A 57,671-nucleotide genomic window follows, 5' to 3' on the forward strand; every position below is an offset into this window, starting at 1 on the left:
GTTTTCCGATCACCGGGCCCGCCCGGCTCCGGCGGCGGCCCGGCGGTCAGGACGGGACCGCCGGGCCGTGTGACGCGGCGGACGGCAGCAGCCGTTCGGCGAGCAGGACCGTCAGGGCCGCCAGGGTCAGCAGGCCGCCCGCGAGGAACGTACCGCGGACGCCCGCGGCGGGCAGCAACGCGCCGCCGAGCAGGGCCCCTACGGCAACCCCCGAGTTGAACGCGCCGGAGTTCGCGGCGAGGGCGACCTCCGTACGGCCGGGGGCGGACTCCAGGACCCGGGCCTGCGTCGCCATGAACACCGGCCCCAGCGAGGCGCCGAGCACGGCCAGGAAGGCCACGGCCGCCACCCGCCGGTCGCCGAGGGCGTACAGGCCCAGCATGCCGGCCGCCTGGGTGCCGACCGGGACGGCCAGTGTGGCGCGCGGGTAGCGGTCCAGCAGCGGGCCGGCGACGGAGACCCCGACGACGCCCGCCACACCCGGCACGGTCAGCAGGGCACTGACCGAGTCGGCCGGGAAACCGCTCACCTCGCCCAGGAACTCGACCACGTAGGTGTACCCGGCGAAGGCGCCCGTGACGGACAGCGCCGTAGTGGCCAGGACGATCCCGAACCGGCGCCCGTCCGGACGCGTACCGCGCGAGCCGTGCCCCTCCTCGGGCCGGGTGGCGGGCAGCAGGGCGGCGATCAGGACCAGGGAGACCACCGCGGCCCCGGCGAGCACGGCGAACGGCGCCGCACGGCCGTGGTGCCGGCCCAGCCAGGTGCCGGCCGGAACGCCCAGCACCATGGCGAGCGACCCGGCGACGGACAGCACCCCGAGCACCCGCCCCCGCACCCGCTCGGGGAACAGCCCCACGGCCACCGGACCCATCACCGCCCAGAACAGCGCCTGGGCGAGCGCCGTCACCACGCGCGCGGCGAACAGGAGCCCGTACGAAGGGACGGCCGCGGCCACCGCGTTCGCCACGGCCAGCGCCGCGAGGAGCGCGGTGAGCAGGTGACGGCGCGGGACGGAACGGGTGAGCCGGGCCAGCGGGAGAGAGGCGACGGCCACCGTCACGCCGTAGCCGGTGACCAGGACACCGACAGCCCCCAGCGAGGTGCCCAGATCGTCGGCCAGGAGCGTGAGCAGTCCGATCGGCAGGTTCTCCACCGTGTTGAAGGTGAACGCCGCCACCATCAGGGCCACCACCACCCCCACTCGCCGCCGGAGAGCCGGCCGCACGTCACTAGCCATCCCGCTGCACCCCTCCCTGCGCGCCGGCATGAGGACGCCGGTGAACCGCCCGGCGTCGGAGTGCCGTTCAGCGTAGGGAAGAGGTGATCAACATCGTGTTAAGCGGCCATGACGCATTTCTCGCCCGATCCCGTTTATGACTTTCCACAGTGGAAAGTATCTGCCAGGATGGCAACGGACGGGCCGGTGCGATGGCCCGTCCGGCCGACCTGACACGGGGGGATCCATGTCCGAACACGCCCAAGCCGCCGCCCGATTGCTGGGCGTCCAGCGCTTCGAGACGGCCACACGGCGGCGCGGCGGATGGTACGCCGCCTACCTGTGGATCTTCGCGGGCTGGCAGCCGCTGCTCGTCCCGGCGGTCGTCCTCTGGCGCGGACCCGCCGCGGCGGCCGTGGTCGGTGCCCTCAACGCGGCACTCGTCGGCGGTCTTTCGTGGTACGCCGGGCGGCAGCCGGTCGTCCCGCGGCACTTCGCCCGCACCCATGTGACCGTCGTCGGCGTCTGGGCGGTCCTGTACATCGGCACGGTGGTGCTCAGCGTCACCGTCTTGAAGGGCAGCCTCCCGCTCGCCGCCCTGGCGGCCGTGGCCTGCGCCCTGCCACCGGCCGTCGGCGCCTTGCGAGGGATACGCCGGTGAGCCCCGAGAGCCCGGCCGTCCAGGGGCGGCATCCGCGGCACGGACTGGAGCCGCTGCTCTCCTCACCCGTGCGGCTGTCGATCGTGGCGGCGCTCGCCGCTGTCGACAAGGCCGAATTCGGGTACGTGCGCGATCTGGTGGAGATCAGCGACTCGGTGCTGTCGAAGCAGGCCGCGGCCTTGGAGGAGGCCGGCTGGGTCGCGGTGGCCAAGGGGCGGGTGGGCCGACGGGCCCGCACCTGGCTCTCCTTGACCGAGGAGGGGCGGTCCGGTTACCGGCGGCATCTCGCGGCCCTGCGGGCCGTCGCGGGTCTTTCGGGTCTCGACTGACAAAGCGGGCTTTTCGGGTCCCGACGGGTGAAGGAGTCGGCTCGACGGTCTGCCGGGCCGTGTGGCGGCGGGCTTTGGCGCGGCTGTCGCGGAACCGCGTCGAACACGAGCAGCGGCTGCGGATCCCAGATGTGTTCCGGAAGGTCAAGTGCAGTCGTGCTCCACGCGGTGCTTGAGGCGGAGTGCCTCGCCGGTGACGACCGGTTCGCTCCGGGCGAAGGCCAAGGCGCCCGGCGCGCGACGGGCCGGAGGCGCGTCGGGCCTGTGCTGCCGGGGCCGCGCCCGTGCCGCCGGGGCGGAGGGCCCGCGCCGTCGGGGCGGAGGGTGGCGCGCGGCGGCGGGGAGGCTCCGCCGTCCCCCGGGTGCCGGCCATCTCCGCCGCCCCCTCCGAAACACCCGCCCGGTCTTTCGTATCCGCCCCCACCCTCCCCGTCATCGTTTCCCGGCCAACTCGCACGTCTGTCCACGTGCGGCATTCGGCGCTGCACCAGCACCGGGAGTCACACAGGCCCGCCGGAGCGTGGCCGATCCCTTTCGGGCGGTGCAGTCACGGGAAACACGGCTGTCTACTCTCCTCCGCCATGCGCCCTACAACACGCAGACGCCTCGGTCTCTCCGGTCTCCTCGCCCTCGGCATCGGCCTGCCCGGTCTGGTCCAGCAGCCGGCCTCGGCCGCCGCCGCGCCGCCCATGACCATCAGCGTCGACAAGCCGTCGGCGACCCCGGGCTCCACGGTCACCATCACGATGACCTTCACCAACGACCAGAGCACGAACACCCAGTTCGTGTACCAGTCGATCCAGCCGACGTGGAACACCACGCAGGACCCCGGGCTGAAGTACACCTTCAAGTCCTGTACCGGTGAGGCCGTCCAGTGTGACGTCAAGGGTCAGACCGGGACGGTCCGTTACAACGTGCCCGTCGTCCCGGGCGCCACCCGGACCGTCAAGTTGACCTACGACATCGCCGCCGACTCGGCCTGTGGGCCCAGCAGGCGGATCGACTTCTACTCGTACGTCTACTACGAGTACCAGGGCGGACAGGCGAAGAAGGACGGCGTCTACACGACGGGAACCGACGTCGCCTGCGCCACGCCGCCGGCCCCCGAGGCCGGGCTGAAGGCGAAGAAGGCCGCCGTGAAAAAGGCGGTCGCGGAGAACGCCGTGAAGGACGCGGCCAAGGGCAAGGCCGCCAAGGCGGCGGACGCGGCCGCCACCCGGCAGCGGCCCATGGCGGCGACCCGTCACTGAGCCGCGTCGGACGGGCCCCGGCCCGCTCGCGTGGGAAGGTCCTGCCGGCACGTCCACCGGGCGGGGCGGGGCCTTCCGCGAGCGGGACGGCGTCCGCCGTCCCGCGCTGCCCCGGACCCGGCGGTTCGGACGCTTCGTCGGCGGCGCTCGGCACGCACGGACGGACGGACCCGCTCAGCTCTGGAAAACGGCGTGCACCCCGAGACAACGGTCCGCCTGGCACATCACGAGGACCCCCAAGGTGCCCTGATCGTGCACCGACACCTTGGAACTGTTGCAGGTGCGGCACCGCAGCAGCCCCTTCGACCCCAGATGGGCGCGGGCCCGGGCGTCGATGGTCTTGGAATTGCCGATGCGCGCTGCCATCTCGTCACCTCTCGGTCCGTGCCGGTGCCCGTGCTCGCCGGCGTCCGTGGTCTCCCGTGCGCCGGGGACCACAGCGCCCCCATGATCCCCTGCGGGCGGCCGCGTTGTCCGGAGAACGGAGAGGCTCCCGGCCGCCGTCAGCTCCGGCGCGCCACCGTGTGCGCCCGCACTCCGGCGAGGCCCAGGAAGACGAGGGTGACGGTCGCGCCGGCCGCCACCGCGCCCGCGAGCCGGGCGCCGCTCGCCGTTCCCCCGGCCAGCACCGCCGCGAAGACCACCGCGGCGGCCGTCAGTCCGGCCAGCAGACATCGGGTGAACGCCCGCCGGGTGCGGGCGGGTTCGCCGGGAACCGGGCCGCCGAGCACGGCCCAGTGCCGGTCGGTCTCCCGCCGTTCGCGGCCCTGCTCGACGAGGGCGCGCGAGCGCAGCGCCGCGCAGACGGCGCCGCCCGCCGCGGCGACACCGCCGATCGCCGGCCACGCCGCCCCGGCCAGCAGCAGCGGGGCAAGCAGCGCCGTCGTCCCCCAGCCCGTCAGGCAGGCGCCGGCCGCCAGCCGGCGCGACCGGGGCCGGTCACCCCCGGCCCGGACGTCCGTGACGGCCGGCAGGTACCAGACGCAGCCGGACGCGCACAGCACCACGACGCCGAGCGCCAGGACTGCGTGGGACATGACGTTCCTCCTCGGAGCGGAGCCTGGTCGGAGCACGGCCCCGACGACACGCGGAACCGGGAGGAGCCCGGGTGCCACGGGGTCGGCGGCTCCTCCCGGCCCGCGTCCAGGATCCGCGGCCCGGTGCCGCCCGGGCCCTGGGCCGAACGGACCCACCGGGGCCCAAGAGTCCCCTGACGGTGCGTCAAGCGGGCTGTTGGGCAACGGGGGAAGGGCCGAACGGCCCTGATGGCCGGGGCCCCTTGGGCACAGGTGGCGGGTGCCATACTGACGCGCGCCGCACACGCGACGGCCGGGACCACCGGCAGCGGGCAGCCGGCCCGTACCACCCCTCCGACAGGAGCCCCGCACCGTGTCACGCCACGACCCGAGCGCCCCCGCCACCCGCCCGCACCCGCGGGCCGCCGCACCCCGCCCGCCCCGGGAACCGGGACGACGCGCACGGGCCCACCCGCCGCACGGCGGCCCCGCGCGTCGCGGCGACGAACCGGCGGGGTGCTGACCATGGGCACCGTCGGCGACGAGTACCACGGCCTGCTGGCCCGCCACGACGCGATGCGGCTCCGCCGCTCGCTGTTCTCGCAGGGCGAGCGGCGGGCCCCCGCCGCGCCGCGCCGCACGGCGGCCCCCTATGACGGCGCGGCCGACCAGCGGGAGATCCTGCGCGGCCTCGATCTCGTGTCACCCTTCGACGAGCTGATAGCCGAGCTTTACGGCGAACTGTTCCAACGGTGGCCCTATCTGCGGTCGCTGTTCCCCGCATCCATGGAGTTCCAGCGCCGCCACCTCGCGCACATCTTCCGGTACCTCATCGAGCACCTGCACGACCCGGACGAGGTGACCGCCACCTTCACCCGCCTCGGCCGCGACCACCGCAAGCTGGGCGTCCGGCCCGCGCACTACGAGGCGTTCGAGGCGGCTCTGCGCGAGGCGCTGCGCCGCACCGCGGGCGCCCGCTGGACGGACGCCATGGAGACGGCGTGGCTGCGCATGCTGCGCTTCGCCGTGGCCGCGATGGTCGAGGGCGCCGAGGCCGCCATCGGTGAACCGCCCGCCTGGCAGGCCGAGGTGACCGGGCACGAGCGGCGCCGCCCGGACCTGGCGGTCGTCCGCGTCCGCACCGGCGAGCCGTACGCCTACCGCGCCGGCCAGTACGCGGCCGTACAGTCGCCGCGGCTCCCGCAGGCGTGGCGGTACTACTCCTTCGCCAACGCCCCGCGCCCGGACGGGGAGCTGGAGTTCCACGTCCGGGCGGTCGGCGGCGGGGGAGTGAGCGAGGCGCTCGTGGCACACACCCGCGTCGGTGACACGCTGCGGCTGGGCCCGGCGAGCGGCACGATGACGCTGGACGACGACCTCGCAGGCGACCTCCTGCTGGTGGCCGGGGACACCGGCTGGGCCCCGGCCAAGGCCCTGCTGGAGGAGCTCTCCTCGGTGCACGCGGGCCGGCACGGCGTGCACCTCTTCCTTGGCGCGCGGAGCTTCGCCGACCTGTACGACAGCGAGACGCCGGCCGACCTGGCCCGGCGTCGGCCGTGGCTGCGGGTCGTCCCGGTGATCGAGGACGAACCGGGCCCGGCCTGCTGGGAGTCGGTCGCCGGCGCGGTGCTGCGGCACGGTGACTGGTCGCGGCGCACGGCGTTCGTCGCCGGGCCGCCCGCCCTCGTCCGGGCGATGGCGGCGGGGCTCGCGGCGGCAGGCCTGCCCGCCGGGCGGGTGCGGCACGACCCGCTCCCGGCCGCGCGCGGCATGGCGGCGCTCACCGCCCGCTGACGGCCGGGGCGCGGCCGGGACTCCCCATCCGCCCCGGCCCCGCCTCAAGGCGTCGGATCAGAGGTTGTTCTCGGCGTCGATGCACCACTGCATGCGCCGCTGAAGGGAGTTGGCCTCGGACCGGGCGCGCTGGGCGGCGTCGTGGTAGCCGGAGTGGTCGTAGTCCGCGGCGCGGCTCTGCAGTCGCTTGATCTGCTGGGCCATCTCCGGCACGTTGCAGGTGACCTCGGACGCGGCGGCGGACTGCGCGGGCAGGGCCGTGAAGACGACGCCCGCGGCCATCGCGGCGGTCACGGCGAGGGTGGACATACGGCGCATTCTCAATCTCCTTGCTGCCCAGTGCGGATGCGGCGGACTCTCTGCCGGGCACCGGGGCGGTCACCCTACCCCAACAAGATCATCTTCTGGTGCGGGTACCCCGGGGGCCACTGCCGGTCGTTCTCACCGGCGGCGGCCCGCCGGCCAGGGAGTGAGGGGTACGTGCACATGCTCCTTGTATGTCACGTCCCCCGGCAGCGGGACGACGAGGACGGTGGCCGTGAAGAGCGGGGCGGAGATACGGCGGGACAGCGCCCGCGCCCCCGGCCCCGGCGGCACCCGGTACCACGCCGAAGCCGCGCACGGTGCCGTGAGCACCGGGCGAAACGGGCCGTGATCGCGTCTGTCACTCCGGATCGTTCCGGATGCCTCGCCCCGCGGTCGTCCTCCTACCTTGTCGACGCGCCGACCAGACCGACCAGTCCGGAGCCCGGGGAGCAGCGATGCCCACGACCGTCAGCACCGAACGCCCGACCGCCGTCGCTCTCGGCCGCCAGGAGCGCGACGTACTCGCCGCGGTCGGCTGCGGAATGCGGGACGACGAGATCGCCGCCGCTCTCGCCATCCCCGAGGACGCCGTGGCCGAACGCCTCGCGCGCATCCTGGTGCGGCTCGGTCTGCGCGACCGGGCGGCCGCCATCGTCCACGCCTTCGACTGCGGCCTGGTCGTTCCCGGCCGCGGCCCCCGTACCCGGCCGGTGAGACCACTGCCCTGGACCACCGGCGGCCCGGCGGCCGGACCGAAGGTGCGGATCTCCCTTCTCGGGCCGCCGCAGGCCTGGCAGGACGGGCGGCCCCTGGACCTGGGGCACCCCCGCCGGCAGGCCGTACTGGCCGTGCTGGCGCTGCGCACCGGGCGGACCCTCAGCCGGCAGGAACTGCTCGACGACGTATGGGGGATGGAATCGCCGGCCGCGAACGTGGTGCCGGTGTACATCTACCGGTTACGGAAGGCGCTCCGCGTCGGGGACAGTCCTGACTCGGTCATCGAGTCCGCACGGCGCGGTTACCGGCTGGTCTCCGGGACGGTCGACGTGGACGTGGCGCGGATGGAGAAGCTGGTCACCGGCATCAGGGCGGCCGATCGAGCCGATCAACCGGCCGAGTCGGTCCGCCTGTGTGCCCAGGCGCTGGAGCTGTTCCGCGGGGAGCCCCTGGCCGGCCTGCCCGGGCCGTGGGCCGAACTGGAGCGGCTGCGGCTCACCGAGCGCAGAATCACCATCCTGCGACGGAAGCTGGAGTGGCAACTGCGGCTGGGCCAGGACTCCGAGGCGATCGCCGAGTTGTTCGCCTTGTTCGCGGCGTACCCCTTGAACGAGCCGGTGGCCGCGATGCTGATGCGGGCGCTGTACCGGAACGACCGACAGGCCGACGCGCTGGCCGTGTTCGACCGCGCCTGCCGCCGTCTCGCAGACGACCTGGGGGTTCCCCCGAGTCGGATGCTGCGGCGGACGCACCGGATGATCCTGTCCCGCGACGAACTCGCGCTCGGCCCGGCCCCTTCGGCCGGGCGAACGCGGGCACCGCGTCATGGGACGGCGACACCGGGGTGACGTGCTCTCACCCGGTCACCGAACGGTACGGGCACCGAACGGTACGGGCACCGAACGGTACGGGCGCATAACGGCACGGGCGCATCGCCACCCGCCGGCGGCCGGTTCTTCCGGGCCGATGACGGATGGCGACGGTGGTGGCGACGCACCCGGCCGGCGCGTTCCCGTTCATCGCCGTGCCGGCACGGCCCGCCAGAGCGTCGGCGGCCCGTGCCGGCGGCTGCGGGCCGGGACCGGCCCGGTCACGAGGCGAAGGACGCCTCCAGCCTGGGAATCAGATCGCGGAGATCCTCTTCCCAGCAGCCGCTGTTGTGCTTGCCGTCGCACCGGGTGCCCCAGCCGGCACCGTCGCCGTAGTTGACGTAGTAATAGGGCATGCCCAGGGCGTCCATCCGCGCCTTGACGTTCTTCGCCGCACCCGAGACCCAGAACTCCAGGTCGAGGGGCGAGCCGCCGCCGTCGCCGACGTAGACGGAGACCCCGACTCCGGCCTTGGCGAGCGTGTCCATGTGCTGCGACGGATCGACCTCGTTCCACCGCCGGTCGGCGTTGAACACCGGGTAGGGCGAGCCGAACGCGGCGTCGCTGTCCACGGCGGGCTTGTACGGGGAGTCCTTGGGGTCACAGACCCCGGATGCCGAGGCGCAGAGCGCGCCTTGCGCGTCGATGAGGGTGGCGACGACGGCCAGGCGCAGGTCCATGGACCTGACCGACAGGTCGATGTCTCCCGAGAGGGACGCGGTCTGACTGAACAGGTCCGGGCGGGCCTGGGCGTAGTGGAAGGCTCCGAAGCCGCCCATGGAGACGCCGGCGACGGCCCGCCCCTTCTTGGTGGCGATCGTTCGCAGGTTGGCGTCGATGAACGGGATCACCTGCTTGAGGTGGAAGTTCTCCCAGTTCTGGGCACCGGCCGGAGTCCTCTGGTCGAGCCAGTTGGCATACCAGCCCCGAGGGCCGCCGTCCGGGATGACGGTGATCATCCGGTCCGACATGCTCAGCGCCGGGTACGTCTGCTGGACCGGGTCGTCGGGTGAACCGTGCAGGAAGTACAGCACCGGGTAGCGCCTGCCCGGATCGTCGTAATAACCGCGCGGCAGAATGATCTTGATGTGCTGCTCGCCCGCGACCTCGGGCGTTTTCACGGTGAGATGGAAGTCGGTGGCGTTTCCCTCCGGCGCGCCGACCTGGGTCAGGCCGAACCCGTTCGTCATCGGCGGCGGGGCGGTGCCGCCGCCGGCGGCCTGTGCCGCGCCCGCCGGCGCGACCACGGCCACGGCGGCGAACACCCACGCCACCGCCGTACGCCACCAGCTCGATCCGGTCGTCACAATGAGCCCCCTCGTGGGTCTTTCCGGCATTCTCAGTTCAGGACCTTGGTCCGCAGCCGCGGTGACGCCGCGATCTGTTCCTCGGTGAATCGCTCGGTCACCCACTGGCCGGCCGAGAAGAGCCTGGTCTGGTCGGCGTAGTGCGGTGACGTGGGGTCGGCCGACTGGGAGTAGGCCAGGACGGAGAGCGCCTGGGGCGGTCCGTCGGAGGTGAACCGCACCTGCTGGACGAAGCTGGACCCGTAGACGACGTCCGGCACCCCGCCGACCTGGCCGGGAGTGATCACGTTCAGTACGCCCAGTTCGGAGACCGTGCCGTGGATCGGGATCCGCTCGTCGCCACGGGTGACCTTCTGCACGTCCGACAGCGGCGCGTCCAGCGGGATGCCCGCCTTGCGCAGGGCGAGGACCGCCCGGGCCAGCGCGTCGCGGACCGCGGAGTTCCCGGAGTCGAGCGAGTTGGGCGTGTGCACCGGGTCCTTGGGGTCGAAAGCGACCCGCCACGGCAGTTTCTCGACCGGCTGTCCGCCGAGCAGGTAGACCCAGGAGTTCGCGAACAGCCAGGACCCCCGGCTGTCGGCCGTGTAAGCGTGGCTCTTCCAGGCGGCCAGGACCGAGCACGCCTCGCTGACGTTGACCAGGTTGCCGTCCACCAGGACGAGCCCGAAGGGAGCGCCCTGGCACGCCTTCACCGTGGCGTCGAGGCCCAGGTCGGCCGCCCTGCTGTGGTCGGCGAACAGCAACTTTCCCATGCTCTCCGGCGTGAAGCCCCTGCCCGGCAGGCCGTCGGTGCCGTTGATCCGGTTCTGCGCGGTCAGGATCAGCTCCTGCGTACGCAGCGAGCGGGGCGTCGCGGTGTCGCCCATCACCTTCGGAAAGGACAGCGGCTGCGCGGGGTTGGCCAGCCAGGCACTGTCGTTGCCGTTGGCCACGAAATCGGACCGGATCAGGCGTGGCTGCCGGTGCGGGTCCAGAAGTCCCGGCGCGGCCGCGTTCGGATCACTGGGCCAGTCGCAGGCGCCGCGCTTGCCGTCGAAGATGGAGACCGGCGGCACGTTCGACGGCCGCAGTCCCGGGTTGAACAGCAGCCGGCCGGTCATGGTGAGGCACGATTCCGCGTGCTCGTCCGTGATGTTCGGGGCGGCCTGGATGTCCGCGTACAGCGCGTCGCCCTTGCGGTCCGAGGCCACGGTGTTGAAGAAGGGAATGCCCTGCGTGGTCTCCAGGGTGTTCACCACGTCGTGGACGTCCTTGGCCTGATCGAGGCGGAACCACGTGTTCAGCGCCCGCAGGTTGTCCATGTTCGCATCGCGCACCGCGTGGGCGCTGACCACCCAGGGCAGCGGGACGCCCTGAAGCGACGTGGTGACCGGGCCGTACCGAGTGGACCACAACGTCCTGGTGACCCTGCCGACGGAACCGTCCGCCTTCCGGACGTCGACACCGACCTGCTGGGAGGTCATCTGCTCCCACTTGCCGTCGACCAGGTACGTGGTCGGCTTCAGCGGATCCACCTGCACGTCGAACAGCCCGAAGGGAGCCACCGTGGCGATCGTGTGGCTCCAGGCGACGTTCTCGTTGTGCCCGATGTTCACCGCGGGGAATCCGAGCAGGCTGGCCCCGGAGACGTTGAACTTCCCCGGGATCGTCAGGTGGCTCTGCCACATCCGGTTCTTGCCCTGCCACGGGAAGTGCGGGTTGGCCAGCAACATGCCGGTGCCGCCGGACACGCCCTGGGAACCGACCGCCAACGCGTTGCTGCCCATGCCCTGGCGGCGGCTCGCCGCCATCGCGTCACGGATCTTCTCCGCCGTCTTCGCGGGCGAGGAGGCCGGCGGCCCGGCGGCCGACGCCCCCGGGGGAGCGGCGTTCACCAGACCGTCCACCAGCGCGTCGGCGCTGCCCATGATGATCTCGGCATGCGCGTGCCGGTAGACGTCCAGATCCGTGATCGGCCGCACCCAGGCCGCGCCGCGGCAGGACGGATCGGAGATGCCGTTCACGCCCGTCTCGGCCAGGTAGCGGTTGTAGCCCTGGACGTAGCCGTGGATGGCCTCTCTGACCTCCGGTTCCGGCCCGTTGGGGGCCGGCTGGTCGAGCAGCCGCTCCACCACCCGGTTGTCCTTGATCCGCTGGAAGTACAGGTCGCTGTTGAGGTTGGTCGTGGTGTTCTGGTTCTGGCCGGGGCTCGCCCTGCCGTCGGGTCCCAGATACCGGGACCGCTGGGCGTTGACCATCAGATAGGTGTCGGCCAGGGTGCAGATGTTGTCCTTGGCCGCCGCGTATCCGTAGCCCGTTCCCAGGTCCTCCCAGTTCGAGGCGGTGATGTGCGGAATTCCGTACTCGGTGTACCGGATCGTCGGCTTGTCCGGCCCCGGCTCGGCGGCGGCCGTTCCCGTCGCGGCCGTCCCGGTGACCGCCAGCGCGCTCATCACCGCCATCACGACCGCGACCACCATCGGCGGCCTGGTTCTGTGTCTCCTCCGCGCCATCGAGCCGTCCCTCCCTGTCGACCGGTCTTCGCCCGGACGCGGCCACACCAAGGAGGCGCCCGGACGCGGCCACGCTAAGGAGGGTGCGATGAAATCCCGATGACGGCGCCGCACTCAGGGGAGGCCGGAGCCGACGGGTCCGCGGCGGCACGGCCGTCCGCCGGCGGGGAGGCGGCCGGCTCCGGTACGGCTCAGAAGCTGTGGGGCCGCTGGCCCTGCACCGAGTACATCAGACAGGAGGCGGCCAGGAAGTCCGGGTGGCCCATGGCCTCGCGGGCCGCCCGCAGCCCGTCGTCCGTCATGCCGACGGAGCGGAACCGGTCCCGTAGGTGGCGGGTGTTGTGGATCTGCAGGGCCGTGCCCGGGGAGTGGGCGCGCCACTGCTGGACGGCGGGTTCCGCGTCGATCCGGACGAGCCCGGCCCGGTGCATGGCGGTCGCCGCCCGGCGGCCCCACGCCAGGTCGACCCCGGCCGCCTCCAGCAGGCGCAGCTTGGCGTCGAGGTACGAGCGGTAGGCCGCCGCCGCGGCCTCGTCGCACCCGCCGACCGGAACCAGCGGGCCGTAGGTGGTCTCGTCGAACTCGTCGAGCTGGAGCCAGCCGCCGGGCCGGAGCGCGGCGACCAGCCGCCGCAGCACCGCCTCGCGCTCGGGCAGGTGCATCAGCACCAGCCGGGCGTGGACGATGTCGAACGCGCCCTCGGGCAGCGGGTCGGTCCGCGCGTCGTGGACGAGGACGCGCAGGCCGGGCGCGGCCGGGGCGTGCTGGGGCTTGACGTCCGTGGCCAGGACGGAACCGGTCGGCGCCACCCGGGCCGCCAGCCACCGCGCGACGCTGCCGCCGCCCGCGCCCACCTCCAGGCAGTGCGCCCCCGGGGCGACCGGGAGCCGGGCGAGCCGGTGGGTGCTGAAGCCGTCGTATGCCGCGGCGAGGCAACGGTGTTGCTCCGTGGCGTGTTCACTGTCGTTGTCGAACGCGTAACCGAGCGGGGGAGTCGTGGTCATACCGTCCTCGGAGTCGTCGCCATCCGGAGCCCCGGCGCTGCCGGAACCGACGGTACCGGTCCCGCTGCGCCCGTACGCCGAGGACGGCCGTCGACCACCCGGTACGGGGACGGCGGTCCCCGTACCGTCGCGCACGCGTGCGGCGGACCGGCGGGCGGGTCAGCCGGTGAACGTGCCGAGCACCTTGCTGTACTCGTACTCCTGCTGGCCGGGGATGCCGGAGCAGACGGGGCTGGCGGTCGGCTTGTCACACGGGTGGTCGCGGGTGGCCGACCACATGGACAGCCGGCCGATGTGCTTCTCCGCCGCCCACCGGGCGAGCCGGCGGGCGTCCTCCAGCCGGAAGGTCTCCCCGGGGCTGTCGTTGACGCCGATCATCGGGGTGATGCCGACCATCTTCCACACCGCCGCGTCCGGGGTCCCCGGGTAGACCGTGGCGAGCTGGTCGTGCAGGTTGGTGCCCGCGTCGACGGCCGCCTGGCCCATGTCCCGCACCGGGGGGCCGTAGTCCATCGCCATCACGTTCCACGTCTCGACGGCCAGTCCGTTGCGGACCGCGTCACGGACGACCTCCAGGCCGTCCGGGGTGAGCCCACCGGCCAGCACCGGCAGGGTGTAGGAGATGTGCAGCGGGGTGCCCTTGGCCGCGTACCGCTTCTGGAGCGCCGCGAGCGCCTTGGCCCGGCGGGTGTTGGCCGCCTTGTCGACCACGGCGGTTCCTTCGACGTCGAAGTCCAGCTTGTACGCCTTGAGCCGTTCGACGACGCCGCCGTACGCCTCGGTGAGGGCGCCGACGTCCGTGATGTCCTGGGCGAGCTCGTTGTTGTTGGCGCCGCCGAACGAGACGACCACGTCACCGCCCGCCCGCCGCAGCGCGTTGATCCGCGGGACCCCGTAGTTGCCGGAGACGGGGTGCGCGTGCTGGCCGCCCCATACCGGCGTCTTCCGGTCCTGGGCGTCCGAGACGACGAACGCCGTGGTGAACTGCCGCGCCCCGCTGACCTCCGCGATCTTCGGCAGGTCGGGTTCGGGGTAGAGACTGGTGTCCACGTAGGGGGCCCAGGTGGCGGGTGTGTCGGGTCTGCCGGGGACGGCCGCGATGGGGGAGGGGTCCTCCTTCCAGGCGATGATGATCTCCAGGCCGTTCTGCGGTACCTTCCTGCGCCAGTCCTGGGACGGCGCCACGGTCAGCGTCGAGCCGGCGACGGTGACCTGGTCCTGCTGGTACTCGCTGTCGAAGGCCTGCCCCTCGGGCAGGGTGAACCGCACCTTCCAGTCCACGTCGGGCGTGGCCTGCCCGCTGACGGGCCGTAAGACGTAGTGGTACGTGCCGCCGTTGCCCCAGTTCTGGTCCTTGCTGCCGGACTGGTCGCCCGTCCAGGACAGGCCGACCTTGTCGGCGGCGGACAGCAGTTCGGCCCCCAGGGGACCGACGGCGGCGGTGGGCGAGGCGGTGCCGGGGGACGGGGCGGGTGGTGCCGCGCCGGCCGGGAGGGCGGCGGCCGTCCCCGTCAGGAGACAGAGCGCGACTCCTGAGGCGACGACGGCACGGCGGACGGTGGGAGAGAGCGTCATGGTTCCTCCGCAGGCGTGGGGACTGCACCCCCCCTCGGCGGAACAGCGCGGACCTGTCGGACGTGGTCCCAACTCCCCATTGATTCCACGCCGATGGTCTGGACCGCAGTGTTCCCCGGGCAGCATAGGGGGGCCGACGCGCGAGGGGAAGGCGGGAGCCGTGACAAGCGCGGGGCGGAAGTGCGCTCGGCCGGGAGAGGCGAAGCGGCCTGGCTGCCAAGGGAGTTGTGGCCGACGAACGCTTACCTCCGGCGGGAGCCGCCGGACCGTCAGCCGTGTGTGCCGGACGCCGGGCCGGCCGCCGGGGAGGGAGCGTCCGCGCGGGCGGTCCCCGGCTCAGGGCTCAGGCGGGCTTGCGGGCCTCGAAAAGCACCCGGGAGGAGTGGGCGACGAACGCGCCCTCCGCCCGGATGAGCCCGTCCAGCTCGCGCAGTCGGTCCCGATGGCGGTCGACGGTGAAGCCGGGAACGGTCCAGACCACCTTCCGCAGGAAGTACACCACCGCGCCGACGTCGAAGAACTCCATCCGCAGCCGCTCCGAGCGGACGTCCACCACCTCAAGGCCCGCGGCCCGCGCCGCGGCGCTCTCGTCGTCCGGATGTCGCTTCCGGCGGGCCTCGGGCTGCGGACCGAGGAAGAACTCCACCAGCTCGAACACGCTGGCGGGCCCGACGTGCTGGGCGAAGTAGGTGCCACCGGGCCGGAGCACCCGGGCGAGCTCCGACCACCACACGGTGTTCGGGTGCCGGCTGGTCACCAGGTCGAACGCCGCGTCGGCGAAGGGCAGCGGCGGCTCGTCCTGCGCCGCCACCACCACGGCGCCGCGCGGGTGCAGCAGCGCGGTGGCCCTGGCGACGTTCGGCGGCCAGGATTCGGTGGCCACCATCGTCGGCGGCAGTACCGAGGCACCCGCCAGCACCTCACCGCCCCCGGTCTGGACGTCCAGCGCCGCGGACGCCCCGGCCAGCCGCCGCGCCATCCGCCGCTGGTAGCCCCACGACGGGCGCTCCTCGGTGGCCCGGCCGTCCAGCCAGGAGAAAACCCAGCCGTCCACCGAGACGGAGGCGGCCTCCGTCACCAGATCATCGAATCCACGGCTCATAACCCGAATCATCACCATAAATCGATGAAGACATCCAGCGATTTACCGTCACGAAGGCGGTGGTCCGCGACCGCCCGCCTCCCGCCCCCGCCGGTCCGGATGCGCCCGAAGGGCGTGCGGGCCGGACACCCGTCACTGTGGAAGGAGTCCCCGGCGCGAGCGCGGCCGGCCGGCCCCGCGCGGAAGGAGGCAGCCCATGGCGGACGGTGCCACGACGCCCGTCAGCGAGAGTCCGGACGACCCGTTCTCGCTCGCCCGCGCGGCCACGATGGTGCTCGACCACCGGGGGACGGTCGTCGGCTGGGGCGAGAACACCACGGCGCTGCTGGGCCACCGGCCCGAGGACGTGACCGGCAGGCCCGCCGCCGACGTCCTCCTCGCGCCCCGCGACCGCGCCGAGGTCACGGAGACGGCCCGGACCTGCGCCCGGGAAGGCGGCTGGTTCGGGGTGGTCCCGGTGGTGCGCGGCGACGGCGTCCGCATCCACGTCGGCGTCCGGGCCCGGCGCGTCGTCCGGCCGGACGCCCCGCCGGAATGGTTCCTGGTCGGCGCACCCGCCGAGGACGTCGTCCAGTGGGAGACCGACCGCTCGGTGCTCGACGGGCTGTTCCGGCGCTCGCCCATCGGGCTGGTCGTGCTCGCCCCCGACCTGAGCATCCTCCGCGTCAACCGGGCCGTCGCCCGCATCGGCGGCATCAGCACCGAACAGGCCGTCGGGCGCCGGACCGCCGACTTCCTCATCACCGACGACGCCGACACCGTCGAGGGCCGCCTGCGACAGGTGCTGAGGACCGGACGGCCCATGATCTTCACGGAACAGCCCTGCCGGCTCCGCTCCGCCCCGGCGGAGGAACGGTTCGTCTCGGTCTCCGCGTTCCGGACGACCGACTCCGCCGGACGGGTGCTCGGCGTCACCCAACTGGTCGAAGACGTCACCGAACGCCACCGCGCCCGGGTACGGCTCGCCCTGCTCGACGAGGCCGGCCGGCGCATCGGGACCTCCCTGGACGTCGACACCACCGCCCGCGAACTCGCCGACGTCCTCGTCCCCGAGCTCGCCGACTGGGTCTCCGTCGACCTCCTGGAGGACGTCAGCCGCGGCGAGGAACCCTCCCAGGACGGCACCGGCGCCGTCTGCCGCGCGGCGACCGTCTCCGTCGTCGCCGAGGTGGAGGAAGCCCTGCACCCGGTCGGCCACCGCATCGTCTTCCCCCCGGACAGCCCCCAGGCCCGCTGCCTCGCCGAGAAGAGCCCGGTGCTCGTCCAGGACGGCCGGGGGCCCGCCGGGCTGCGGGCCGTCGCCCAGGAGCGGGCCGAAGCCGCGGCCGAGCTGGGCGTGCACTCCGTCATGATGGTGCCGCTCGTCGCCCGCGGCCTCGTCCTCGGCCTCGTCGTCCTCTGGCGCGCCCGCCGCCCCGAACCGTTCGAGGACGACGACCTGACGCTCGCCGCCGAGTTCGCCGCCCGCGCCGCCGTCTGCATCGACAACGCCCGCCGCTACACCCGGCAGCACCAGGCCGCGCTCAACCTCCAGTGCCGGCTGCTCCCCGGCGAAGTGCCCGACCTGCCCGCCGTCGAGGTCGCCCACCGGTACATCCCGGCCGGCGCCGCGGAGGGCGTCGGCGGCGACTGGTTCGACATCATCCCGCTCTCCGGCGCCCGCGCCGCCCTCGTCGTCGGCGACGTCATCGGCCACGGCATCGACGCCGCCGCCACCATGGGCCGGCTGCGCACCGCCGTCCACACCCTCGCCGAACTCGACCTGGAACCCGAGGAGGTGCTGTCCCACCTGGACGACCTCGTGCACCGGCTGGCCGCCGAACAGGAGGTCAACACCCGCGACTTCCCCCACGACCAGGTCACCGGCGCCAGTTGCCTCTACGCCGTCTACGACCCGGTCTCCCGCCGCTGCTCCCTGGCCCGCGCCGGCCACCCGCCGCCCGCGGTGGTGACCCCGGACGGCCGGGTGAGCCTGCCCGACCTGCCCCCCGGGCCCCCGCTCGGCCTGGGCGGCCTGCCCTTCGAGGCGACGGAACTGGAGCTCCCCGAGGGAAGCCTGCTGGCCCTCTTCACCAACGGCCTCATCCAGTCGCCCGGCAGCGACGTCGACTCCGCCCTCGCCGAACTGGGCCGTCAACTGGCCGTCGCCGAGCGCCCGTTGCCCGACACGGCCAAGGCCGTGGTGGACGCGCTGCTCCCCGCCCGCCCGCACGACGACGTCGCCCTGCTGCTCGCCAGGACCCGTGTCCTGGGCCCGGAACGGGTCGCCACCTGGACCCTGCCCGGCGACGAGCAGGCGGCCGCGGCCGCCCGCCGGCTGATGACCGAACAACTGACCACATGGGGGCTGGAGGACCTGGTCTTCGCGACGGAGCTCGTCGTCAGCGAACTGGTCACCAACGCCTACCGGTACGCGAGCGGCCAGGTGACCCTGCGGCTCATCCGCGGCCACAGCCTGATCTGCGAGGTGACCGACACCAGCAACACCTCGCCCCACCTGCGCCGCGCCCGCAGCACCGACGAGGGCGGGCGGGGCCTGTTCCTGGTCGCCCAGCTCACCGAGCGGTGGGGGACGCGCTACGAGCGGGAGGGCAAGACCGTCTGGACGGAACAGCCACTGCCGCCCGACCACCGCCTGTGAGCCGGGCGGGGGCACGGGCTTGTGGGCGGGCGGCAGTGGCCGTCTCGCACCACTCGCGGGCCTCACCGGGTGTCGGCGTGCTCCACCGCGGGGGCCGCCCGCGCCGCACCGGCGGGCGCGGGCACCGACGGCGCCCCGGCCCGCCGCCGGGTCACCCGGCGCACCAGCGGTTCCGTCCACCGCGCCGCGAGGGGGCCCACCACCACCAGCACCAGAACGTAGGCCGTGGCCAGCGGGCCCACCCGCGGCTCGACGCCCACCGCGAGACCGGCGATGACGATGGAGAACTCGCCCCGGGCCACCAGCGTGCCACCGGCCCGCCAGCGCCCCGCGGGCGAGGCGCCCGCCCGGCGGGCCGCGTACCAGCCGGTGCCCACCTTGGTGAGGGCCGTGACCCCGGCGAGAGCCAGAGCCGGACCGAGAACCGGGGGCACGGACGCCGGATCGGTGCTCAGCCCGAAGAAGAGGAAGAAGACGGCCGCGAACAGGTCCCGCAGCGGGGACAGCAGCGCCCGGGCGTCCTCCGCCACCTCGTCGGACAGCGCGATGCCGATGAGGAAGGCCCCCACCGCCGCGGACACGTGCAGCTCCTGGGCGACCCCCGCGAAGGACAGCGTCAGGCCGAGCACCACCAGCAGCATCCGCTCCGGGTTGTCCGAGGACACGGCCCGGCTGATGACGTGCCCATGGCGCAGCGCCACGTAGAGCACGGCGGTGACCGTGCCCAGGGACGTCAGCAGGATCAGCCCGCCCGCCCCGACGCTCAGCCCCGCCTGGAGGGCGGTCAGCAGCGGGAGATAGACCGCCATCGCCAGGTCCTCGATGACGAGGACGCCGAGCACGGCGGGTGTCTCCGCGGATCCCAGACGGCCGAGGTCGGCGAGCACCTTGGCGATGACGCCCGAGGACGAGACCCAGGTGACGCCGGCCAGCGCCACGCAGGCGACCGCGCCCCAGCCCAGCAGCAGGCCGGCGGCGGCCCCCGGCAGGGCGTTGAGCAGGAAGTCCACCGCCCCCGAAGGGGATTGCGCCCGCAGGCTGCTCATCAGCTCGGACGCGCTGTACTCCAGCCCCAGCAGGAGCAGCAGCAGGACGACGCCGACCTCGGCCCCGGTGGCGACGAACCCCTCACTGGCGCCCAGCGGACGGATGCCCCCGCGGCCGAACGCGAGCCCCGCGAGCAGGTAGAGGGGTATGGGCGAGAAACCGATCCGGCCGGCGAGGCGGCTGAGGAGGCCGAGGGCGAGGATGACGAGGCCGAGTTCGATGAGCAGTGTGGTGGTCTGGTGCATGGGCGGCTGTCCTCCGGCGGTCGAGGGGCTGCGACGGCTGTGCCTGCGCGAATGCGGAGAGGTCCTGGAACGGCGACGGAAAACGGGTCGGACGACACAGGAAGTGCGGGGCGACAGGTGCGCGTGGGGGGCACGTGCCGCGGCCCGGCCGGTGAGCTGACGCACAGTCGGTCCGTGTCGAAACCCGCACGGCCGGGGGTGGCCGCTCATCGGATCGATGGCATCGCTCGAAGGAGCATCTTAGCGGAGAATGCAATAGTCCTATCGGGTTTCTTGGGAGTTGCGCCGTGCGCCCCCTTTCTCCCTCAGGGCGCGGGGCGAACGCCCTGGTGGGAAGGGGAGTTGACTGCTAGGGGGCGGGCGCGGGGGTGTGCTGTACAGAAGGTGAGGGGTGTGCTGAAGAGGGGCTCGGGGGGCGCTCCCCACCGGAAGGGCCCCGGTGCCGCGCCGGGACGGGGTGCCTCGGGCGCCGGAGACCGGCCGGCCGGTCGCGGGTGGTGAAGGCGCTTCCCGGGGGCGAGCGTGCGGTCGGACCGCATGCCCTCGCGTCACGACCAACCGGAGGCGCGGCGTACCGAAAGCCGTGGCGGGGCGGGATGGCGGTTCCGATCGGCGCGCGCGCCGGGGTCGCGCGGGCCGGGGGCGCCACTGCTGGGGGATCGGGCCCCTTGCGGGCCCCATCCCACCGTGCGGGTCACCGGGCCGGCCGCGCGACCGCTGCCCCGTGGAGGGCGGAAGGGGCGTGCCCGCGCCCGCCTGGGCCGACAACCCCGGCGCCCCGGCCGTGGGCCGGAACGCGTACCCGGCCGGCCGGCGCGGACCGGTTGCCCTCAGGCTTCGGGGTTGGCCTCGAGGCAGGTCAACTCGATCTCGTCGACGAGCGCCTCGTACGTCTTGCCGGTGAGCTGCGCGACGTTCTCCATGCCCACCGCCGCCCACCCGGCCAGACTCATGACGAGCGACCGGAGTCCGTCCGTGCCGAGCCGGGCCAGCACGTCGTCGGCCACGCCCAGGGCCGCCTCCGGCACCCGCTCGGCGGGCTCCAGCCCGACCACCGTCCGCAGCAGGCCGACCGTCACCCGGCTGATCTCGGGCGCGATCGCGTACAGGCGGCGGTCTTCTTCCTCGTCCATGCTTCCCTTTCCGTCGGGCGGCGGGGCGGCCGTCCTTGAGAGACGGGGAGCTGTCTACCAGAAGTAACGGACGCCCCACCAGGAAGAGTTGACGCGTAACGGCCCTGTTCTGGGCAAACGGCGAGGAGACCTCACCCGGGTGAGTGATGGCGTCGGACGGTGGGGGATGGGGCTTTCCGGGGGTGAGCGGGCGCTCCCCTGCCGACGGAAGGCGGTAAGGGTAGCCTAAGCTAAGCTTCGTCCGGCGGCCGGCCGACACCCACGAGCAAAGAACGGATCCGAGGACCAGACATGGTGCGCATAGCTGTGGCGGGCGCGAGTGGATACGCGGGCGGTGAACTGCTGCGTCTGCTCCTTCAGCACCCCCACGTCGAGATCGGCGCGCTGACCGCCGACTCGAACGCCGGACGGACGGTGGGCGAGGTACAGCCCCACCTCGCCCCGCTGGCGGAACGAGTATTGGAGAAGACGACCCCGGAGGTGCTCGCGGGGCACGACGTCGTGTTCCTCGCCCTGCCGCACGGCGCGTCCGCCGCGCTGGCTTGCGAACTGGACCCTGACGTCCTCCTCATCGATTGTGGTGCGGACTTTCGGTTGCGGGATGCGGGGGAGTGGGAGCGGTTTTACGGGTCGGCTTATGCGGGGGTGTGGCCGTATGGGTTGCCGGAGTTGCCGGGTGGGCGGGTGGGGTTGCGGGGGGTGCGGCGGGTGGCTGTGCCGGGGTGTTATCCGACGGCGGTGTCTTTGGCGTTGTGGCCGGTGTTCGCGGCGGGGTTGGTGGAGCCGGAGGCGGTGGTGGTCGCGGCGTCGGGGACCTCGGGTGCGGGGAGGGCGGTCCGGTCGCATTTGCTGGGCAGTGAGGTGATGGGGTCGATGAGTCCGTATGGGGTGGGGGGTGGTCATCGGCATACGCCGGAGATCGCGCAGAATCTCGCCGCGGTGGCCGGGGAGCCGGTGAGCGTGTCCTTCACGCCGACCCTGGCGCCGATGCCGCGCGGGATCCTGGCGACGTGTTCGGCGCGTGTCGTGGGCGGGGCATCGGAGGAGGCGGTGCGGGCCGCTTACGAGAAGGCGTATGCGGGGGAGCCGTTCGTGCGGCTGCTGCCGCCTGGGGTGTGGCCGTCGACCGGGGCCGTCCTGGGCTCCAACGCGGTCCAGGTGCAGGTGGCCGTGGACAGTGCGGCGGGGCGTGTGGTGGCGGTGAGTGCGATCGACAATCTGACCAAGGGCACGGCCGGTGGGGCGGTGCAGAGTATGAACATCGCTCTCGGGCTGGCCGAGGAGCTGGGACTTTCCACGACAGGGGTGGCTCCGTGAGTGTGACGGCGGCGAAGGGCTTCACGGCGGCCGGTGTGGCCGCGGGGCTGAAGGACAGTGGTGCGCCGGATGTGGCGTTGGTGGTCAATGGGGGGCCGTCGCGGGCGGTGGCGGGGGTGTTCACCTCCAACCGGGTCAAGGCCGCTCCGGTGCTGTGGTCGCAGCAGGTGGTGAAGGCGGGGGAGGTGAGGGCGGTGGTGCTCAACTCCGGTGGTGCCAACGCCTGCACCGGACCGGCAGGCTTCCAGGACACCCGGATCACCGCCGAGCGCGTGGCTCGGGTGCTGGACTGTGCGGCCGGCGAGGTGGCGGTGGCTTCCACCGGTCTCATCGGCGTGCGTCTGCCCATGGACCGGCTCCTGCCCGGCGTCGAGAAGGCCGCCGCCGAACTCTCCTCGGACGGTGGCGAGAAGGCCGCCATCGCGATCAAGACGACGGATACCGTGCACAAGACGGCGGTGGCGGAGCGGGACGGTTGGGTGGTCGGGGGGATGGCCAAGGGTGCGGGGATGCTCGCGCCGGGGCTGGCGACGATGCTGGTGGTGCTGACCACTGACGCCGACGTCGACGCCCCCGGCCTGGACGACGCCCTGCGGGCGGCCGTGCGCACCACCTTCGACCGGGTCGACTCCGACGGGTGCATGTCCACCAACGACACCGTGCTGCTCCTGGCCTCGGCCGCTTCCGGGATCGCTCCGGAGGCGGCGGAGTTCGCCGGTGCGGTGCGGGAGGTGTGTGACGATCTGGCGCGGCAGTTGATCGGGGACGCGGAGGGGGCGAGCAAGGACATCCGTATCGAGGTGATCAACGCGGCGTCGGAGGAGGACGCCGTGGAGGTCGGGCGGTCCATCGCGCGTAACAACCTCCTCAAGTGCGCCATTCATGGCGAGGACCCGAACTGGGGGCGGGTGCTCTCGGCCATCGGCACCACGTCCGCCGCCTTCGATCCCGACCGGCTCAACGTGGCGATCAACGGTGTGTGGGTCTGCCGCGACGGCTCCGTCGGCGACGACCGCGACCTCGTCGACATGTCACCGCGCGAGGTGCGCATCACCGCCGATCTGGCCGAGGGCGGCGAATCCGCCGTCATTTGGGCCAACGACCTCACCGCCGACTACGTCCACGAGAACAGCGCCTACTCCTCATGAACCACATACTTCCCTCGCGGCGCACCGCCGCCGCGCCCAAAGCCCGTACCGTCATCGAGGCGCTGCCGTGGCTGCGCCGTTTCCACGGCAAGACGGTCGTCGTCAAGTTCGGCGGGAACGCCATGGTGGACGAGGAGTTGAAGGCCGCGTTCGCCGAGGACATGGTGTCGCTCCGGTACGCCGGGGTGCGGCCGGTCGTCGTGCACGGCGGCGGGCCGCAGATCAGCGCGCTGCTCGACCGGCTCGGCATCGCTTCGGAGTTCAAGGCCGGGCTGCGGGTGACCACGCCCGAGGCGATGGACGTCGTCCGGATGGTGCTCGCCGGTCAGGTGCAGCGCGAACTCGTCGGGCTGATCAACCGGCACGGCCCGTTCGCCGTCGGTCTCACCGGCGAGGACGCGCACACCATGACCGCCGTGCGGCGGACGGCCGAGGTCGACGGTGAGCCGGTGGACATCGGGCTCGTCGGTGACGTCGTCGCCGTCGACCCGGCCACGGTGGAGGCACTGCTCGACCGCGGCCGGATCCCCGTCGTCTCCCCGGTCGCCCGGGGCGCCGACGGGGAGGTCTACAACGTCAACGCGGACTTGGCCGCCGCCGCCCTCGCCGGGGCGCTCGGCGCGGAGAAGCTGGTCGTCCTGACGGACGTCGAGGGGCTGTACGCGGACTGGCCGCACAGCGACGACGTCATCAGCCGCCTCACCGCGAGCGATCTGGAGGCGCTGCTCCCCGCCCTGTCGAGCGGCATGGTGCCCAAGATGGAGGGCTGTCTGCGGGCGGTCAGGGGCGGGGTGGGCGCGGCCCACGTGCTGGACGGGCGGGTGCCGCACTCGCTGCTGCTGGAGGTCTTCACGGACGAGGCGGTGGGGACGACCGTCGTGCCCGATCCTCTGCCGGACGCGCCGGGAACGCTCGTGGAGGTGACCGCGTGACCGGGGACGGCATCCGTACGCCGGGGGAGCGGCTGGCCGAGCGGTGGCGGGCCGCGCTGATGGACACCTACGGCACGCCCCCGCTGGCGCTGGTGAGCGGGGAGGGGGCGACGGTCCGGGACGCCGACGGCAGGACGTACGTCGACTTCGTCGGCGGCATCGCCGTCAACGCCCTCGGCCACGCCCACCCCGCCGTCGTCCGCGCGGTCTCCGAGCAGATCGCCACCCTCGGCCACGTCTCCAACCTTTATGTGGCCGAGCCTCCCGTGGCCCTGGCCGAGCGGCTGTTGAAGCTGGCCGGCCGGGACGGCAGGGTGTTCCTCTGCAATTCCGGGGCGGAGGCCGTCGAGGCCGCGTTCAAGATCGCTCGCCGGACCGGGCGCCCGCATCTGGTCGCCGCGCAGGGCGGTTTCCACGGCCGGACGATGGGTGCCCTCGCCCTCACCGGCCAGCCGGCCAAACAGGAACCGTTCCTGCCGCTCCCCGGCGACGTCACCCACGTCCCCTACGGCGACACCGACGCCCTCCGCGCCGCCGTGACCGAACGGACCGCCGCCGTGTTCCTGGAGCCGGTACAGGGCGAGAACGGCGTCGTCGTCCCGCCGCCCGGCTACCTCGCGGCGGCCCGGGACATCACCCGCGCCACGGGCACCCTGCTCGTCCTGGACGAGATCCAGACGGGTATCGGCCGCACCGGGCACTGGTTCGCCCACCAGGCGGACGGCGTGGTGCCCGACGTGATGACGCTCGCCAAGGGGCTCGGCGGCGGACTGCCGATCGGGGCAGCCGTGGCCTTCGGCGACGCGGCCGGGCTGCTGTCGGCGGGCCAGCACGGCTCGACGTTCGGAGGCAACCCGGTGTCCTGCGCCGCCGCCCTGGCGGTGCTCGACACTCTGGAGAAAGAGGACGTACTAACCCATGTCCGGCGCATGGGGGAGCGGTTGGCGGCCGGGGCCCGGGCAACGGGTCATCCGTTGCTGCGGGCCGTGCGGGGCTCCGGGCTGCTGCTCGGGCTCGTCCTGGAGCGGCCGGTGGCCGTACGGGTGCAGCGGGCGGCCCTGGAGGCGGGCTTCCTGGTGAACGCGACGGGCCCGGACCTCGTCCGGCTGGCGCCGCCGCTCGTGATCGGGGAGGGGCAAGTGGACGCCTTCGTCCGGGCGTTGCCCCGGATGCTGGACGTCTGAGGTCCGCACGGAAGCGGGCCGGGCGGGACGTGGTGACACGTGCCGCCCGGCCCGTTCGCCATGTCCGGGAGGCATTCGCGGCCCCTGGCGCCGGGAGGCTGTGACGAGAGGGCTTCAAGGGGCGTCAAGAGGTGCCTGAGGCGGCCGATCTGACGCCTGGACTTGACACCTGACCTGCCGAGAAAGTTAGGTTAGGCATACCTAATCAATAGTTGCGCGGGTTGCCCTTCCCGACTATGCCCGGCGGACACGGCCGGTAAAAGCCGGAACGGGGCGGTACGACGAGAGGATGAGCATGTCGGCACGGCGCGGGGACAGCGCGAACACGGCGGGTGCCCCCATCGAGGATCTGGTCGGCATAGGCTTCGGTCCCGCCAACCTGGCCCTCGCCATCGCGATCGACGACCACAACCGCCGGGCCCCGGACAGCGCGATCCGCGCGGGCTTCGTGGAGCGCCAGGAGCGCTTCGGCTGGCACCGGGGCATGCTCCTCGAAGGGGCCACCATGCAGGTGTCGTTCCTCAAGGACCTGGTCACCATGCGGGACCCGAGCAGCCGCTTCTCGTTCCTGTGCTACCTGCGGGACCGCGGCCGGCTCGCCGACTTCATCAACCAGAAGACGTTCTTCCCCACCCGGATCGAGTTCCACGACTACCTCGAGTGGTGCGCCGCCGAGTTCGGCTCCGCCGTCGACTACGGCCGGGTGGCGACCGCCGTGCACGCGGTGGAGGACGGCGGGACCGTGGAGGCCGTGGACGTCGTCTCGCGCTCCGTCGGCGACCCGTCCGACGAGACCGTGCGGCGCACCCGCAACCTCTCCGTGGGCACCGGCCTCACCCCCCGCCTCCCCGCCGGCGTCACCCTCGGGCCGCACGTCTGGCACAACCGTGACCTGTTGTTCCGTGCCGCCGAGCCGGCCGCCCGCCGGCACCGCCGGTTCGTGGTCGTGGGCGCGGGCCAGTCCGCCGCCGAGAGCGCCGAGTACCTGCACCGCACCTTCCCCGACGCCGAGGTCTGCGCGGTCTTCTCCCGCTACGGCTACAGCCCGGCCGACGACAGCCCCTTCGCCAACCGCATCTTCGACCCGGCCGCCGTGGACCACTTCTACGACGCCCCCGAGGACGTCAAGCGAACCCTGCTGGGCTACCACCGCAACACCAACTACTCCGTGGTCGACGGCGAGCTCATCGAACAGCTCTACCGCACCGCCTACCAGGAGAAGGTCCAGGGTCACGAGCGGCTGCGCATCCTCAACACCAGCCGGCTCACCGCCGTCGAGGACCTGCCGGACGGCGCCCGGGCGGTGGTTCGCTCCCTGACCACGGGGGAAACGTTCACGCTGGACTGCGACGCCGTGGTGTTCGCCACCGGCTACCACCCGGCCGACCCCCGCGAGCTCCTCGGCGACCTGGCCGCCGAATGCCTCACCGACGAGCAGGGCCGGCTCCGGGTCGACCGCGACCACCGCATCCTGACCACCGACCGGGTCCGCGTCGGCGTCTACCTCCAGGGTGGCACCGAGCACACCCACGGCATCACCTCCTCCCTGCTCTCCACCCTCGCCGTCCGCTCCGGCGAGATCTGCGACTCGCTGCTGCTGCGCCGCACCGAGCGGGACGTCCTCGCGGGCCGGACCGGCGGACAGGCCGGCACCGTCGCCGCGTCCGTCGGCTGAACCCGCCGCCCGCCCGCCCCTGCTCCGACGAAGACCCCGAAGGACACCGCATGCCCGCGATCACCGTCCCGATCGACACCCTCCGGCACGACGTGGCCGACGTCCTCGGCGAGGACCCCGCCGACCTGCCGGACGACGAGGACCTGCGCGACCTGGGCCTCGACTCCATCCGGCTGATGAGCCTGGTGGAACGCTGGCGGGCCCGCGGCCTGGCCGCCGACTTCACCGAACTCGCCGAGGCCGAACCCACGCTGCGCGGCTGGCACGCCCTGCTGACCGCCGGCGCCTGACCCCCTCCGCCCCCTCGCACCCCGTCGCCCGCCACCGCGTTCCCGGTCCGCCCGGGCCGCGGCCGCCGGCTCCGCACCACACCCGTCCAAGGAGAACCATGAACACCCGTCCCGTCCGTAGCCGCCGTACGGCCGGCCGCACCCGTGTCGCGGCCGTGCTCGCCACGGCCGCCCTGCTCACGGTGAGCGCCTGCGGCAGCGACGACTCGTCCGACGACGCCAAGTCCACGGGGGGCGACGGCGGGAAGCGAGTGATCCAGACCAGCGACGGCAAGGTGACGGTGCCCGCGAAGCCCCAGCGCATCGTCAGCATCTCCTACGCCACCGGAGCCCTCCTCGACCTCGGCGTCGAGCCCGTCGGCACCAGCGCCATCGACGAGAACAACCCGATGGAGCTGCTGCCCTCGCAGAAGGAACAGGGCAAGAAGATCACCTCGATCGGCTCCGGCATCGAGACCAACATCGAGAAGGTCGCGTCCCTCAAGCCCGACCTGATCATCGTCGAGGGCGCGTCCGCCTTCGACTGGAAGATCAACCGGCTCAAGGGCATCGCCCCCACGCTGTACTTCGGCATCAAGACCCCGGGCGACCTCTACAACGCCCAGGAGAAGATCGCCCAGGCCGTCGGCAAGGAGGACGCCCTCGACAAGCTCAAGGCGACCTACAAGGAGAAGGCCGACAAGATCAAGTCGACCTACGCCGGCAAGCTGAAGTCCGTGAAGTGGGCCCTCGCCTCCTCCTACGGCAACGGCGAGTTCCTCGTGGACACCCGCACCTCGTGGGTCGGCCGCATCCTCGCCGACGTCGGCGCCGGCTTCGCCAAGGCGTCCGACAACGGCAAGGAGCACGAGGTCACCTACTCCCAGGAGAAGATCGACGTCCTCGCCGACGCCGACGTCATCCTCGTCCCGCGCATGGCCGCCACCGACGAGGTCCCCAAGGAGACCAAGGAGCTCCAGGACAAGCCGTCCTGGAAGCTGCTCAAGGCCGCCAAGGACAACCACGTCCTGCCCGTCACCTACGCCACCAGCGACCGCTACGGCACCTCGATCGACGTCCTCGACCAGATCGAGAAGATCCTCAAGGGCCTGTAGGACGCCCGGGGCCGTCCCCACGGCCGTACACCGGGGTCCCCGCCCGCGGCCGTACACCGGGGCCCGCGCCCGCGGCCGTACGCACCGGGGCCCTCCCTCGCCGGAGGTCGGGCCGGTGGGCCCCGGAACGCCCCTCCCTCCCCTCTCCCCCCTTCTTCCCTCCCCAAGAACGACCCGGAAGGCGCCATGCCAGAGGTGACCAGCGACGCAGGACGGACCCTGGAGCTCACGCGAGCCCAGGAGGGTGTGCTCTCGGCGCAGCGGATCGACCCGGACAACCCCGGCTACAACGTCGGCCAGTACGTCGAACTCCGGGGCCCGCTGGACGCCGACGCCCTGGAGGAAGCCCTCCGCCGTACCCTCGCCGAGGCCGACGGCCTGCACATCCGGCTCGCCGAACGCGACGGGCGCACCGTCCAGGCCCCCGTCCCGTTCGACGCCGCCGCCTGGCACCTGCCCCGCCTCGACACCACCGGCGCCGCCTCCCCGGTCGACGCCGCCGTCGAACTGGTCCGCGCCCAGCTCTCCTGCCCGCCCCGCCTCGACGCCGCCGACGGCGCGCCTCCGGCGTTCACCGGCTCCCTGCTGGTCACCGTCGCCCCCGACCACCACCTGTGGTTCCAGTACTTCCACCACCTGGTCGTCGACGGCTACAGCGTCGCCCTGTTCACCCGCCGGGTCGCCGCCGTCTACACCGCCCTCGTGCACGGCGGGGCCGTCCCCGCCTCGCCCTTCGAGCCGATCGCCCGGCTCGTCGAGGCCGACCGCGCCTACCTCGCCTCCGACCGGCCCGCCGCCGACCGCGCGTACTGGACCGGCCGGCACGCCGGCCGCCCGGCCGCCACCGGCCTCACCGAGCAGACCGCCCAGGCGTCCCCCACCTTCCTGCGGCACCGCGTCGGCCTCGGCGCCGAGCGTTCCGCCGCCGTGCTGACCCTCGCCGAAAGCGTCCGGGCCACCTGGGCGGAGGCCGCCACCGCCGCCGTCGCCGCGTACCTGCACCGGATGACCGGCACCGCCGACGCCGTCCTCGGCATGCACTTCATGGCCCGCAGCGCCCCCGGCACGCTCCGCGTCCCCGGCATGGCCGTCAACGTGCTGCCCGTCCGCCTCTCCGTCGCCGGCACCGACACCTTCCCCGACCTCGTCCGGCGCGCCGCGGGAGAGCTGAAGGGCGCCCGCCGCCACCAGCACTACCGCGGCGAGGACATCCGCCGCGACCTCGGCCTCGTCGGCAGCGAGCAGCGGCTGTACGGGCCGATGCTCAACATCAAGCCCTTCGACCTCGACCTCGACTTCGCGGGCGTCCCCGGGCACACCGTCAACCTCGCCTCCGGCCCGGTCGAGGACCTGTCGGTGTCCGTCACCAAGAGCCCCGACGGCCTCCTGCACCTCGAATTCGACGCCAACCCCGCCCTGTACGACGCCGCCACGCTCGCCGGCCACGCCGAGCGCTGCGCCGACCTCATGGCCCGGCTCGCCGCCGACCCCGCCCTCACCCTCGACCGCGCCGAACTCCTCGCCGACGGCGAGCGCGAGGCGGTCCTGAGCACCTGGAACGCCACCGAGCGGCCCCTCGCCGCCACCACCCTCGTCGAGCGCATCGCCGAACGGACCGCCGCCACCCCCGACGCCACCGCCGTCGTCTTCGAGGACACCTTCCTCAGCTACCGCGAACTCGACGCGCGCGCCGAGGCGCTGGCCCGCCGGCTGGCCGCCGCCGGGGCCGGCCCGGACCGGATCGTCGCCGTCGCCGTACCGCGCTCCGCCGAACTGATGGTCGCCCTGCTCGGCGTCCTGAAGTCCGGTGCCGCGTACCTGCCGCTCGACACCGACTACCCGGCCGACCGGCTCGCCGCCATGGCCGAGGACGCCCGTCCGGTGCGCGTCGTCACCGTCCGCGCGGTCCTCGACCGGCTCCCGGCCACCGTCCGGGAGAACGCCATCCTGCTGGACGACGAGGCCGCGTCCGACGGTGCCGACGCCGTCACGCGCCCCGGCCCCGACGACGCCGCCTACGTCATCTACACCTCAGGCTCCACCGGCCGCCCCAAGGGCGTCGTCGTCACCCACCGCGCCATCGTCAACCGCCTCGCCTGGATGCAGCACGCCTACCGGCTGCGCGCGGACGACCGGGTGCTCCAGAAGACTCCGGCCAGCTTCGACGTCTCCGTCTGGGAGTTCTTCTGGGCCCTGTGCGAGGGCGCCACCGTCGTCCTCGCCCGCCCCGAGGGCCACAAGGACCCCGCCTACCTGGCCCGGCTCATCGCCGAACGGCACGTCACCACCCTGCACTTCGTGCCCTCCATGCTCCGCGCCTTCCTGGAGGAACCGACCGCCGCCCGCTCCTGCGCCGGACTGCGCCGCGCCTTCTGCTCCGGCGAGGCCCTCCCCGGCGACGTCGTCGAGCGCTGGTACGACGCGCTGCCCGACGTCCCACTGCACAACCTCTACGGGCCCACCGAGGCCGCCGTCGACGTCACCCACCACCGCACCCGCCCCGGCGCCGGCACCGTCCCGATCGGCCGGCCCGTGTGGAACACCCGCCTGTACGTGCTGGACGCCGGGCTGCGCCCGGTCCCCGTCGGCGTCCCCGGCGAGCTGTACCTCGCCGGCGTCCAGTTGGCCCGCGGCTACCTCGACCGGCCCGCCCTGACCGCGTCCCGCTTCGTCGCCGACCCGTTCCGGACGGACGGCGCGCGCATGTACCGCACCGGCGACCTCGTCCGGTGGGCCGTCGACGAGCACGGCAACGGCGTCGTCGAATACCTCGGCCGCACCGACGACCAGGTCAAGGTGCGCGGCTTCCGCATCGAACTCGGCGAGATCGAGGCCGCGTTGGAGGCACTGCCGGGCGTCGCCGCAGCCGCCGTCACCGCCCGCGCGGCCACCCCCGGCGGCACCCGCCGTCTCGTCGGCTACGCCGTGCCCGCCGCCGGCCGGGCCCTCGACCTCGAGGAGCTGCGGGCCGGGCTCGCCGCCACGCTCCCCGAACACATGGTCCCGCCGGTCGTCGTCCTCCTCGACACCCTGCCGCTCAGCCTCAACGGCAAACTCGACCGCAAGGCCCTGCCCGACCCGGCGCCCGCCGCCGCGCCCGCCTCCCGTGCCCCGCGCACCGAGGCCGAGCGGGTGCTCGCCGAGGTCGCCGCCGACGTCCTCGGCCTCGACACCGTCGGTGTCGACGACAACTTCTTCTCCCTCGGCGGCGACAGCATCTCCGCCATCCAGCTCGGCAGCCGCGCCCGCCAGGCCGGCTGGGGCATCACGCCCCGGACGGTCTTCGAGCGCAAGACGATCGCCGCCGTCGCGTCCGTCGCCGAGCGCCTGACCCGGCACGACGCCGCGGTCGAGGACCGGCGAGAGGACGCGGTCGGCTCCCTTCCTGCGACACCCATCACGGAGTGGCTGCGCGAACGCGGCGGCCCGGTACGGCGGTTCGCCCAGACGACCGTGGTCACCGTCCCTGCGGGGCTGGACCCGGAGCGGCTCACGGGGGCGCTGCACGAGCTGACGCGGCGTCACGATGCGCTGCGGATGCGGCTGGTGCCGGGCCGCGACGCGGACGACTCGTCGGGCGGCTACGGCGCGGTAGCGGACCGGCGGGACGGCCGCGCGGCACCGGTGCCGCGCGCCGGCACGCGGGCGGCCGGGGCGAAGCCCGGCCACGGCGACCCGGACGCGCCCGTGAGCATCGAGCCCGAGGCCGGTGCCGCCGGCTCCGGTGGCCCGGAGGCGACGGCGGCCGCCGCGCTCAAGGCCGACGTCCCCGGGCCGGTCGGGAACCCGTCGGCTGACGGCGGCGTCGCCCACCCGGCCGCCGGTCAGGGTGGCCTGGACGCGCTCGTGGGTACGGGGCCCGAGGCCGGTGCGTCCGAGCGGATCGTGAGTCCGGCGTCTGCCGGTGCCGCCGGCTCCGGCGACCTGGAGGCGACTCCGGCCGCCGCGTTCGAGGCCGGCACCCCCGGTCGGGAAACGTCCGTGAGCAGCACGCCCGAGGCCGGTGCCGCCACCTGGACCACCGAGATCCTCCCCGTCTCCGCCGCCCCCGGCGTCACCCTCCACCGCGTGGACCTCACCACGGAAGACGACCCCGACGCCGCCGTCGAGCGCGAGCGCGCCGCCGCCGTGGACCGGCTCGACCCCGCCGCCGGTACCGTGCTCGCCGCCACCTGGTGCGACCTCGGGCCCGACGTCCCCGGCCGGCTCGTGCTGGCCGTCCACCACCTCGCCGTGGACGGCGTCTCCTGGCGCGTCCTCCTGCCCGACCTGCGCGCCGCCTACGAAGGCGAGGCGCTCGCGCCCGCGAGCACCCCGCTGCGCCGCTGGGTGCACGGGCTGCACGCCGCAGCCGCCTCCGACGCGGTCCGGGCCCAACTGCCGCTGTGGCGCGAGGTCCTGGCGCCGGGCGCCGGGCCGCTGCTCGGGGAGCGGGCCGTGGACCCGGCCCGTGACACCGCCGCGACCAGCCGCACGCTGCGGCTGACCCTGTCCGCCGACCGGACCGCGCCGCTGCTCGCCGACGTGCCCGCCGCCCGCCGGGCCGGCGTCGACCACGTGCTGCTCACGGGTCTCGCCCTGGCCGTGCTCGGCCGGCGGCGGGAGCGGCAGGGCGCCGCGGCCCGCACGGACCTGCTGCTGCGCCTGGAGGGCCACGGCCGCCAGGACCACCTCGTCCCCGGCGCCGACACCTCCCGTACCGTCGGCTGGCTCACCAGCGAGTACCCGGTCCGTCTGGACCTGGAAGGTGCCGGCCCGTCCGACGCCGGGCGCGCCCTGACCCTCGTCAAGGAGCAGCTCCGGGCGCTGCCCGACGACGGCACCGGATACGGCCTGCTGCGGTACCTCGATCCCGAGGCGCGTACCGAGCTCGCCGCCGCGTCCGCGCCGCAGCTCCTTTTCAACTACCTCGGCCGGTTCACGGCCGGCGACGCCCTCTGGGCGCCGTCCGGCGACGCGTTCGCCGCGGCCTGCGACCCCGAACTGCCCGCCGCGCACGCCCTGGAGATCGGCGCGTTCGTCCACGACCGCGCCGGCGGCCCCGAGCTGACCGCCGTCCTGACCTGGCCGGAGGGCGTCCTCACCGAGGACGCCGTCCGCGACCTCGGCGACCGCTGGTTCCGCGCGCTGGACGCGCTCGCCGCCTGGGCCGCCCGGGCGGGCGAGCCCCGGCCGACGCCCTCCGACGTGCCGCTCGCCGGGCTCGGCCAGGCCGCGCTCGACCGCGTCCTCGACGCCCGGCCCGGCACCGAGGACGTCTGGCCGCTCTCCCCGCTCCAGGACGGCCTCCTCTTCCACGCCCTCTATGAGACCGGCACCGACGGCCTCTACACCTCCCTCACCGGCCTGGAACTCACCGGCCCGCTCGACGAGGACGCGCTCCGCCGCGCCGTCGACGCGGTGACGAACCGTCATCCCGCCCTGCGCGCCGCGTTCGACCACACCGCCGCCGACCGGCCGGTACAGACCGTCGCCGCCCGGGTGACCGTCCCGTGGACCGTCCACGACCTCACCGCCGCTCCGGCCGGCGCCGTGGAGGCCGTCGAGACCGCCGAGGCCACCACCCCCTTCGACCCCACCCGGCCGCCGCTGCTCCGCTGCGCCCTGCTGCGCCTGGGCCCCGAGCGTCACCGCCTGGTGCTGACGCGCCACCACCTCGTCATGGACGGCTGGTCCACCCCCGTCCTGCTGCGCGAGATCATCGCCGCCTACGCGGCCGGCGGCGACGCCTCCGCCCTCCCGCCCGCCGCCTCCTACGGCGACCACCTCGCCTGGCTCGCCCGCCAGGACGCCGCCGCGCACACCGCCGCCTGGCGCACCGCGCTCGACGGCCTGACGGCCCCGACCCTGCTCGCCGACACCCTGGCCGACGGCGACCCGGCGGCCGGCGCCACGGCCGGCGAGGTCGACCTGCCGCTGCCGCCGGAGACCGTCGCCGCCCTCACCGCGCTCGCCCGCGACCACGGCCTGACCCTCAACACCCTCGTCCAGGGTGCCTGGGCGGTGCTGCTGGGCCGGCTCACCGGCCGTACCGACGTCGTCTTCGGCGCCACGGTCTCCGGCCGCCCCGCCGACATCCCCGGCGTCGAGTCCATCGTCGGCCTCTTCAGCAACACCATTCCCGTCCGCTTCACGGTGGACGAGGACGAGACCGTCGCCGCCGCCCTGGGCCGCCTTCAGGACCAGCAGTCGCGACTGCTCGACCACCAGTACGCGGGGCTCGCCGACATCCAGGCACAGGCCGGGCTCGGCACCCTCTTCGACACACTGCTGGTCTTCGAGAACTACCCGGTGGACGCCGACGAGCTGACCGCCCCCGACCCCTCCGGCGGGCCCGGCCGTCTGCGCGTCACCGGCATCGGCAACCGCGGTGCCACCCACTACCCGCTGTCCGTCCTGGTCCTGCCGGGCGACGCCCCGCGCATCACCGTCGAGCACCGGCCCGACACCTTCACCGCCGCGCGCGCCGCCGACCTGGGCGCACGCCTGCTGCGGCTGCTCGACGCCATGGCCGCCTGCCCGGACGCGCCCGTCGGCTCCCTCGACGTCCTCGCCCCGGCCGAGCGCGACACCCTGCTGCGCACCTGGAACGCCACCGAGCGGGACGTCCCGGCCGGCACGGTCGTCGACGTCTTCGACGCGCAAGTGGCCGCCACGCCCGACGCCACCGCGGTCGTCTGCGGCACCGAGCGTCTCACCTACGCCGACCTCGGCGCCCGCGCCGACGCCGTGGCCCGCCGCCTCACCGCCCTCGGGGCGGGCCCCGACACCGTCGTGGCCCTGGCCCTGCCCCGCTCCGCCGACCTCGTCGCCGCCCTGTTCGGCACCCTCAAGGCGGGCGCCGCCTACCTGCCGGTGGACCTCGACCACCCGGCCGACCGCGTCGCGCTGATGCTGGAGGACGCGGCGCCGCACGCCGTCCTGACGGCCCGTCAGGTGGCCGAGCGGCTGCCCCTGGACGGCCGCACGGTCGTCCTCCTGGAGGACGTGCGCGACGACGGCGACCCGGACGCCGTCCCGTGCCGCCCCGGCCCCGACGACCTCGCGTACGTCATCCACACCTCCGGCTCCACCGGCCGCCCCAAGGGCGTCCAGGTGCCGCACCGCGGCCTGGTCAACATGCTCGACCACCACCGCTCCACCGTCTTCGCCCGCGCCGTGGAGGCCGCCGGCGGGCGCCGGCTGCGCGCCGCGCACACCGCCTCGTTCTCGTTCGACTCCTCCTGGGAACAGCTCCTCTGGCTGCTCTGCGGCCACGAACTGCACGTCTACACCGAGGAGGCGCGCCGCGACCCGCAAGCCCTGGCGGCCCGGCTGCGCGCCGACCGCATCGACACCCTCGACGTCACGCCGTCCTTCGGCCGCCAGCTCGTCGAGTGGGGCCTGCTGGACGGCGACGGCGACGGTGACGGTCACCGCCCGGTGCTGTTCCTGCTCGGCGGCGAGGCCGTGGACGACGCCCTGTGGACCCGGATTCGGGACACCGAAGGCGTCATCGGCCACAACTTCTACGGGCCCACCGAGTACACGGTCGACACCCTCGGCGCCGCCCTCGCCGACAGCCCCGCGCCGTCCGTCGGCCGGCCGATCGCCAACACCCGGGTGTACGTGCTCGATTCCCGGCTGCGCCCGGTGCCGGCCGGCGTTCCCGGCGAGCTGTACATCGCCGGTCCCGGCCTGGCCCGCGGCTACGGCAACCGGCCCGGCCTCACCGCGTCCCGCTTCGTCGCCGACCCGTACGGGCCGGCCGGCACCCGCATGTACCGCACCGGCGACGTCGTCCGGTGGCGCGCCGACGGCACCCTCGACTACCTCGGCCGCGACGACGACCAGGTGAAGATCCGCGGTTTCCGCGTCGAGACCGGCGAGGTCGAGGCCGCGCTCGCCGCCCTCCCGGAGGTCGCCCAGGCCGCCGTCCTCGCGCACGGCGCGGCCGGCGGCGTCAAGCGCCTCGTCGGCTACGCCGTTCCCGCGCCCGGCGCCACCGCCGACCCGGCCGGCCTGCGGGCCGCCCTCGCCGAGCGGCTGCCCGAGTACATGGTCCCGTCCGCGATCGTCCTCCTGGACGCGCTGCCCCTGAACGTCAACGGCAAGCTCGACCGGCAGGCGCTGCCCGAGCCCGGCGCCGACGCCTTCGCCGGCACCGCCGGCGGCGGCCGGGCGCCGCGCGACGAGCGCGAGACCCTGCTGTGCGGCGCCTTCGCCGACGTTCTCGGCCTGCCCGCGGTCGGCCCCGACGACGACTTCTTCGCCCTCGGCGGCCACTCCCTGCTCGCCACCCGCCTCGTCGGCCGGATCCGCGCGGCGCTCGGCACCCCCGTCACCATCCGCGACCTGTTCGACGCCCGCACCCCCGCCGCCCTCGCGCGCCGGCCGGACGGCACGGGCACGGACCGCCCCGGCCCCACCGCCGGGACGCGCCCGGCCGACATACCGTTGTCACCCGCGCAGGCCCGCCTCTGGTTCCTCCAGCAGCTTCAGGGCCCGAGCACCGCCTACACCATCCCCTGCTCGCTGCGGATCGAAGGACCGCTCGACGCCGACGCCCTGCGCGCCGCGTTCACCGACGTCGTCGCCCGCCACGAGGCGCTGCGCACCGCCTTCCCGGACACCGACGGACGCCCGTACCAGCGGGTGCTGACGCCGGAGGAGGCCCGGATCCCGTTCGAGGTCCGGCACGTCGCCGCCGAACGGCTGGACGAGGCCGTCGCCGAGGCCGGAGCCCGCGCCTTCGACCTGGCCGCCGCGCCCCCGGTCCACGCCACGCTGCTCTCGGCCGGACCGGAGACGCACGTGCTGTGCGTGGCCCTGCACCACATCGTCGGCGACGAGTGGTCCGAGGGCGTGCTCCTGCGCGACCTCGACGCCGCCTACGCCGCCCGCCGCCGGGGCGCCGCGCCCGCCTGGCAGCCGCTCCCGCTGCAGTTCGCCGACCACGCCCTGTGGCAGCGCGACCTGCCCGCCGACGAGCGCCTGACCGCCTACTGGACCGAGCGGCTCGCCGGTCTCCCCGACGAGCTGACGCTGCCCACCGACCGCCCCCGCCCGGCCGAGCCGAGCGGCCGCGGCGGCGCCGTCCGGCTGCGGCTGCCCGACGCCCTGCACCGGGCGCTGCGCACGTACGCCCACCGCGCCGGCGTCACCCCGTTCATGGTCACCCAGGCCGCCGCCGCCCTGCTGCTGGGCACCCTCGCCGGCAGCGACGACGTGGCCCTGGGCACCCCGGTCGCGGGCCGCGCGGACGAGGCCGTCGAGAACGTCGTCGGATTCTTCGTCAACACCCTCGTCCTGCGGCACGACCTGACGGCCCCTCAGGGTGCCGCGCTGACCTTCGACCGGCTCGTCGAGCGGGCCCGGGAGACCGTGCTGGGCGCGCTCGCCCACCAGGACCTGCCTTTCGACCGGCTGGTGGAGATCGTCAGCCCCGAGCGGTCGCTGGGCCGGCACCCGCTGTTCCAGGTGATGGTCCAGCACCGCAAGGAGGCCGCCGGCCTGGACGCCCTCTTCGGCGCCCGCACCGCGCTGCTCCCGGACCCGCTGCACGCGGCCCGTTTCGACCTCGCGTTCACCTTCGTGGAGTCCGCCGACGGCGCGCACACCGACCTCACCGTCATCCACGCCGCCGACCTCTACGACCACGGCACCGCCGAACTGCTCGCCGAGCGGCTGCTGCACGTCCTGGAGCAGACCCTCGCCGCTCCCGGCCGGCCCCTGGACCGGGTCGAGGTGACCAGCCCGCGCGAGCGCCGGGCGCTGGCGGGGGAGTGGAACGCCACCGGCCACCCGGTGCGCACGGGCACCCTCGTCACCCGGTTCGCCGAGCGGCTGGCCGTGACGCCCGACGCGACGGCCGTCGTGTACGAGGACTGTGACCTGACCTACCGTCAACTCGACGAGTGGGCAGGGAAGCTGGCCGGCAGGCTGGCCGCCCTCGGTGCCGGACCCGACCGGATCGTGGCCGTCGCCGTCCCGCGCTCGGCCGAGCTGATGGCCGCCCTGCTGGGCGTCCTGAAGGCCGGCGCCGCCTACCTGCCCCTGGACCTCGACCACCCGGCCGAGCGCCTCACGGACATGGTGGCCGACGCCGGGCCCGCGGCCGTGGTGACCGTCGGCACCGCCCGCGACCGGCTGCCGCGCCTCGACGGGACGCCCGTCGTCCTCGCCGACGAACCCGGTGAACCCGACGAGTCCGACGAGGCCGGTCCGGCTGCCGCCGTCCCGGTGGAGGCCGCGCCGCACCACGCCGCGTACGTCATCTACACCTCCGGCTCCACCGGCCGCCCCAAGGGCGTCGTGGTGACGCACGAGGCGATCGTCAACCGCCTGGACTGGATGCGCGAGACGTACGGCATCCGGCCCGCGGACCGGATCCTGCAGAAGACCCCGGCGAGCTTTGACGTCTCCGTCTGGGAGTTCTTCCTGCCGCTGGTCAGCGGCGCGGCCGTGGTCCTCGCCCGGCCCGGCGGCCACCGCGAACCGGACTACCTCGCCCGGCTCGTCGCCGACACCTCCGTCACCACCGCTCACTTCGTCCCCTCCATGCTCGCCGCCTTCACCCTGGCCGCCGAGCAGGACGATACGATCCGCACCGGTTTCAGCGGCGTCCGCCGCGTCTTCTGCTCCGGCGAGGCGCTGCCCGCCGCAGCCGTCGACCGCTTCGCCGCGCTCTGGCCGCACACCGAGCTGCACAACCTGTACGGGCCGACCGAGGCCGCCGTCGACGTCACCCACCACCGGGCCGAGCCCGGCGCCGGCGTCGTCCCCATCGGCCGCCCGGTGTGGAACACCCGCCTGCACGTCCTCGACGCGGCGCTGCGCCCGGCTCCGGCGGGCGTTCCCGGCGAGCTGTACCTCGCCGGTGTCCAGTTGGCCCGTGGCTACCTGAACCGCCCCGGGCTCACCGCGTCCCGTTTCGTCGCCGACCCGTACGGGCCGGCCGGCAGCCGCATGTACCGCACCGGCGACCTCGTCCGCCGCCGCGCCGACGGCTCCGTCGAGTACCTCGGCCGCACCGACGACCAGGTCAAAATCCGGGGGTTCCGCATCGAACTCGGCGAAGTCGAGGCCGCGTTGACCGCGCTGCCCGCCGTCGCCCAGGCCGCCGTCGTCGCCCGGCCGCTCGCCCCCGGCGGCGCCCCGCGGCTCGTCGGCTACGCCGTCCCGGCCGCCGGCGCCACACCCGACCCGGAGGACCTGCGCGCCGCCCTCGCCACGCGGCTCCCCGAGCACATGGTGCCCGCCGTCGTCGGCCTGCTGGACGCGCTGCCGCTGAGCGTCAACGGCAAGCTCGACCGCAAGGCCCTGCCCGAGCCCGGCCGCGCCCCCCGCCCGGCGGCCGTCGCGCCCGCCCGTGCCGAGCGCACTCCGGCCGCCGTCATGGCCGCGGTCTTCGCCGAAATCCTGGGCCTGCCCGAAGTCGGCGAGGACGAGAACTTCTTCGCCCTGGGCGGTGACAGCATCGTCTCCGTCCAGCTCGTCGGCGCCGCCCGCAAGGCCGGCTTCGCCGTCGCCGCGAAGGACGTCTTCCAGCACCCGACTCCGGCCGCCCTCGCCGCCGCGGGCGGCACGGCGGCCGTCGCCGAGCCCGTCACGGCGGCCGTCGCCGAGGACGGCGAGCTGCCCCTGCTGCCCGTCGTCCACTGGCTGCGCGAACGCGGCGGACCGATCGACCGGTTCAACCAGTCGGTGCTGCTCACCGTCCCCGCCGGGCTGCGCCCCGGTCCCCTGCGCGAGGCCCTCGCCGACCTCGCCCGCAACCACCCGGCCCTGCGCCTGCGCCTGGACCGCACGGACGGCCTGTGGACGCAGGAGATCCTGCCCGCCGACGCGGCCCCCGCCGTCACGGACCCGGCCACCCTGCGGCAGACCGGCATCACCGGCCTCGACGCGGAAGCCCTGCGGGACCTGCTCGTCAAGGAGGCCGACGCCGCCGCCGCCGCGCTCGACCCCGCCACCGGCACCGTCCTGCGCGCCGTCCACTGCGACGCCGGGCCCGACGCCGAGGGCCGGCTCCTGCTGACCGTCCACCACCTGTCCGTGGACGGCGTCTCCTGGCGCGTCCTGCTCCCCGAGCTGGCCGAGGCGTACGCCGCCCGCGCCGCAGGCCGTACCCCCGCCCTCGAACCCGAGGCGACCGGACCGCGCGCCTGGACGGCCCGGTTGCTGGAGCACGCCCACACCCGGGCCCGCACCGCCGAGGCCGTTCACTGGCGCACCGCGCTCGCCGGACCCCAGGCGCCGCTGACCCGTACCCCCGCCGACCCGCGCCGCGACACCACCGCCACCCTGCGGACGCTGCGCCGGACCCTGCCCGCCGACCGCACCGCGCCCCTGCTGACCGCCGTGCCGCAGGCGTTCTCCGCCGGCGTGGACGACGTCCTGCTGGCCGCCCTCGCCCTCGCCGCCGCCGACTGGCGCCGGGCCGCGAACCCGGCCCTGCCCGCCGCGTACACCGGCGCCCTCCAGGTCGACCTGGAGGGCCACGGCCGGGGCGGCAGCGACACGGCCGGGCTCACCCCCGACCTGTCGCGGACCGTCGGCTGGTTCACCACCGTCCACCCCGTCCGCCTGGACGTCTCCACCCTCGACGTCGCCGCCGCCCTGACCGGCGGCCCGGCGGCCGGCGACGCCCTCAAGCAGGTGAAGGAACAGCTCCGGGCGGCCCCCGACCGCGGCCTCGGCCACGGCCTGCTGCGCCACCTCAACGCCCAGACCGCGCCCCTGCTCGCCGCGCTCCCCGCCTCCCAGCTCCTCTTCAACTACCGGGGGCGCACCGACCACCAGGGCGGACCGCGCGACGGCCGCTGGCCCTTCGCCCCCGACGCGGAACGCGCGGCCGTCGCCGAGGGCGCCGCACCCGACCCGGCCATGCCGGCGGGCTACCCGCTGGAGCTCGACGCCGTCGTCACCACCGGCCCCGACGGCCGGCCGGAACTGGCCGTCGAATGGAGCTGGCCCCGGGCCCTGTTCACCGACGACCAGGTCACCGGCCTCGCCGACCGCTTCTTCACCGCGCTGGACGCCCTCGCCCGGCACACCGCCGACCCGCACGCCGGCGGCATCACCCCGTCCGACGTCCGCCTGGTCAGCCTCGACCAGAAGCGCATCGACCGCCTCGAAGCCCGCCTGCGCAGGCGCCGATGACCGACCACCGGCAGCACCCCGCCCCCGCCCCCTCCTCTTCCTGGACCGAGAACCCCACCATGAACGACGCCACCGCACCGACCCAGGCCGACTCCGCAGCGGGGTCCGCGCTGGAGGACGTCTACCCGCTGTCCTCCCTCCAGGAGGGCCTCCTCTTCCACGCCGTCTACGACGAGGACGCCCGCGACGTCTACGTCGTCCAGTCCCACCTCGACCTCGAAGGCCCGCTGTCCACCGCCGACGTGACGGCCGCCGCCGACGCCCTGCTGCGCCGCCACGCCAACCTGCGCGCCGGCTTCTGGTACGACGACGGCGAGGAGCCCGTCCAGTTCGTCCCGCGCCACGTCGACACCCCCGTGCGCGAACGCGACCTCACCTCCCTCGCCGCCGACCCGGCGGCCCGCGAGGAAGCGGTCCGCGCGGCCATGGCCGAGGACTGGAACCACCGCTTCGACCTCGCCGAGCCGCCCCTGCTGCGGCTCACCCTGCTGCGCCTGGCCGAGGACCGCGCCCGCCTCGTCCTCACCTGCCACCACCTGCTGCTGGACGGTTGGTCCATGCCGATCCTGATACGGGAGCTGCTCACCCTCGTCGGCTCGCGCGGCGACCTCGCCGTCCTGCCGCCCGTCCGCCCCTACCGCGACCACCTCGAACTGCTCGCCGCGCGCGACACCGAGGCCGCGCGCCGGGCCTGGGCCGCCGCCCTCGACGGGTTCACCGAACCGCACCCGGTGGCCCCCGGCGCCGCCCTCGGCGCGGCCCGGGAACCCGGCACCGTCGAGACCGAGGCGGGACCCGAACTGACCGCCGCCGTCACCGCCGTGGCCCGCGCCCGCGGCCTGACCCTCGGCAACGTCGCCCACACCCTCTGGGGCGTCCTCGTCGGCTCCCTCACCGGCTCCGCCGACGTCGTCAGCGGCACCACCGTGTCCGGCCGCCCGGCCGACCTGCCCGGCGCCGACACCATGGTCGGCCTGTTCATCAACACCCTGCCGGTCCGCGTCCGGCTCGCCCCCGACGCCACCCTCGCGAGCACCGCCGCCGCCGTCCAGGCCGACCAGGCCGCCCTCCTCGACCACCAGCACCTCGGCCTCGGCGGCATCCAGCGCCTCACCGCCGTGGACGGGCCGCTGTTCGACACCCTGCTCGTCGTCGAGAACTACAGCGGCAGCGACGACGTCTCCGACACCCTCGGCGCGGCCGCCGCCGCGAGCGGCCTGCGCGTCACCGGACTCGGCGCCCGCGACGCCACCCACTACCCGCTGACGATGTCCGTCCTGCCCGGCACCACCCTGCGACTCGAACTCGGCTACCGCACCGACGTGTTCGACGCCGCCGCGGCCCGCCGCGTCACCGACCGCTTCCTGCGCCTGTTCACCCTCTTCGCCGAGCGGCCCGACACCCCGCTGGCCCGCCTCGACACCCTGCTGCCCGGCGAGGGGGAGGAGCTCACGGCCGCCGCCGACGGCGGCGACCACCCCGTCCCGGTCGGCACCGTCACCGACCTGTTCACCGCGCAGGCCGCCCGCACCCCCGACGCCACCGCCCTCACCGGCCCGGCCCTCGGCGGCGGCACCGAACACCTCACCTTCGCCGCCCTCGACGCGCGCTCCGACCGGCTCGCCCGGCTGCTCCGCGACCGGGGCCTCGGCGCCGAGCGCGTCGCCGCCCTCGCCCTGCCCCGCACCACCGCGTCCGTCACCGCGATCCTCGCCGTCCTCAAGGCCGGCGGCGCCTACCTGCCGATGGACCTCGACCACCCCGACGAGCGCCTCGCCCTCCTCCTGGACGACGCCCGGCCCGCACTCCTGGTCGCCACCCGCGAGGTCGCCGCCCGGCTCCCCGACGTCCCCGGCACGACCGTCGTCCTCCTCGACGACCCGGACGTCCGCACGGCCCTCGACGCGCTGCCCGCGGGCCCGCTCACCGACGCCGAACGCGGCGGACCCATCGCCCCCGGCCACCCCGCGTACCTCATCCACACCTCCGGTTCCACCGGCCGCCCCAAGGGGGTCGTCATCGAGCACCGCGGTCTCACCGCGCTCGCCCACGACCACCTCGACACCGTCTTCGCCGACGCCGTGCGGGCCGGCGGCCGCGACCGGCTGCGCGCCCTGCACACCGCCTCGTTCTCCTTCGACTCCTCCTGGGAACAGCTCATCTGGCTGATCGGCGGCCACGAGCTCCACGTACTCGGCGAGCACGAGCGCCGCGACGCCGAGGCCGTCGTCGCGTACGCCCGGGAACAGCGCGTCGACACGCTCGACGTCACCCCCACCTATGCCCGGCAGCTCCTCGACAGCGGACTCCTGGACCCCGACGCCCCACACCGCCCGGCCGTCCTGCTGCTCGGCGGCGAGGCCGTGCCCGAGGCCCTGTGGGCGCGGCTGCACCGCGCGCCCGGACTCACCTGCGTCAACTACTACGGGCCCACCGAGTTCACCGTCGACGCCCTCGTCGCCGACCTCGCCGACAGCCCCACCCCCACCGTCGGCCGCCCGCTGCGCAACACCCGCGCCCACGTCCTCGACGGCATGCTCCGCCCGGTCCCGGCCGGCGTTCCCGGCGAGCTGTACCTCGCCGGCGTCCAGTTGGCCCGTGGCTACCTGAACCGTCCCGGGCTCACCGCGTCCCGTTTCGTCGCCGACCCGTACGGGCCGGCCGGCAGCCGCATGTACCGCACCGGCGACCTCGTCCGCCGCCGACCGGACGGCGGCCTGGACTTCCTCGGCCGCACCGACGACCAGGTGAAGATCCGGGGCTACCGCATCGAACCCGGCGAGATCGAGGCCGTCCTCGCGGGCCACCCGGCCGTCGGCCACGCCGCCGTCCTGGTCCGCACCACGGCGTCCGGCGTCAAACGCGTCGTCGCCTACGTCGTCCCCGCCCCCGGCGCCACCCCGGACCCCGCGGACCTGCGGGCCGCCTGCGCGGCACGGCTGCCCGAGTACATGGTCCCCTCCGCCTTCGCCGTCCTCGACGCGCTGCCCCTCAACGTCAACGGCAAGATCGACCGGACCGCGCTCCCGTCCGACGACGCCCTCGACTACGCCCGGGACGCCGACGACCGCGAACCGGCCGACGAGACCGAGGCCCTGCTCTGCCGCATCCTCGCCGACGTCCTCGACCTGCCCCGGGCCGGCGTCCACGACGACTTCTTCCGCCTCGGCGGCGACAGCATCACCTCCGTCCGCCTCGTCGGCGCCGCCCGCGCCGAGGGTCTCGCCCTCAGCCCCCGCGACGTCTTCGAGGCCCGCACCCCCGCCGGACTCGCCGAACGCGCCCGCGCGGAGACGGCCGCGGACCAGCCGTTCACCGCGCCCGAGCTGCCCCGGCCCGGCGACGAGGCCCGCGCCGCCGTGCCCGGCGACGCCGAGATCTGGCCGCTCTCCCCGCTCCAGCGCGGCCTCCTCTTCGAGGCCCTCTACGACGAGGACGCCCTCGACGTCTACACCTCCCGCGACGTCGTCACCCTCCGCCGGCCCGTCCCCCTCGACGCGCTGCGCACCGCCGTCACCGCCGTCCTCGACCGCCACCCCAATCTGCGCGCCGGCTTCCTGCACGACGGCCTCGACGAACCCGTCCAGTTCGTCCCGGACGTCGTGGACGTGCCCGTCACCGAGGCCGACCTGCGCGGCCTGGCCCCGGAGGCCGCCGCGGCCGAACTCGCCCGACTGCGGGACGCCGAGGCCCGCACCCGCTTCGACCTGACGAACCCGCCGCTGCTGCGCCTGGTCTCGGTGCTCACCCCCGACGGCCGCCAGCACCTCCTCGTCACCAACCACACGCTGCTCTGGGACGGCTGGTCGACCGGACTGTTCCTCCAGGAACTCCTGGCCCACTGCCACGCCCTCGTCACCACCGGTACCCTCGCCACCCCCGAAGGAGAACAGCCGCTTCCGTACCGGGACTTCCTCGCCTGGCTGCACGCCCAGGACACCGCCGTCGGCGAAGAGGCATGGCGCACCGCGCTGGCCGGTGTCGAGGAACCGACACTCGTCGCCCCGCACGCCCGCGAGCGCGCCTCGCTCCTCCCCGAAGAGCACACCACCGAGCTCACCGCCGAACTGAGCGCCCGCGTCACCGGCTGGGCCCAGGCCCACGGCCTGACCCTCAACACCCTGCTCTCCGGCATCTGGGGCCTGCTGCTCGCCGGCATCACCGGCCGCCAGGACGTGGTCTTCGGAACGACCGTCTCCGGCCGCCCCGCCGACCTGCCGGGCATCGAGCGGACCGTCGGCATGTTCCTCAACACCGTCCCCGTCCGCGTCCGTCTCGACCGCGACGAGACGGCGTCCGCCTTCCTCACCCGCCTCCAGCGGGAACAAGCGGCCCTCCTGCCCCACCACCAGCTCAGCCTGGGCGCCATCCAGCGCACCACCGGCCTCGGCCGCCTCTTCGACACCCTCCAGGTGCTCCGCAACACCCCCGTCGACCAGGACGAGCGCGACCGCGTCGGCGAGGCCCTGGGCGTCGACGGCGTCACGGACGTCGACGCCACGCACTTCCCGCTCATCTTCACCGCCAACCCCGGCGAGCGGCTGACCTTCGACTGGAAGTTCCGCCCCGACGCCTTCGACCTCGCCACCGTCGAGGAGCACGCCGGCCGGCTCGTCGCCCTGCTCGACCGCATCACCGCGAGGCCCGACGTCCCCGTGCGCGCGCTGGACGTGCTCACCGAGCGGGAGCGCGGCCTGATCCTGGGGGAGTGGGCCGCGACGCACCGGGACCTGCCGGACGCCTCGGTGGCCGACCTGCTGGCCGAGCGCGCCGCCGCCGTCCCGGACACGGTCGCCCTCGTCGCCGGGGACCGTGTCTGGACCTACGCCGAACTCGACGCCAGGGTCAACCGCCTCGCCCGGCTGTTCCTCGCCCGGGGCGCCGGCCCCGACCGCGTGGTGGCCCTCGGGCTGCCCCGCTCGCTGGAGATGGTGGCCGCGCTGTTCGCGGTCCTGCGGACCGGGGCGGCCTACCTGCCGCTGGAACTCGACTACCCGGTGGACCGGCTCGCCTACATGGTCGCCGAGACCCGCCCGGTCGTGCTGGTCACGGACACCACCGTCCGTGAGCGGATGCCGGAGGTGCACGGCGTCCCGGTGGTCGAGCTGGACGACCCGGCCGTGGTCCGCGAACTCGCCGCGCTGTCGGGTGAGTTCGTGGACGCGGATGTCGATCTCGATGCGGCGGCGTATGTCATTTTCACGTCGGGGTCGACGGGTCGTCCGAAGGGTGTGGTGACGCCGTACCGTGGTTTGACGAATATGCAGCTCAATCATCGTGAGGCGATTTTCGAGCCGGTGGTTGCGGCTGCGGGTGGGCGGCGGTTGCGGATCGCTCATACGGTGTCGTTCTCCTTCGACATGTCGTGGGAGGAGTTGCTGTGGCTGGTGGAGGGGCATGAGGTGCATGTCCTGGACGAGTCGCTGCGGCGTGACGCGGAAGGGCTGGCCGCCTACTGCGCCGAGCACGAGGTCGACGTCATCAACGTGACGCCCTCGTACGCCCAAGCACTCGTCGAGTGCGGCCTGTTGGACGACGTGCGGCACCGGCCCGTCCTCGTCCTCCTCGGCGGCGAGGCCGTGCCCGAGTCCTTGTGGACGCGCCTGCGCGAGACGCCCGGCGTGATGGGCTACAACCTCTACGGTCCGACCGAGTACACGATCAACACCCTCGGCGGGGGCACCCTCGACAGTGACACCGCCACTGTCGGCCGTCCGATCTGGAACACCCGCGCCCACGTCCTCGACGCCTGGCTGCGGCCCGTGCCGGTCGGCGTCCCCGGGGAGCTGTACGTGTCGGGTGTCGGCCTGGCGCGCGGGTACCTGGACCGTCCGGGGCTGACGGCGGGCCGTTTCGTGGCGGATCCGTTCGGGGAGCCGGGTGCGCGGATGTACCGCACGGGTGACGTGGTGCGGTGGCGTCAGGACGGGCTGCTGGACTTTCTCGGCCGGGTCGACGACCAGGTGAAGATCCGGGGTTACCGGGTCGAGCCCGGCGAGATCGAGGACGCCCTGGCCGGGCACGCCTCCGTCGCCCAGGCCGCCGTCGTCGTCCGCGAGGACACCCCCGGCGTCAAGCGCCTGGCCGCCTACCTGGTCGCGGCGGACCGGCGGGGCGTCGACACCGCCGACGTCCGCCGGACGCTCGCCGCGTCGCTGCCGGAGTACATGGTCCCGTCGGCGTTCGTCGTCCTCGACGCCCTGCCGCTGACCGTCAACGGCAAGCTCGACCGCAAGGCCCTCCCCGCCCCGGACCTCGGAGGCGCCGGCCGCGCCCCGCGGAACGAGCGCGAGGAACGGCTCTGCGCCCTCTTCGGCGAGGTGCTGGGCGTCCGGGCCGTCGGCCCCGACGACCACTTCCTCGACCTCGGCGGGCACTCCCTGCTGGCCACCCGCCTGGTCAGCCGGATCCGGAGCGAACTCGGCGCCGACCTGGCCGTCCGCGACCTCTTCGAGGCCCCGACCCCGGCCGCGCTCGCCGAGCGCACCACCCCGGGCGCCGACCGCCGTCCCGCCCTGACGCGCCGCGACCGCCCGGCCGAACTGCCGCTCTCACACGCCCAGCGGCGCATGTGGTACCTCCGGAACCTCGACGATTCCGGCGCCACGTACAACGTCCCGCTCGTCGTCCGCGTGACCGGCGCGCTGGACGAGGACGCGCTGCGGCACGCCGTGGCCGACGTGACCCGGCGCCACGAGAGCCTCCGCACGGTCGTCGAAGAGCACGAGGGCCGGCCCGTCCAGCGGATCCTGGACGCGCCCGACCCCGCCGACGCGCTGCACACCGCCGCGACGACGGAGGAGACCCTGTCCGCGGACGTCGAGGCGGCCGTCCGCCACGCCTTCGACCTCGCGTGCGAACTGCCGCTGCGGGTCACGGTGCTGGAGGTGGCGCCCGAGGACCACGTCCTCGTCCTCCTCTTCCACCACATCGCCGGTGACGAGTGGTCGATGCTGCCGTTCATCGACGACCTCACCGCCGCCTACACCGCCCGCGCGGCGGGCACGGCACCGGCCTGGGAGCCACTGCCCGTGCAGTACGCCGACTACACGCTCTGGCAGCGCGAGCTGCTCGGCGACCCCGCCGACGAGCGGAGCACGCACCACCGTCAGACGGCCTACTGGCGGCAGGCCCTGGACGGCCTGCCCGACGAGCTCGCCCTGCCCCGCGACCGGGCGCGCGGCCGCGACACCGGCCACCGCGGCGACACCGTGCGCGCCCAGGTCCCGCCGGCCGTCTACCGCGGCCTCCGGGACGCCGCGACGGCCACCGGCACCACGACGTTCATGGTGCTCCAGGCCGCCGTCGCCACCCTCCTGCACCGGCTGGGCGCCGGGGACGACATCCCCCTCGGCGCCCCCGTCGCGGGCCGCTCGGACGCGGCACTCGACGGGCTCGTCGGCTTCTTCGTCAACACCCTGGTGCTGCGCAACGACCTGTCCGGCGACCCGACGTTCACCGAACTGCTCGGCCGCGTCCGGGAGAACGACCTGGCCGCCTTCGCCCACCAGGACCTGCCCTTCGACAGCCTGGTCGAGGCGCTCAACCCGCCGCGCGTGGCCGGCCGGCACCCGCTGTTCCAGGTGATGCTCGGGTACCAGAACAACGACGGCCGTGGCGGGCGGCTCCTGGGCCTGGAAAGCCGCATCCTCCCCTTCGAACTCGGCGCCGCCAAGTTCGAACTCGACTTCAACTTCGAGGAGACGCCCTCCGACGAAGAGATCGACATCGCCTTCGAGTACGCGGTCGACCTCTACGACCGCACCACCGCCGAGGCCCTCGTCGAACGCCTCCTCTCCCTCCTCGCCCAGATCGCCGAGGACCCGGACCGCCGCGTCGGCACCCTGGACGTGCTGACCGGCCGGGAGCGGGATCTGGTCCTGGGGGAGTGGGCCGCGACCGACCGGGAACTGCCGGAGAAGTCGGTGGCGGAACTGCTGGCCGAGCGCGCGGCCACGGTTCCTGACGCGGTGGCGCTCGTCGCCGGCGAACGGGTCCGGACGTTCGCCGAACTGGACGCCGAGGTCGACCGCCTGGCACGGCTGCTGCTGGCGCGGGGCGCCGGCCCCGAGCGGGTGGTGGCCCTCGGGCTGCCCCGCTCGCTGGAGATGGTCGCCGCGCTGTTCGCGGTCCTGCGGACCGGGGCGGCCTACCTGCCGCTGGAACTCGACTACCCGGTGGACCGGCTCGCCTACATGGTCGCCGAGACCCGCCCGGTCGTCCTGCTGACCGACTCGACCGCCCGCGACCGGATGCCGGACGTGCGTGACGTGCCGGTCGTCGAGCTCGACGATCCGCTTGTCACCGAGGAGTTGGCCGGTTACCCGTCCGGCCCGGTGGATGCGGATGTGGATCTCGACGCGGCGGCGTATGTCATTTTCACGTCGGGTTCGACGGGTCGGCCGAAGGGTGTGGTGACGCCGTACCGTGGTTTGACGAATATGCAGCTCAATCATCGTGAGGCGATTTTCGAGCCGGTGGTTGCGGCTGCGGGTGGGCGGCGGTTGCGGATCGCTCATACGGTGTCGTTCTCCTTCGACATGTCGTGGGAGGAGTTGCTGTGGCTGGTGGAGGGGCATGAGGTGCATGTCCTGGACGAGTCGCTGCGGCGTGACGCGGAGGGGCTGGCGGCCTACTGCGCCGAGCACGAGGTCGACGTCATCAACGTCACCCCGTCCTACGCTCAGGCCCTCGTCGAGTGCGGCCTGCTGGAAGAGGACCGGCACCGGCCGGCGCTGGTCCTGCTGGGCGGTGAGGCCGTGCCCGAGTCGCTGTGGACGCGGTTGCGCGAGACGCCCGGTGTGATGGGCTACAACCTGTACGGTCCGACGGAGTACACGATCAACACCCTCGGCGGGGGCACCCTCGACAGTGACACGGCGACCGTCGGGCGGCCGATCTGGAACACCCGCGCCCACGTTCTCGACGCCCACCTGCGGCCCGTGCCGGTCGGCGTCCCCGGAGAGCTCTACGTCTCCGGTGTCGGTCTCGCCCGGGGATACCTGGACCGGCCCGGCCTCACCGCCGGCCGTTTCGTGGCGGATCCGTTCGGGGAGCCGGGTGCGCGGATGTACCGCACGGGTGACGTGGTGCGGTGGCGTCAGGACGGGCTGCTGGACTTCCTCGGCCGGGTCGACGACCAGGTGAAGATCCGGGGATACCGCGTCGAGCCCGGCGAGATCGAGGACGCGCTGACCGCCGACGACACGGTGGCGCAGGCCGCCGTGGTGGTCCGCGAGGACGTCCCGGGCGTCAAGCGCCTGGCCGCCTACCTCGTCCCCGCCACCGCCGGCGACGTGGACACGGCGCGTCTCCGCCGGGCGCTGGCCGCCCGGTTGCCGGAGTACATGGTCCCGTCGGCGTTCGTCGTCCTCGACGCGCTGCCGCTGACCGTCAACGGCAAGCTCGACCGCAAGGCCCTCCCCGCGCCCACCGCCGCCGACACCGCCGTGGGCGGCACCGGCCGGGCCCCGCGCGACGCGGTGGAGAAGACGCTGTGTAACGTCTTCGCCGAGGTGCTCGGACTGCCCGACGTCGGCGTCGACGACGGCTTCTTCGACCTCGGCGGCCACTCGCTGCTGCTGATGTCCCTGCTGCACGGCGTCCGCGACGCGTTCGGCACCCGGCTGACCGTCGCCGACCTGCTGGCCCGGCCCACCGTCGCCGAGCTCGCGGCCTTCCTCACCGCCCGGTCCGGCGAGGAGGCCCCCGAAAGCGCGGCGGCCCCTTCCTGAGCCCCACAAGATCATCGACAATCCACGACGTACCCCTCCACTTCACCAAGGAGCACCGCAGATGAGCGCCACCAACCCCTTCGAGGACAACGACGCCCGCTACTACGTCCTCGTCAACGCCGAGAACCAGCACTCGCTGTGGCCGGTGTTCGCCGAGGTCCCCGCCGGCTGGACCGTCGTCCACGGCGAGGACAGCCTCCAGGGCTGCACCGAGTACGTGGACGCGAACTGGACGGACATGCGCCCGGCCAGTCTCACCGCGCGGTCCTGACCCGGACCCCCGCCCCCGCCCCGCGCGGTCCGGACCGGTCGTCCCGGCCGGACCGCGCGGTCGAACCACCCCTCGGATCGGATACCTGACGTCGTGAGCACCCACCCCGCCAAGCCGGAGCACCATCCCGGCCACGCCGACCGGCCACCGGGCGACCGGCCGGCCGCCGAGCCCGCGAAGGACCGGGCCCCCACCGACGAACGGGCGCGTGCCGCCGACCAGTCGGGCACCGGCCCGTCGGCCACCGGACCGGCCACCGGAGTCGAGGCGGCCGGCGCCACGGAACCGGCCGAGGACACCGGCACGGCCGAGGCCACCGGCACGACCGAGAGCACCGGCACGGCGGCCGGCACCGCCGACGAGCCCGAGGACGACGACCCGAAGAGCCTCCCCGCCGAGCGGCGGCGGCGCGCCCGCCGTCTGCTGCGCGACTCGCTGCGCCCGCACCGGGCCACGCTCTTCGCCGGGATGATCTCCGCCTGCGTCCGCCAGATCGCGCTGCTCGCCATCCCGTGGTGCGTCCAGCGGGCGCTGGACCAGGGCGTCGAGAAGGGCGGGGACGCGGACGCGTTGCTGCTGTGGTCGGGTGCGACCGCGCTCGCCGCCTGTGTGCAGTTCGCCGGACTCTACGGCTGGCAGTACTGGGCGAGCACCACCGACGCCCGGGTCGGCGCCGACCTGCGGTCGCGGCTGCTCGGCCGGCTGGCCGGCCTCGACCGGGCCGCCCTCGCCGAACGCGGCCACGGCGATCTGGCCATGCGCGCCACCCGGGACACCGACATGGTCCGCGAGTGGGTGCACGGCCTCGCCGTGTGGGTCGTCCTCGCCACCACCTTCGTCGTCGTCCTGCCCGCTCTGGCGGCGCTCGACCCCATCCTGCTGCTGGTGACGCTGGGCATGCTGCCCTTCCTCACCTGGGTCAACCTGTACTTCCCGCGCCGTTTCGGCGCCGCCAGCGACGAGCTGTCCGCCGCCCACGGCGAACGCGCCGAGGCCGTCGCCGACCTGCTCCAGGTCGGCACCGGGCTGCGCGGCACCGGCGGCCACCGGCCGCTGCTCGACCGGCACGACTCCGCCAGCGCCGTGGTCACCGACAAGACCGTCAAAGCCGCCCGTATCGAGGCGAACTGGGCCGCCGTCGCGCCCTTCGTGCCCCGGCTGGCCGTCGCGGTCGGCGTGGGCGTCGGCGGTCTCGCCGTTCTGGACGACCGGCTGACCATCGGCGGACTCGTCGCCTTCACCTCGTGGATGGCCACCGTCACACTGGCCACCCGCGTCCTCGTCCAGCGGCTCCTCGAACGCGGGCAGGCCGACGTCGCGGCCGCCCGGATCGAGGAGGCCCTGGCCCTCACCTCCACCGTCACCGACCCGGCCGAGCCGGTCGCCCTGGCCTCCGGCGGGGACCTGGAGTTCAGTGGCGTGAGCGCGGTCCGCGACGGCGTCACCGTCCTCGCCCCGCTCGACCTGACCGTGCGGCGCGGCGAGTTCGTGGCCGTCCAGGGCGCCACCGGCTCCGGCAAGAGCACCCTGCTGCGGCTGCCCGCCCGGCTGGACGACCCGGCCACCGGGTCCGTCCGCTACGGCGGCACCGACCTGCGCGACGCCGCCCTCGACGACGTGCGCCGCCGCATCGGCTACGTGGCCCAGCGGCCCCTGCTGCTGTCCGGGACCGTCGCCGAGAACCTGCGGCTCGGCCGCGACCTGTCCGACGAGGCCCTGCGCGCCGCCTGCGAGACGGCCTGCGTCCACGACCAGATCGCCGCCATGCCCGACGGCTACGACACCCCGCTCGGCGAGAGCGGCACGGCCCTGTCCGGCGGCCAGATCCAGCGCCTGGCACTCGCCCGCGGGCTGCTCGGCGACCCCGAGGTGCTGGTGCTGGACGACTGCACCTCCGCCCTCGACACCACCACCGAGGCCCAGGTCCTGAAGCGGCTGCGGGCCTGGGCCGACGGGCGGACGGTCCTCTTCGCGACCCACCGCACGGCCGTTCTGGAGGCCGCCGACCGCGTCGTCACCCTGACGGCCCGTGACACCGGGGCCGTGGCGTGCGAGACCGCGGTCCCGTGCGAGACCGCCGTATCTCAGGGAACCGCTGCTCCCGAGGGGGCCGCTGCTCCCGAGGGGACTGCCGCCCCCGAGGAGACCGCCGTCTCCCGGGAAACCGGTGCGCCCGCCCTGTCCGCCGCTCACCAGGAGGCCGACCGTGGCTGAGCCCATCCTGCTCGACGAGCGGCCCGACGAGCGTCACATCCTGCGCCGGGCCGCCCCCCACCTGCGCCCGCACCGGCGGGCCCTGATCACCGCCGTCGCCGTCGGCCTCGCCGACTCCGCGGCCCTGGTCGCCGTCGCCCCGCTGGTCGGCCGCGCCACCGACGCGCTGGACCACCACGACCGCACCGGCCTGCTCGTCGCCGCGGGCGCGCTGGTGGCGCTGGCCGTCGTCCAGCTCGGCCTCGCCCGCTCCGGCGAGCTGCTGCTCGCCAAGGCCGGCGAGAACGTCGTGCGCAGCCTGCGCGAGCGGACCGTCGCCAACCTGGCCTCGGCGCCGTTGCGGTTCCTGGAGTCGCACCGCACCGGCGAACTGCTGCGCCGCACCACCGGCGAGGTGGCCGCGCTGGCCGCGTTCGTCCGGATGCACCTGCGGAACCTGGTGTCCGCCACGGCCACCCTGGTCTTCACCCTGTGCGTGCTGTTCGTCTACTCGTGGCAGCTCGCCCTGGTGCAGCTCGTCGTCTTCGTCCCGCCGGCGCTGCTGGCGATGCGCTGGTTCCAGCGGGACGCGTCCGCCGCGTTCGGCGGGAAGGCGACGGCCGAGGCCACCGTGGCCGCCACGTTCAGCGAGACCCTCACGGTCCGGGAGGCGCTGCAGACCGCCGGCGGACTGCCGGGCTGGATGCGCCGTTTCGGGCGGGAGAACGCGGTGGCGGTGACCGCCGCCCGGCGGGCGGTGCGGGTGGAGAACCGCATCGACCTGGTGAGCCTCATCGAGGGCGTCGCGCTCGTCGCCCTGCTCCTCTTCGGTGGCTGGCAGGCCTCGCGCGGTGACATCAGCATCGGCACCGTCGTCACCTTCGTGCTCGCCAGCCGCAACCTGTTCGACTCGTTCTCCGACCTCTCGCAGCTCGTCGGCCATGTGCAGACCGCGCGCACCGGGCTGGCCCGGCTGCTCGACCTGCTCGCCGCCACCGAACGCGTCAAGCCCGCCGAACCCGCCGCCCCGAGCCCGGCCGGCCTGCCGCTCCGCGGCGAACTCCGCTGCGAGAGCCTGGAGTACGGCTACCAGGACGGCACCCGGGTACTGAGCGACGTCACCCTGGCGTTCCCCGCCGGCGACCGCGTGGGCGTCGTCGGCGAGACGGGCTCCGGCAAGACCACCCTGTCCAAGCTCCTCTGCGGGCTCTACGCCCCCGACCGGGGAGCCGTCCGGTTCGCCGGGACGGACCTGCGGGAACTCTCCGAGGCCGAACTGCGGCGCCGCGTCGTCCTGGTCCCGCAGGAGGTCCGGATGGTCACCGGGACCATCGCCCGGAACCTGGAGCTGGTGCACAGCGCCCCGGACCGGGCCGCCATGGAACGGGCCGTCCGCGAGCTGGGCCTGGAGGACTGGCTGCGCGACCTGGGCGGCCTCGACGCGGAGGTGGGCGTTCGCGGCGAGCGGCTGTCGGCGGGGGAGCGGCAGATCGTCGGCCTGTTGCGGGCGGCGCTCGCCGACCCGGCGGTGCTCGTCCTCGACGAGGCCACCGCGGACATCGACCCGGTGACGGCGGCCCGTCTGGAGCACGCCCTGGACGGGATGAGCGCGGACCGCACCCTCATCGTCATCGCGCACCGGCCGGCCACCATCGCCCGGCTGCCGCGCGTCATCCGGCTCGAACAAGGCCGGGTGGCCGGGCGGATGGCGCAGAGGTCATGATCTGGGTTAGGGTAGCCTAACCTCGGTCGGGGAGGTTGGCCCGACCGACGAGCCGGCCCCCGTCGGCCCCCGGTGTGTCACGTGCCGGGGGCCGCGGCGGTCCCGGCTCCGGCCCCGCCGTACCCGACCGGATAGGGATGATCGATGACCACCGACACGCTGCTTCCGCGCATGCGCATCGTCCGCCACCCCCTCAAGTACCGCTTGCTGGAAGTGCGGAAGGTCGACCGGATCACCCCCTCCACCGTACGCGTCACCCTCGGCGGCCCCGACCTCGACGGGTTCTGCGAGCAGTCGCCCACCGACCACGTGAAGCTCTGCTTCGCCCACGACGGTGCCGAACTCCCCGTCGAGCCGGTCGTCGTGAACGACACCTGGATGGACGCCCCGGTCGAGCCGATCACCCGCGACTACACGGTCCGTCACTACCGCCGCGAGGCCCGCGAGCTGGACGTCGACATGGTCCTGCACGGCAGCGGCGTCGGCTCCGGTTGGGCCGAGCGGGCCCGGCCCGGCATGCGGCTCGGCGTCCTCGGCCCGCGCGGCTCCGAGGTGCTGCCCATGGTCCACGACTGGTACCTGCTGGCCGCCGAGGAGACCGCCCTGCCCGCCCTCGCCCGCTGGCTGGAGAAGCTGCCCGCCGGCGTCCGCGTCATCGCCTTCGCCGAGGTTCCCGGCCCGGCGGACGAGCAGACCTTCCGCACCGCCACCGACCTCTCGCTGACCTGGCTGCACCGCGGCGCCACCCCGGCCGGACACAGCGACCTCATCGAACGCGCCATCCGCGCCGCCGAACTGCCCACCGACGGACTCGGCTTCGCCTGGGTCGCCGGCGAGGCGACCTCCCTCAAGCCCATCCGCCGCTACCTGCGCCGCGAGCTCGGCCTGGCCAAGGAGCAGGTGGACGTGGACGGTTACTGGAAGCGCGGCGTGGAGAACCACGACCACCACGAGGACGAAGAGCACGAGCACGCGTGAGCACGACCGCCCCGGCCGTCACCGGGCCCCCCGCCTCAGCTCCTGCTCCTGCCCCCGCACGGCCCCGGGCCGGCCGCGCCTGGCACGCCCGGCGCGCCGCCGGGCTGCTCGCCTGCGCCGCGCTCGTGGTGGTGCTCGCCGTGCTGGGCCTCGGCATCGGCGCCAAGAGCATCCCGCCCGGCGACGTCGTGCACGCCCTGCTGCACCGCGACCCCGGCAGCGACGACTGGATCGTCGTCCGCACCTCCCGGCTGCCGCGCAGCCTGTTCGGCATCGTCATCGGCGCGTCGCTCGGCCTGGCCGGGGCCCTGATGCAGGCCCTCACCCGCAACCCGCTGGCCGACCCCGGCCTGCTGGGCGTCAACGCGGGCGCGGCCGCCGCGGTCGCGGGCTCCACCGCCCTGCTCGACCTCGGCGACTTCTCCGCCTACGTCTGGGCCGCCCTGCTCGGCGCGGCGCTGGCGGCGGCCGCCGTCTACCTGCTGGGCACCCGCGGCCGGTCGCGCGCCACGCCCGTGCGGCTGGCGCTCGCGGGCACGGCCGTCTCCGCCGTGCTGACCGCCGTCGTCAACGGACTGATCCTGCTGGACCCGCTCACCCTCAACCGGTTCCGGTTCTGGCAGATCGGCACGCTGGCGGGTCAGCCGGGCTCCGTCCTCGTCCACGTGCTGCCCTTCCTCGGTGCCGGCGCCGTGCTGGCCGCCCTGCTTGCCCGGCCGCTCAACGCCATCGCCCTCGGCGAGGACACGGCCCGCTCGCTGGGCGCCCACCCGGGCCGCACCCAGGTCGCCACCATCACGGCGATCACCCTGCTGTGCGGCGCGGCCACCGCCGCCGTCGGCCCGATCGCTTTCGTCGGCCTCGCCGTTCCGCACATCGCCCGGCTGATCACCGGCCCCGACCAGCGCTGGCTGCTGCCCTACAGCGCCGTCCTCGCCGCGGCCCTGCTGCTCGCCGCCGACATCGTCGGCCGCGTCGTGCTGAGCAACGAGGAACTGGAGGCCGGCGTGGTCACGGCGTTCCTCGGAGCGCCCCTGTTCATCGCCCTCGTCCGCCGCAAGAGGATCGCCCAACTGTGACCAGCAGCAGCATGCCCGCGCGCCCCGCCGCCGGCCCGGGCGCGCGGCACCAGCCGCGCGCCCTGCGCCTGCCGGGGCCCGGCAGGACCCTGTCGGTGCGCTGGGACCCGCGCGCCACCGCCGTCGGCGCCCTCCTCGCGCTGGCCGCCGCCGCCGTCGGCGTCTGGACGCTGACCACGGGCGACTTCCACGTCCCCGTCGGC

At 74.3% G+C, this 57,671-nt stretch carries 31 protein-coding genes and 1 pseudogene (1 of these 32 running past the window's edge); 21 read left to right on the forward strand and 11 right to left on the reverse strand.

The window, feature by feature from the left end:
* Positions 1–46: 46 nt before the first annotated feature.
* Positions 47–1,240 (reverse strand): MFS transporter, encoded by a 1,194-nt coding sequence (locus ACZ6X9_RS31740; protein ID WP_469781484.1) that lies wholly within the window; start codon positions 1,238–1,240, stop codon positions 47–49.
* A gap of 226 nt (positions 1,241–1,466) precedes the next feature.
* On the opposite strand from ACZ6X9_RS31740, the gene ACZ6X9_RS31745 reads away from it, so the two are divergent.
* The 3 genes from ACZ6X9_RS31745 to ACZ6X9_RS31755 all read left to right on the forward strand — a co-directional run bounded on the left by ACZ6X9_RS31745 (position 1,467) and on the right by ACZ6X9_RS31755 (position 3,459).
* The gene (locus tag ACZ6X9_RS31745) at positions 1,467–1,880 is read left to right on the forward strand and encodes a hypothetical protein (RefSeq protein WP_469781485.1); all 414 of its coding nucleotides are present in this window, start codon (positions 1,467–1,469) and stop codon (positions 1,878–1,880) included.
* Complete coding sequence (locus tag ACZ6X9_RS31750; RefSeq protein ID WP_469781486.1) at positions 1,877–2,209, forward strand: winged helix-turn-helix domain-containing protein; 333 nt, start codon at positions 1,877–1,879, stop codon at positions 2,207–2,209. The genes ACZ6X9_RS31745 and ACZ6X9_RS31750 overlap by 4 nt, the downstream gene beginning before the upstream one ends.
* Before the next feature lie 581 nt (positions 2,210–2,790).
* Complete coding sequence (locus ACZ6X9_RS31755) at positions 2,791–3,459, forward strand: hypothetical protein (RefSeq protein ID WP_469781487.1); 669 nt, start codon at positions 2,791–2,793, stop codon at positions 3,457–3,459.
* A 174-nt stretch (positions 3,460–3,633) separates the two neighbouring features.
* Here ACZ6X9_RS31755 and ACZ6X9_RS31760 read toward each other — a convergent pair whose 3' ends face one another.
* Positions 3,634–3,825 (reverse strand): hypothetical protein, encoded by a 192-nt coding sequence (locus ACZ6X9_RS31760; RefSeq protein ID WP_469781488.1) that lies wholly within the window; start codon positions 3,823–3,825, stop codon positions 3,634–3,636.
* A 137-nt stretch (positions 3,826–3,962) separates the two neighbouring features.
* Positions 3,963–4,496, reverse strand: coding sequence for a hypothetical protein (locus ACZ6X9_RS31765; protein ID WP_469781489.1), 534 nt, complete (start codon positions 4,494–4,496; stop codon positions 3,963–3,965).
* A gap of 504 nt (positions 4,497–5,000) precedes the next feature.
* Between ACZ6X9_RS31765 and ACZ6X9_RS31770 the strand changes: the two genes are divergently transcribed.
* Positions 5,001–6,269 carry a globin domain-containing protein gene (locus ACZ6X9_RS31770; RefSeq protein WP_469781490.1) on the forward strand — a complete coding sequence of 423 codons (1,269 nt, stop codon included), beginning with the start codon at positions 5,001–5,003 and terminating at the stop codon, positions 6,267–6,269.
* A 57-nt stretch (positions 6,270–6,326) separates the two neighbouring features.
* Here the strand turns inward: ACZ6X9_RS31770 and ACZ6X9_RS31775 are convergent, their stop codons facing one another.
* A complete protein-coding gene (locus ACZ6X9_RS31775; protein WP_469781491.1) occupies positions 6,327–6,587 on the reverse strand; it encodes a hypothetical protein in 261 nt (86 codons plus the stop codon).
* Between the two features lie 443 nt (positions 6,588–7,030).
* On the opposite strand from ACZ6X9_RS31775, the gene ACZ6X9_RS31780 reads away from it, so the two are divergent.
* On the forward strand, positions 7,031–8,140 hold the full coding sequence (locus ACZ6X9_RS31780) for a BTAD domain-containing putative transcriptional regulator (protein WP_469781492.1): 1,110 nt from the start codon (positions 7,031–7,033) through the stop codon (positions 8,138–8,140).
* A 242-nt stretch (positions 8,141–8,382) separates the two neighbouring features.
* On the opposite strand, the gene ACZ6X9_RS31785 is transcribed toward ACZ6X9_RS31780, so the two are convergent.
* The 5 genes from ACZ6X9_RS31785 to ACZ6X9_RS31805 form a co-directional block, all read right to left on the reverse strand.
* Positions 8,383–9,468: an alpha/beta hydrolase gene (locus ACZ6X9_RS31785; RefSeq protein WP_469781493.1), complete on the reverse strand. Its 1,086-nt coding sequence runs from the start codon at positions 9,466–9,468 to the stop codon at positions 8,383–8,385.
* Between the two features lie 32 nt (positions 9,469–9,500).
* Positions 9,501–11,927, reverse strand: a complete 2,427-nt coding sequence (locus tag ACZ6X9_RS31790) for a penicillin acylase family protein (RefSeq protein ID WP_469781494.1) — start codon at positions 11,925–11,927, stop codon at positions 9,501–9,503.
* A gap of 224 nt (positions 11,928–12,151) precedes the next feature.
* Positions 12,152–12,964, reverse strand: a complete 813-nt coding sequence (locus ACZ6X9_RS31795; RefSeq protein ID WP_469781495.1) for a class I SAM-dependent methyltransferase — start codon at positions 12,962–12,964, stop codon at positions 12,152–12,154.
* 159 nt (positions 12,965–13,123) lie between these two features.
* Positions 13,124–14,539: a glycoside hydrolase family 18 protein gene (locus tag ACZ6X9_RS31800; RefSeq protein ID WP_469781496.1), complete on the reverse strand. Its 1,416-nt coding sequence runs from the start codon at positions 14,537–14,539 to the stop codon at positions 13,124–13,126.
* Positions 14,540–14,882: 343 nt separating this feature from the next.
* Positions 14,883–15,641, reverse strand: a complete 759-nt coding sequence (locus tag ACZ6X9_RS31805) for a class I SAM-dependent methyltransferase (protein ID WP_469781497.1) — start codon at positions 15,639–15,641, stop codon at positions 14,883–14,885.
* Between the two features lie 196 nt (positions 15,642–15,837).
* Here ACZ6X9_RS31805 and ACZ6X9_RS31810 point away from each other — a divergent pair, with 196 nt between their 5' ends.
* Complete coding sequence (locus tag ACZ6X9_RS31810; RefSeq protein WP_469781498.1) at positions 15,838–18,282, forward strand: SpoIIE family protein phosphatase; 2,445 nt, start codon at positions 15,838–15,840, stop codon at positions 18,280–18,282.
* A gap of 62 nt (positions 18,283–18,344) precedes the next feature.
* Here the strand turns inward: ACZ6X9_RS31810 and ACZ6X9_RS31815 are convergent, their stop codons facing one another.
* Positions 18,345–19,574, reverse strand: a complete 1,230-nt coding sequence (locus ACZ6X9_RS31815; protein ID WP_469781499.1) for a cation:proton antiporter — start codon at positions 19,572–19,574, stop codon at positions 18,345–18,347.
* Positions 19,575–20,404: 830 nt separating this feature from the next.
* On the reverse strand, positions 20,405–20,707 hold the full coding sequence (locus ACZ6X9_RS31820) for a hypothetical protein (RefSeq protein WP_469781500.1): 303 nt from the start codon (positions 20,705–20,707) through the stop codon (positions 20,405–20,407).
* A 291-nt stretch (positions 20,708–20,998) separates the two neighbouring features.
* On the opposite strand from ACZ6X9_RS31820, the gene argC reads away from it, so the two are divergent.
* The 15 genes and pseudogenes from argC to ACZ6X9_RS31895 all read left to right on the forward strand — a co-directional run.
* A complete protein-coding gene (gene argC, locus ACZ6X9_RS31825) occupies positions 20,999–22,024 on the forward strand; it encodes an N-acetyl-gamma-glutamyl-phosphate reductase (RefSeq protein ID WP_469781501.1) in 1,026 nt (341 codons plus the stop codon).
* Positions 22,021–23,172, forward strand: a complete 1,152-nt coding sequence (gene argJ, locus ACZ6X9_RS31830) for a bifunctional glutamate N-acetyltransferase/amino-acid acetyltransferase ArgJ (RefSeq protein ID WP_469781502.1) — start codon at positions 22,021–22,023, stop codon at positions 23,170–23,172. Before argC ends, argJ begins: the two co-directional genes overlap by 4 nt.
* A complete protein-coding gene (gene argB / locus ACZ6X9_RS31835; RefSeq protein WP_469781503.1) occupies positions 23,169–24,104 on the forward strand; it encodes an acetylglutamate kinase in 936 nt (311 codons plus the stop codon). The genes argJ and argB overlap by 4 nt, the downstream gene beginning before the upstream one ends.
* Positions 24,101–25,288, forward strand: a complete 1,188-nt coding sequence (locus ACZ6X9_RS31840) for an acetylornithine transaminase (RefSeq protein WP_469781504.1) — start codon at positions 24,101–24,103, stop codon at positions 25,286–25,288. The genes argB and ACZ6X9_RS31840 overlap by 4 nt, the downstream gene beginning before the upstream one ends.
* 295 nt (positions 25,289–25,583) lie before the next feature.
* Complete coding sequence (locus ACZ6X9_RS31845) at positions 25,584–26,963, forward strand: lysine N(6)-hydroxylase/L-ornithine N(5)-oxygenase family protein (protein ID WP_469781526.1); 1,380 nt, start codon at positions 25,584–25,586, stop codon at positions 26,961–26,963.
* Positions 26,964–27,013: 50 nt separating this feature from the next.
* Positions 27,014–27,253, forward strand: a complete 240-nt coding sequence (locus ACZ6X9_RS31850; protein ID WP_469781505.1) for a phosphopantetheine-binding protein — start codon at positions 27,014–27,016, stop codon at positions 27,251–27,253.
* Positions 27,254–27,351: 98 nt separating this feature from the next.
* Positions 27,352–28,347 (forward strand): ABC transporter substrate-binding protein, encoded by a 996-nt coding sequence (locus ACZ6X9_RS31855; protein WP_469781506.1) that lies wholly within the window; start codon positions 27,352–27,354, stop codon positions 28,345–28,347.
* Positions 28,348–28,542: 195 nt separating this feature from the next.
* Entirely contained in the window at positions 28,543–41,490 is a 12,948-nt protein-coding gene (locus ACZ6X9_RS31860; RefSeq protein WP_469781507.1) for an amino acid adenylation domain-containing protein, read from the forward strand.
* A pseudogene (locus ACZ6X9_RS31865) lies at positions 41,487–51,161 on the forward strand (non-ribosomal peptide synthetase); the annotation flags it as partial. The gene ACZ6X9_RS31860 and the pseudogene ACZ6X9_RS31865, both read left to right, overlap by 4 nt.
* A gap of 124 nt (positions 51,162–51,285) precedes the next feature.
* Positions 51,286–51,495 (forward strand): MbtH family protein, encoded by a 210-nt coding sequence (locus ACZ6X9_RS31870; RefSeq protein ID WP_469781508.1) that lies wholly within the window; start codon positions 51,286–51,288, stop codon positions 51,493–51,495.
* A 93-nt stretch (positions 51,496–51,588) separates the two neighbouring features.
* The gene (locus tag ACZ6X9_RS31875) at positions 51,589–53,709 is read left to right on the forward strand and encodes an ABC transporter ATP-binding protein (RefSeq protein WP_469781509.1); all 2,121 of its coding nucleotides are present in this window, start codon (positions 51,589–51,591) and stop codon (positions 53,707–53,709) included.
* The gene (locus tag ACZ6X9_RS31880) at positions 53,702–55,411 is read left to right on the forward strand and encodes an ABC transporter ATP-binding protein (protein WP_469781510.1); all 1,710 of its coding nucleotides are present in this window, start codon (positions 53,702–53,704) and stop codon (positions 55,409–55,411) included. The genes ACZ6X9_RS31875 and ACZ6X9_RS31880 overlap by 8 nt, the downstream gene beginning before the upstream one ends.
* Before the next feature lie 144 nt (positions 55,412–55,555).
* Complete coding sequence (locus ACZ6X9_RS31885; RefSeq protein ID WP_469781511.1) at positions 55,556–56,389, forward strand: siderophore-interacting protein; 834 nt, start codon at positions 55,556–55,558, stop codon at positions 56,387–56,389.
* Entirely contained in the window at positions 56,386–57,468 is a 1,083-nt protein-coding gene (locus tag ACZ6X9_RS31890) for a FecCD family ABC transporter permease (RefSeq protein ID WP_469781512.1), read from the forward strand. The genes ACZ6X9_RS31885 and ACZ6X9_RS31890 overlap by 4 nt, the downstream gene beginning before the upstream one ends.
* On the forward strand, positions 57,465–57,671 hold the 5' end (the start) of the coding sequence (locus tag ACZ6X9_RS31895; RefSeq protein ID WP_469781513.1) for a FecCD family ABC transporter permease. Its footprint extends 888 nt past the window's final position; only the first 207 of its 1,095 coding nucleotides appear in the window; it begins with the start codon at positions 57,465–57,467; its stop codon lies beyond the right edge, outside the window. Before ACZ6X9_RS31890 ends, ACZ6X9_RS31895 begins: the two co-directional genes overlap by 4 nt.

The organism is Streptomyces sp. NPDC052910 (genome assembly GCF_055585605.1).

What these genes read in the sequence shown, in the direction of transcription:
- ACZ6X9_RS31740 (WP_469781484.1), bottom strand. Translation starts at nt 1,240, where the DNA reads ATGGCTAGTGACGTGCGGCCGGCTCTCCGGCGGCGAGTGGGGGTGGTG.
- ACZ6X9_RS31745 (WP_469781485.1), top strand. Translation starts at nt 1,467, where the DNA reads ATGTCCGAACACGCCCAAGCCGCCGCCCGATTGCTGGGCGTCCAGCGC.
- ACZ6X9_RS31755 (WP_469781487.1), top strand. Translation starts at nt 2,791, where the DNA reads ATGCGCCCTACAACACGCAGACGCCTCGGTCTCTCCGGTCTCCTCGCC.
- ACZ6X9_RS31760 (WP_469781488.1), bottom strand. Translation starts at nt 3,825, where the DNA reads ATGGCAGCGCGCATCGGCAATTCCAAGACCATCGACGCCCGGGCCCGC.
- ACZ6X9_RS31765 (WP_469781489.1), bottom strand. Translation starts at nt 4,496, where the DNA reads ATGTCCCACGCAGTCCTGGCGCTCGGCGTCGTGGTGCTGTGCGCGTCC.
- ACZ6X9_RS31770 (WP_469781490.1), top strand. Translation starts at nt 5,001, where the DNA reads ATGGGCACCGTCGGCGACGAGTACCACGGCCTGCTGGCCCGCCACGAC.
- ACZ6X9_RS31775 (WP_469781491.1), bottom strand. Translation starts at nt 6,587, where the DNA reads ATGCGCCGTATGTCCACCCTCGCCGTGACCGCCGCGATGGCCGCGGGC.
- ACZ6X9_RS31780 (WP_469781492.1), top strand. Translation starts at nt 7,031, where the DNA reads ATGCCCACGACCGTCAGCACCGAACGCCCGACCGCCGTCGCTCTCGGC.
- ACZ6X9_RS31790 (WP_469781494.1), bottom strand. Translation starts at nt 11,927, where the DNA reads ATGGTGGTCGCGGTCGTGATGGCGGTGATGAGCGCGCTGGCGGTCACC.
- ACZ6X9_RS31795 (WP_469781495.1), bottom strand. Translation starts at nt 12,964, where the DNA reads ATGACCACGACTCCCCCGCTCGGTTACGCGTTCGACAACGACAGTGAA.
- ACZ6X9_RS31800 (WP_469781496.1), bottom strand. Translation starts at nt 14,539, where the DNA reads ATGACGCTCTCTCCCACCGTCCGCCGTGCCGTCGTCGCCTCAGGAGTC.
- ACZ6X9_RS31805 (WP_469781497.1), bottom strand. Translation starts at nt 15,641, where the DNA reads ATGAGCCGTGGATTCGATGATCTGGTGACGGAGGCCGCCTCCGTCTCG.
- ACZ6X9_RS31810 (WP_469781498.1), top strand. Translation starts at nt 15,838, where the DNA reads ATGGCGGACGGTGCCACGACGCCCGTCAGCGAGAGTCCGGACGACCCG.
- ACZ6X9_RS31815 (WP_469781499.1), bottom strand. Translation starts at nt 19,574, where the DNA reads ATGCACCAGACCACCACACTGCTCATCGAACTCGGCCTCGTCATCCTC.
- ACZ6X9_RS31820 (WP_469781500.1), bottom strand. Translation starts at nt 20,707, where the DNA reads ATGGACGAGGAAGAAGACCGCCGCCTGTACGCGATCGCGCCCGAGATC.
- argC (WP_469781501.1), top strand. Translation starts at nt 20,999, where the DNA reads ATGGTGCGCATAGCTGTGGCGGGCGCGAGTGGATACGCGGGCGGTGAA.
- argB (WP_469781503.1), top strand. Translation starts at nt 23,169, where the DNA reads ATGAACCACATACTTCCCTCGCGGCGCACCGCCGCCGCGCCCAAAGCC.
- ACZ6X9_RS31845 (WP_469781526.1), top strand. Translation starts at nt 25,584, where the DNA reads ATGTCGGCACGGCGCGGGGACAGCGCGAACACGGCGGGTGCCCCCATC.
- ACZ6X9_RS31850 (WP_469781505.1), top strand. Translation starts at nt 27,014, where the DNA reads ATGCCCGCGATCACCGTCCCGATCGACACCCTCCGGCACGACGTGGCC.
- ACZ6X9_RS31855 (WP_469781506.1), top strand. Translation starts at nt 27,352, where the DNA reads ATGAACACCCGTCCCGTCCGTAGCCGCCGTACGGCCGGCCGCACCCGT.
- ACZ6X9_RS31870 (WP_469781508.1), top strand. Translation starts at nt 51,286, where the DNA reads ATGAGCGCCACCAACCCCTTCGAGGACAACGACGCCCGCTACTACGTC.
- ACZ6X9_RS31885 (WP_469781511.1), top strand. Translation starts at nt 55,556, where the DNA reads ATGACCACCGACACGCTGCTTCCGCGCATGCGCATCGTCCGCCACCCC.